This window comes from Pseudobutyrivibrio sp. OR37 (assembly GCF_900113655.1).
GTDB lineage: Bacteria > Bacillota > Clostridia > Lachnospirales > Lachnospiraceae > Pseudobutyrivibrio.
On sequence record NZ_FOQF01000027.1, the window covers coordinates 1 to 49,954 of the forward strand.

Sequence of the window (49,954 nt, forward strand, 5' to 3'; positions counted from 1 at the left end):
CTTGCAAAGGGTATTTACGGGTTCTGCCCGTTGATGCATAGAAATGATTTCTGAAAGAAATCGGGATAATTTCATCAAGATTGATATAGGTTTCTAATAGAGCCAGAAACGCAGGCTTGTCATTTTCAAGTTTATCTTGGCAGTCTGAATAAATATCAGCCAAAGAAAGCTGTTTATATGGTATCATATATATCAGAATAACTCCTTTCTTGGTTAGTACAGTGGTTTCTCGTCAATTCTATTGTACCATATCAGTGGGGAGTTATTCTTTTTTAGTTAACAAAAAATGCCGCATTTACGCGGCTTGTGGCGTTTTGCAAACGCCTATTTATGAAATATATAGGAGGGGGTAAAACATGCCTAGATTTACAGATGAAGAATTAAGAAATATAAAAGCTTTACAGCATATCTTATCAAAGAAAATAAAAGAAGCGAAGGAGAAATACTCCGATGTAATTAATATGAATTTTGATGAATTGGGCATTTATCTAGGAGAAATATATAAATATACTCTTGATAGAAAGAATGATTGGAAGACGACTATAAAGGAATTAGATGCAAATGATTCCAACATAGAAGTAATGCGAACAATAGAAAAATTTCAGGCTGAGTTAGAGGATAGGGTAAGTTCACTTAATTACAAACAGGTATTCGAATTAAATAATAAAAATGATTATAAGTCTAAAGCAGCTTTAGCGGCTAAGCGATTAGAATATGAGCAATTAGTTCCAATTCAGGATAGGACTTACGTTTCCAAAGTGGAATATTTACAGCTTATGGATGAGACATGTTTTGAAGTAGAGAAAGAATATAATGATTTTATTTTAGAGGTTGGTAAAGATGCGGAGAAGTCTTTAGTTAAGGAACAAGAAAATAGTGCTGCATATATAAATGCTCAATTAAAGATAGATAAAGAATTAAATACTGCTGAGAAACAGTATTTGGAGAAAATGAAAGAATATGAAGAACAGAAGGCATTATTAAAGGATAATAGTGAAAAATTAAATGAATACAAGGAGTCTGTTGAAGTTGCAAAAGAAAAGTATGAAAAACTAATGGTAGAAAAAACGAATGCACTAATAGAGAGTTCTACTTTTGATAAAAGTCGAGAATCAGAATTGCTGAAATTGAATAAAATATGTGCTAAGAATATCGAGATAAGTAGTAAAGTAGCGGTTGTAGTAAAAAACACTATAGATAAGTTAATTAAGGATAGGAAGAGTCAGAGAGAAAAGAAAGTAGAAGGATTCAAGAAGGAACTGCAACAGGAACTGAGTAACATAGATAATATAGAAATATCTGATGAAATAGATGTAAAAGATGTAAAAGAGAAAACTGAACCTATAGTAGGTTATGATATACCACGCAAAACTATCACATCTAAAGCAGAGCTTTTGGCGGCCGTTAAAGAAATAGTTAATAAGGAATTAAGCGATAGTATAAGTGATAGTTCAATAGATAGTATAAGTAATAGTACAAATGTTGTAGCTGATTCTATTAAATCAAGCGATGATCAATTACGCGAACAAATAAGGCTAAATAGGGATGGGCTTAGACAAATGTATAATAGAGAATGTGTAGCCGTCAAAAAAAATATAGATAAGGAACAGGCGAACCTTAACATAGGAACAAAGGAAAGCGTTGAAAAGATAAGAGCAATTGGTGTCCTTCTAAAGGCTAACAAAAAGAAAGGTTTTACAAGTGATTCAGCCGAATACCGTAGATTGCTTAATAAAGTGGATGACTTTGAAAAAAAGTACAAAGACAATGGATGGGAAAAACTGTTTGCACAGAATGATAAGAATGTTTTTAAATTGTCTGGAACTGAACTAAATACTAGAGCACAAATGGTTCAAGAATTAGAGGAGCTTTTTGAAGCGGGAGAGGCTTATATGGTGGCAAAAGGGCCACAATTAAAGTATTGGGATCATGGTAAGAAAAGATATGAACTTTCATTTTTATTATGTGATGAGATTTATAAATTTGGAGGATTAGCTGCTGATAACAATGCTCGTATTGCAGCCCTCGATAAGGAAGCGGAAAAAGCCCCTAATAATCAATATTCAAAAGATTACCTTAAGCAGATTCCAAATCGCTTTGAAGGAAATGCTCTTTTAACCGAAAAGTATAAAGATTCACTTGAGGAAGCAAAACAGAAGGTTAGCCAGAGTGACGGAAAAAAGATAATGAAGAAAAAGCTAAATGAAAGTAATAATATTATCCCAGAAAATAAATCAAATTTAATTAAGTAAAAATAGAATATAATCTAAGGTCCCGGAAATGTTGTATTTGCAATATTTCCGAGACTTTTCATGTTATACTACATTACTATTTAGCTTTGGCAGGGGATGCAGATTGAAGAAACGATACGTTATCATCATTAATATTTTGATAGCAGGTTTGATTCTGTTTATCATTGTGAAATATGCCAATGATAGGGCGGTTGAATCAAATCAGTCTTCACTTGCGTCTTTTGAGAAAATGACAACCACTACGGAGCAGATTGTTGCCAATTATCTTGAGGATGAGCAGCATCTGTGCGATATTTGGGCAAACTATATTAATGGTTCGGCGGAGGCAGGTGCTCCAATGACTGTTGATGAGGCTATTTCGTATATTAGAAAAGCAAAAATTTCTCCTGAAATCTCAGGGCATCTTATTTTCATAGATGATGATTCCATGGCGGGCATTTCCACTACCGCTAGGTCTACCGATTCGGAGGATTACTCTGTTAATTATTCCAATATAAAAATTTTTGACGACTTAGAGATAAGTAATGTTGAGGGTGTTGTAAATCTGACTAGGGCATATACAAATCCTTTAAACGGCGTTCAATCCATAGCTTTTTTGAATAATGTAAAGGTTTTGGATAATGAAACAGGAGCTTTACGTTCGGGACTCCTTATTCGTGTTGTGCCTGTAAGCCGACTTGAGCAGAAGCTTGTGTTTTTGAAGGGTGAATATGAAAATGTGGAGATTGCCCTGGTTGATTGGGATGGGGATTACATGATTCATGGAAAATCTCTAAAAAATAGCAATTTCTTTGAATACTTTAAATCATATAATCCTATGTCCGCTCAGGAATATAACCAGGTGATAGATACAATTCATACAGATGTAGGTTCTATGCATATCTATAATTACAAGGACGAGGATTGTGTGATAGCTTATACTCCTTTAAGCGGTTTGGATTCATGGTTCCTTGTTTCCTATATTCCGGCCAGTGAGCTAATGCTGAATAGGTCTATAGACTGGCTGATTCTTGGAGTTGTTGTTGTAGGACTTTTGATTCTACTTCATTTTAATTTGATAATTCTACTTAATTTTAACAGGAAGCTTACAGCGGCGGCCGAGGCCTCAAACCAGGCAAATGAGGCAAAATCATATTTCCTATCCACCATGTCACATGATATCAGAACTCCAATGAATGCAATCATTGGAATGAATGAAATGATTCTAAGAGATAGTAACAATGAGGAAATTCGCATGTATGCCGAAAACATCAGGGCGTCTGGAAAGACCTTGCTTGGAATCATAAATGATATTCTTGATTTTTCAAAGATTGAAGCGGGAAAGATGGAAATCATTGAAGTGGACTATAATTTCGCATCACTTCTAAATGATATTGTAAATATGGTTCAAAGAAAGGCCGATGAAAAGAATCTGGAATTCAACCTAGAAATTGATGAGAACATTCCACGATGCTTACGTGGCGATGAAATCAGAATTAAGCAGGTAATTATAAACATACTTTCAAATGCGGTTAAATACACAAACGAAGGTGGCGTAGTATTTTCGATTAAGAGCAACAAATGTGAGGATGAGCCTGATTATGTTAATCTTCACGTTAGCGTAAAGGATACGGGAATTGGAATCAGGCAGGAGGATTTGGATAAGCTGTTTGTTGCTTTTGAAAGAATAGATGAAAAGATTAATCGAAATATAGAAGGAACAGGCCTTGGAATGGCTATTGCCCAGAGCTTTCTTAGCATGATGGGAAGCACTATAAATGTGGAAAGTGAATATGGCAAAGGCTCAGAGTTTTACTTTGATTTGAAGCAGAAGGTGGTAAATCAGGAGCCAGTTGGTGAGTACAATGTGGCTTATAAGCATTTTCTTTTGGAGAAGGAGCAGTACAAGGTCCAGTTTGTAGCGCCTGATGCAAAGATTTTGGTGGTGGATGACAACGAAATCAACCTGAAGGTATTTGTAAATCTTTTAAGAGATACAAGGATTCAGATTGATACCGCATTAAGCGGCGATGCTTGCATCGATTTATATAAGCGCAATCACTATGATGTGATTTTCCTTGATCACATGATGCCTAACAAGGATGGAATCGATACATTAAAAGATATGAAAGCCTGTGCTGATACGCCAAATCAAAATACGCCAATCATCTGCCTTACCGCCAACGCTGTGATAGGAATGCGTGAAAAGTATATAAATGCAGGCTTTGACGACTATTTAACTAAGCCTATTGATACAGCATTGTTGGAGGAGATGCTGATTAAATATCTTGATTCGGATTTAGTGACCAGGGCAGAGGATATTGAGCCTGAAAGGAAGCAGCGAATTCTTGTGGTTAATGAGGATATTGATTTCCTGCGAAAGGCTACCTCAACGCTATCGGAAAGATACGATGTTGCGGTTGCCAAATCCATGGAGCAGGCCATTTCATTTTTACATAAACATGAAGTAGATTTAATTGTCATGGATTATCGTATTTATACTGATTTAGCAGATATGGAAAGGAGCCAGCATGAATAAACAAATAAAGACAATGATTTCCACCACATTTGCCGCCATGTTAATGCTTGGTTTGGTGGGTTGCGGGCAGACTGATGCTGAAGTACCAAATCAAAGTGAAGATATAGGTATTCAACAGGAAAAGGTGACAGATGCTTTCGCTCCAAAATATTCATCAGACACAGAGTATAAGCTGTCAGTTGCTGGCACTTATTCCAACTTTGAATCCTTGGAGAGCACCATCGATAGATTCTATGATTACTATCCAAACGGTGAGATTGAGTACAAATATCTTGATGATTACAGAAATACTATCAGCCTGGCTTTGGCAGGGCAGGAGCCACCAGATATTTATGTCATACAGCCATGGATGTATGGGGATGAGCAGTTTAGTTCATTGTTTGATGGGGCCGAGGTTTTGTCTGCCACTGAGCTTGAAATCAATTTATACTGCATTCGTCCTAGCGTTAAATGGGAGATGGATGATGGAGAAATCCGCACACTGCCTGTATTTGCCACATCCTATGGAATGCTTGTGAATATGGATATTTTTGAAAAGGAAGGCCTTGAGGTTCCGACCACATTTGCGGAATTGAAGGCTGTCTGTGAACAGCTGAAGGCAGCAGGCTATGAATCTCCAGTTATGGGCGCAAATACCACAACTACTCCGGGTATCGGATATGCGTTTTCATATCCAATGTTTGCAAAAACAGTGAAGGATGATAGAAGCGTGGAGGCAGATTTGAATAATCTTGTGCCAGCCGCTGGTGAGGCCATGCGACCATCCCTTACAAGGTTGAAGGAGCTGGTTGATAACGGTTGTATAGATGTCGATAAATGCACTGAGGAAATAGAGGACGACTACAACGCTGTCATCTTAAGATTTTTTGAGGGCGATGTTCCAATGATGCTTTGCTCCGGAGATGTTGTATCAGGAACAAAAAAGCGTGAGAGCCAGTCAGAAGCCTTCATCAAAAAGCCTTTCAAATATGAGTTTTACATAGCTCCATCCGGCGATGATGGTGGTTACTACATGGATTCAGTTTCTATCCTGTTTAGTGCAAACAAAAATAGTGCAAATATGGATATGACAAATGAATTCATGCGATTCTTAACAAGCGAAAAAGAGCTTGGATTGATGGCAGCAGAAAAGAGATTGATAACACCTACCAAGGACTATTCTTTGGACGAAGTTTATGCCTCTCTTTCGGATTTTCCAGAAGAAAGAACTGTTAATTTTAGGGATATAGAAATACTTGATACCGCAGTAAAACAGTACAGAGCGGCAGCCTACGCTGTCATTAATGGAGATATGACAGTGGATGAGGCGGTGGAAAAATACGGTTCAATTCCTACGGATTAATAAGGATTAGAGAGTGCCTAGTATTTTCAGGGCTTGCTCCTTGGCCTCATCGTAATCCAGATTTGAAACCAGCTTACTTAATTCTTCCAGGTCCATTAATAGGCTATCATCCCAGTCATAAGCAAAAAGCTGCTTGGTAGCATTTTCTGCGGTGGCTAAATCAAAGTCATTTATTGCAGCCATGAGCTTGTTTAAAAGGGATGAAACAGCCTTCTTGTCAAAGCTATGTTTTACGGTTTCATCATTGATTGCAAAAGGCTCAAGGCAAGGCTTTAGAGCTTTGAAGGAGTTTAAAACATCTGGCGTAAGTTTTTTGATTTGCTCTAAGTTGTTATCTTTGCCTAGCTGTTCAAGGGCAAAGAATTCTTCCCCTAGCTTCATGGCGCCAATCATGCGGCAGGTGGTTTTCAGAGAATGGACCTCAACAGTATAGTTTGGCAGGTCTTCTTGTGAAAGGTAGAATTCTACAAGATTGATTTTTCCATCCATCAGCTTGTAGACATCTGCCAATAGCTCAAGGAAAAGCTCCTCAGAACCAGAATTTTTGATAGCTTTTTCAACATCAACGCCAGGTATATAAATATTCATAAATAAGCCCCTCCATATTGTGAGTATACCACTATTGAAAAGTTGAATAAACTGGTATAACTTATGATATGTGTGGCTTATCCAGTGGAGGTTAACATGATTTCACAGATTGTAATTGTAGATGATGACCCTATAATTTTAAAAAGAGCCTGGAATACCCTTACAAGTGCGGGATTTAAGGTGGTAGTTTTAAAATCTGGAAAGGCACTTTTGGATTATGCCAAAGAAAACATGGCTCCCAATCTGATTCTGCTGGACATCAGCATGCCTGAGATGGATGGCTTTGAGGTGGTTGAGAAGCTGAGAATGTGTGAGAGCAATTGGCGGGATACTCCTGTGATTTTTTTGACGGCTAATGAAGATGAGGACACCGAAACAAAAGGACTTTCTCTTGGAGCAATGGATTTTATCAGAAAGCCATTTGTGCCTAGCGTGCTAGTGCTTAGAGTGAAGCACGCCGTTGAGCTTGTCCTACTGCAGAAAGATTTAGAGACCATGGTGGAAGAAAAAACAAAGGAAAATGAGAATTTGTTTATCCATGTCGTCGAGAGTCTTGCTGATGCTATCGATGCCAAGGACAATTACACAAAAGGTCATTCCGGACGTGTCGCAGTTTATTCAAAGGAGATTGCGCGAAGATATGGCTATGATGAGAAACAGCAGGAGCAAATTTTCATGATGGGGCTTCTTCATGATGTTGGAAAAATAGGAGTGCCTGATGAGGTTATAAATAAGCCTGGAAGGCTTACAGACGAGGAGTTTGCCAAGATAAAAAAGCACCCTGGTATTGGTGGAAAGATTCTTGGAAATATAAAGGAGATGCCGGAACTTGCAGCAGGCGCAAAATGGCATCACGAAAGGTATGATGGAAAAGGTTATCCTGAGGGGCTATCTGGCGATGATATATCTGAGGAAGCCAGAATCATCGCAGTTGCCGATGCCTATGACGCCATGACCAGTAACCGTAGCTACAGGGGAGCTCTGCCAGTTGAAGTGGTCCGTGGCGAGATAGAAAAGGGGAAAGGCTCCCAGTTTGACCCTAAGTTTGCAGATATTATGATTGAAATGATTGATGAAGGGATTACATAATATAAAGATAGCCAGTGGGGGAGAATATTGTTTTCTAGTTAGGAAGTTTTCTAGTTGACAAATGCCATGCCAAACGTTATATTATCATCTGAGTAATGAAAAATAATCTATTTTTATCACCTTATGGCAGAGTAGTTCATATCGCCATAGTTATCCCATTGTGATTTTTTATTTTTCTGGTGTGTTTTTTTGATTAATGCAACCCAAAGGGGATTTTTTCTACTGAGGGATGATTCTAAGATTTTAAGTATGCATCCCATTCGCAGGAAAAACATATTTGGGATGTATAGCCGAATAAGCTGAATCATCCCATTTGGGAAAACGTGCTAATTGGGATGATTTCTGCGATACTTGAGCAAGGTTGTAGAGGGTGGATAAGAGGTTTTTCTGGTAAATACTTGATAATCATGCATCCCAAAAGCACAAAAAGTTCAAATGGGATGCATAGTGAGAAAATAAAATATTTTTCAATCATCCCAAAAAACTAAAAACGCTGATAGGGATGATTTTAGAAAGGAATTAAAGGAAATATTGAGAAATTATAGGAAAGAGCTAGAGGCTCAGTTGAAAGAACTGGATGGTTTGATAAAAGAAAATGGGAAGAACCTGGCAAAACTAAAGAATCTACCAGAGTTTGGCGTAAAGGCATCTACTGCGCGTGGCAGCCATCAATATTATTTGGTAGATAAAGAAACTGGGAGGCGAGAATATGCTGGCTTTGCAAAAGCAAAGCTTGTTAATAGATTGATTCAGAGGGATTATGCTATTGCAGTAGATAAGAAATTAGTTGAATTAAGAAAGAAACTAAGTAAATTTATTGCAAATTATGATATAGCCGAGATTGATGATTTATATGAGAAATTGTCTGCGGCGAGAAGGAGTGTGGTAGTTCCTATACTAGAGCCAATTGATGTGTATATTCAAAATTGGTTAGAACAACATCCAGGCCAGCAGAATTCATATCCAGAAGAAGGAATATATCGTGCAAACAAAGGTGAGATGGTTCGTTCTAAATCAGAGAAGATTATTGCCGATGCATTGTCAAAGTATAATGTACCATATCAATACGAGCCTATGCTTGAATTAGGATATAACACCATATATCCTGATTTTGTAGCCCTTAATGTTAGGACACGTAAGACAATTTATTGGGAACACCTAGGAATTGTTTCAGATATAGAGTATGCTACGAAGAACTTTAAGAAGGTACAGGATTATGAGAAAAATGGTTACATACTTGGTAGAGATCTGATTACGACTATGGAGTCGACTGATTCACCAATTGATGTAAAGCTAGTTGAAGAAAAAATAAAAGAGTTTTTGCTGTAGTTTTGATGCTACAGCTTTTTTATTATAAATCGTAGGGAGCATAATAATGGTGGACAACATAATACTTTTGTTGTTTAGATAGGTGCTATTTGTTAGAATGTCGTTAGGACAGGCGGAGAGTTTATTGAAAGGGAAAACTATATGCGAGTAATCGAAAAAGCTACAACAAAAGACAAAGACGAAATTCTTAAACTATATAAATCCCAGTTGGGTAGAAAATATTGCCCATGGAATGAAGACTATCCTTCAATGGAAACAATCGATTTTGATTTATCTAGAGATGCGCTACTTATAATGAGAGAAGAGGGCAAGATAATAGCTGCAATATCTGTTGATGACGATGAAGAGGTTAACAATTTGGAGTGCTGGACATCTGAATTACAACCTGGCGGAGAACTTTCACGTCTTGCAGTTAGTCCAGATTGTCAAAGCAAGGGCTTAGCCAAAGAAATGATAGAAACAGGCTTGGAAGAGCTTAGAGATAGAAGCTACAAAAGCCTGCATTTCTTGGTAAACAGACATAATTTAAAAGCACTTAAATGTTATTCTGCCTTTCCATTTAACAAGGTTGGCGAGTGTGAGATATATGAGCAGCCAATGCTTTGCTATGAGATGGAATTGTAATGGATATCAGGGATAGTGGGATTATTAAAACGCAAGTACAAGGGAGGAGATTAGAGAGTATGGAATACGATTGTGGATTTACAGAGGGCAATCGCTGGTTTCGATATCGCGCCGGAGCAATCATAGTTGAAGACGGATGTGTATTATTTGCCGGAAATGAGAAAGATGATTATTACTATTCTATAGGTGGTGGCGTCCATATGGGAGAAACTGCTGAGGAGGCGGTCAAAAGAGAAGTCTTTGAGGAGACTGGGGTAAATTATGAAATTGATCATCTTGCAGTGATTCATGAAAATTTTTTCAACGATAATAGGGGAATACTAAAAGATATGGATTGTCACGAGATTGCTCTTTATTTTGTGATGGAGCCCAGAGGTACAAAAGAACTGAAAAGCAACAGTTTTACTCAAGGCGTAAGAGAGAATATGTTTTGGCTTCCTATTGCGGAGTTGGATAAATATAAGGCTTTTCCTTCTTTTATGAAGGAATACTTACAATCTGAACATGTGGGCATTGAGCACATAGTTACTGATGAGAGGATATAGATGAGTCAAGAAATAATCTTTGTGGAAGAAAAAATGCAGATAAGAAACAGCGTATTGCAAGGGAGAAGATAGATGTTACCAACAGCTGATGAGGCGATTGAAGAGTTAGAAATAGCAGGCAGACTTAATCCAGGACCTTGGGTTAAGCATTCAATGAATACAGGTGCAGCAGCCAAATATATTGCGGAAAAAGTGCCGGGGCTAGATTCTGAAAAAGCCTATATTTGTGGGCTTTTGCATGACATTGGCAGGAGGGCTGGAATAACCGATATTCCAACCCATGTTTATGATGGATATAAATATTGTATGGAAAAAGGCTGGGATGAGGTGGCCAGAATCTGCATGACCCATTCTTATCTTCGAATGCAGGATGAGTTCAGTTATGAGCCTGAAACAGAACATGAGAAGGCCATAAAGGAATACATCATGAATTACGGGGAGCCAGATGATTATGACAAGCTAATTCAGTTATGCGATTCTCTTGCAACTGATTATGGTTTTGTGATTTTAGAAAAGCGATTTGTTGATGTTACAAGAAGATATGGCATTATGGAAGGCTACATTAAAGGCTGGGAAGTGGCATTTAGCATAAAAGAGTATTTTGAAAAGAAGATGGGCTGTTCAATTTACGATGTGCTTCCTGGCATAGAAAAAACTACGCTGATGACACCAAAGCCTTGGCGAATATGAAAGGTGCAGATGTACGAGCCCAGGGCGGCTTATTGCAAATAGGGAAGTTTCTGTTCTTAAGAGAGCAAAGGAATTATTGAAGCTATAATCAGGTTAGGCTTGGATATAAGGTGGGGTTATGAATGATTGGTTTTCAGTTGAAAAAATAGATAATCAAACATACGTAATATGTGAAAATAAACATTGGGAAGAAACAAGGTGTTATCTTCTGCTTGGCTCCCAAAAGGCGATTTTGATAGATACTGGCCTTGGAATTGCTAATATTAAAGCTGTTGTTGATTCCATTACTGAGTTACCAGTGATGGTGGTAACTACACATGTTCATTGGGACCATATAGGCGGACATTCGTTATTTGATAATATTGCTGTTCATGAATTGGAAGAGCCATGGCTTAACGGGAAGTTCCCTTTGCCACTAAGCGTTGTGAAGGCAAATTTGACTCGTGAGAGCTTTGATGCTCCTAGAGATTTTGATATTGAAAAGTACTACGTTTTTCAAGGTGAGCCTCAGATTATACTTCATGATGGCGATTACTTTGATTTGGGCGAACGTTTAGTTAAGGTGATTCATACACCAGGCCATTCTCCTGGACATTGCTGTTTTTACGAACCTGACAGAAAGTATTTGTATTCGGGTGACTTGATTTACAAAGGATGTTTGTATGTTAATTATCTTTCTACAGATCCTTTATTGTTTTATGATTCTATAAGAAAAATTAGGAAACTAAGTGTAGATAGAATATTTCCAGGACACCATGCAATTAATATACCTACCTCAATTATTGGTGATATTGAAGAGGCATTATGGCAACTTGAACAAAATGGAAGATTGCATCATGGAAGTGGGGTACATTCATACGAAGATTTTTCTATTGCATTATAGTCATTCGAATACTGTGCTGGTGCAAGGAAAATGAAAAGCAAAGGATACTATAAAGATGATGAAGTTAAAAATTGACAATCTTTCAAGAAAATATGCAGTAAAGCTGCTGTCAGACAAGGATGTCGCTGCTGTTTATAGCTTATGTAGCAAGAATACACTGTACTATGATTTCTGTCCGCCATTTGTTACACCTGAGAGTATTGAGGCGGATATGGCGGCCCTTCCACCGGGAAAGAGAAGGGAAGATAAATTTTATTTAGGATACTATGACAACGACAATTTAACTGCTGTTATGGATTTGATATTGGGATATCCAGATGAAGAAACTGCTTATGTTGGATTTTTTATGACTGATGTTTCTGTACAAGGAAAGGGCGTTGGAAGTGCAATCATTAGTGAAATGAGCCATTTTATTTGCAGCCAAGGATACTCAGATATTCAGTTAGGATGGGTAAAAGATAATCCTCAGGCAGAACATTTCTGGCATAAGAATGGATTTAAAGAGACTGGAAAGATGTATGACTTGGATGACTACATAGTTGTTGAGGCTCGAAGAAGCATAGTAGCTCATGTAACGGAAGAAAACATAGCTGATGCTGCACGTATACATTCCATATCTTGGCAGGAATCACATCGTGCATTTTGCAATGAAGCTTTTATCTTAAAGCATGATGTGGAGCACCAGAAGGAATATATCAGAGAAAAAATGAAGAATGGTAGCAAGTTTTATTTGCTTTATGATAAGGAGCCAGTTGCGGTTGTGTCAGTAAAGGATGAACTTATTGAAGACTTATATGTTTTGACAGAACAGCAGAATAAAGGCTATGGAACCCATTTACTGAACTATGTTGTGGCTAGAATTCAGGCACAGGGGTTACAACCATCCTTATGGATTCTTGAGAATAACCATGGGGCAGAGCGTTTGTATTTGAGAAACGGATTTGTGCCATCTGGCAGGCTGAACGCAATTACCGGAAAGCTTTCGGAAATAGAGTTCCAATACAATGGGAAGATTCTTTAGCATTATTGCCACAGCAGCTTTTATTTGAAGAAAGGAGAAAAATGTTTTGGAGGGTAGGCCAATTACTACTTTGTTTATGCTAATGTCGGTTGATGGCAAGATTAGTCCGGGGGCATCTGATGATTTAGATGTGGATAAGGACTTTCCTAACATCACAGGATTGAAAGAGGGACTGTCACAGTATTATGAGATAGAACAGACAACTGATTTATGGTCATTTAATACGGGAAGGGTTCAGGCGAAAATGGGCGTTAATGAAAAGCCTATGCCTGCAAAGACCCCTGTTTCATTTGTGTTATTAGATAACAGTCATTTGACAGAACATGGGGTAAAGTATTTTTGTGCGAAGTCAAAAGTGTTTGTATTGATAACAACAAATAAGAATCATCCGGCTTTCGATGTCAGCGAAGAGAACCTTCACATCATCTATCAGGACACATTATCTCTTGAAGATGCGCTGATAGAACTTAGAGAAAAATATGGATGTGAGCGAATTACAATTCAAAGTGGAGGAACTGTTAATGGAATGTTCCTTCGCCAAAAACTGTTTGATTATGTTGATATTGTTGTAGCGCCAGTACTGATTGGTGGAAAAGAGACATCTACACTGATAGATGGAAGTTCTATAGTAAAAGAAGATGAATTTGATAAATTGGGTGTGTTAAGTTTCATTGGATGCGATGTGCTTAACAATTCATATATTAGGCTTAGATATAAGGTGGTTTCATGAGCGAATTTGTAGAGGCAGAGGAATTGGATGAAATACGAAAGAATGGATTGAGGGCAACATGGAAGAACTGAGACTGCAACAAATGACAAGAGAACTGTGCCACGAGCTTTATAAAGAGTGGGAAAATGATGAAGCTATCTATATGGATATGAGCCTATTCAAGCCATATGTATACGCTGAAGATGCGGTAAATAAGTACTTTGATTCGAAACAGGACTCATCAAGAATAATATTTGTGATAATGCTGTCTGGTAAGCCAATCGGTGAATTACAGCTAAAGCAAATAGATTATGACAATAAGGAATGTACTCTCAGTATCCATATGCAAAATGATAATTTTAAGGGAAAAGGCTATGGTACAAAGGCGGAGCAGCTTGCAATCAAGTATGCTTTTGAAGAGCTTGGGATGAATGCTGTGAATGCAGATACAGTGAAAAAGAATACCAGAAGTCAGCATGTTATCGAAAAAGTCGGATTCGAACTTATAAAAGAAGATGACTGCTTTTTATATTATAGAATTCAACGATAGCCAGATTCTAAAAAAGGAGATTGTGAGAAAGTGCCTGATAGCAGTAATACAGACTGGGGATTAAAAAAAGAATACTTACACAGCACGAGACAGCATTTATGGAACAATGATTATTTTGAGTTCCTTGTGAAATGTGTGTGGAAGATAGATAAGCCGGTTAGAATAATTGATTTTGGCTGTGGATATGGATATTTGGCGCAGATGCTGATGTCATTAGTTCCGCAGGGAAGTACTTATAAGGGGATTGATATTTCTGAGGCACTTATAGCTGAGGCACAAGAAATTTTTGCAGGACAAAAGGATGTCTGCTTTGAAGTTGCTGATTTAAATGAGTATGAGCCTACATCAGAATATGATATAGCTATTTGTCAGGCAGTGCTTCGACATCTTACAAAACCGGAAGATATTATGAAGAAGATGATTGGAGCAGTAAAAGAGAATGGATTAGTTATATGTATTGAGCCAAGTAGACGTATGGAAAACGCGGGCATCTTCGTAGATAATAGTACTTATGATCCTTTTGAGAACGATGATTTCCTAAAGTATAGATGGCTATCGGAAGAACAATCTGGAGGAAGGGATTACCAGATTGGGATGAAAGTCCCGGTATTTATGAAAAAATTGGGTTTAAAGAATGTCGGAGTCAGAATCAATGATTATGTTGATTTCATTAGCGCGGGTACTGATGCTTTTGAATCAGAGCAAAGAAGATTCATAAGTGACCATGGAGTTGACGAAAAATATGCTGATTCTAATAGTTATCTGGCCGCAAGGTGCCATGTGATTTCATATGGATATAAAAATGAGGTTGAAAAACACAAGGACATTATTGGTTAGAACGGACAAGCAACTACCAAATGGAGAGGTGTTCCGGCATCGGTATTAAAAGCAGAAAGCAGAAATGCAGCAAATGACCCAGAAGATTATTTTGATTATGTAATGTTTGCATGGGGAAACTGTCAGGCTGGGGACCGATTGGTTATGGAGAGGAAACTGAAGCGTTTTCCCACAGAAGAAGATTTAAGCACATACTTTACACCAGGAGTAAGATTTTTCTTTCGGTATGATGAAATTGTAAAACATCCAAATGCAATATTTGAGGGCGTATTACCACTAAAGATTAAGGAAGAAGTTAAATTGTCTGATTGGGTTGATACTATTATTATACCATCGGCTGAAAGAGCAGTGTTTAAAGCAATCATTCCATATGATTTGGAGAGTAGGACATTTTATTTAGACAATGATTGTACGGATATATGGGGATGGTCAGAAAAGGTATACGAGTTTGTGAAAAGCCGAGAACATTGAAAATGTATCTAGGATTAGTTTGATTTTGTTAAAATGCAACCTAAATGAGTTTTTTAAGTTTTGGGATGATTGCAATATTTTAGGAATGCAACCCATTTGTTTAAAAAACTTGTTTGGGATGTATAGTCGAATTAGTAGATGCATCCCATATGCGGAAAAAAGCTAATAGGGATGATTCCTGCGATGCTTAAGTGGTTTTGTAGAGGGGAAATCAGAGACTTTCTTGATAAATACATGAAATGTATGCAACCCAAAAGCATAAAAAACGCAAATGGGATGCATAGCGAAAAAATAAATAATTTTTCATGCATCCCAAAAGTAAAAAAATGCTCAGAGGGATGACTTTGAAACGGAATTAAAGGAAAAATGCGTTTCTCATCCAGTGCGTAGCTTGGTTCAGGCCTATATATATCGTGACCAATGTCAGCCATTTGGGATTTATAATGATGAGGATGAGATAGAATTATCATTTAATATCAGCGAGGAGACATGCAAATGAGTGATAAAATACGTATTGAGGAAATACCAGTTAGCCAGATTGATGATTTTTGGAAGATACATCTTAAATATCTTGTTGATGACAACATCATAAGTGACGAGGAGGATATAGATTATTTTTCAGGAGAAGAGTATCGTGGAATCATAAAGGCACATATGGAGCGAGCTGTTGATAAACATCATATGATTTATTTTATGAGAGAAGAAAAGAAGATAGGTGCCGCGCAGTATAACACATACTCAAGTGAAGATGGTAAGTGTTTTATTCTGGATTTTTGGGTTTTTCCCGAATTCAGAAATAAGGGGTTAGGCCATGAATGTTTTAAAGCTTTAGAGCAATTTACAAAGCAGGATGGTGCGGTGTACTATGAAATCAACAGTACGAAAGAAGATTCGGTACGATTCTGGAAAACTCTTGGATTTGTAGAGAATGGAAAAGATGAGTATGATATGCCACTGTACATAAAGAAACTGGAGGAGTAAATGCATTTCGTAAATGCGAAGGGGATATTAACAGCAAATAATGGCCGATGCGGCATGAACATATATCGTGGCTGCACGCATGGCTGTATTTATTGCGATAGCAGAAGCAAATGCTATCAGTTTACCCATGCCTTCGAGGATATTGAGGTGAAGCATAATGCTCCAGAGCTTTTAGAGTCGGCTCTTAAATCAAAAAGAAAGAAATGTATGATTGGCACAGGTGCTATGTCAGATCCATATATGCACTGCGAAGAGCAGTTAAAGCTCACAAAAAAGTGTCTTGAAATCATTTCTAAATACGAATTTGGCATAGCTATTCAGACCAAGTCAGACAGGATGCTTAGGGATATTGATCTTTTGGATGAAATCAATCAGAAAGCAAAGACTGTAGTGCAGATGACATTGACTACCTATGACGATGACCTGTGCGCTATCCTAGAACCAAATGTCTGCAACACAAAGCGCAGAATACAGGTGCTAGAGGAGATGCAAAAGCGTGGCATTCCTACAGTGGTTTGGCTGACACCAATTCTTCCTTTTATAAACGATACAGAAGAAAACGTAAATGCGATACTTGAAGAATGTATTCGCGTGGGTGTGAAGGGCATTATTTGCTTTGATATGGGCGTGACCCTGCGGGAAGGTGACAGGGAATATTTTTATGAAGCATTGGATAAAAATTTTCCAGGATTGAAAGAAAAATACATTAGAACCTATGGCAATTCCTATAATGTACCAAGTCCTAACAATGCAAAGCTGATGAGACTTTTTGAGGATACCTGCAAAGCTCATAACATCCTTTATAAGCCTAATGATTGCTTCGGATTTATGAATGATTTTCCGGAGAGATATGAACAGCTGACGCTAGATTTGATATAATCAATTGCAAGGCAGGCCCAAGAGTTTGCATATGGAAGAGGAGATTTTACTAGATGAAACTTACACCAAGTTGTGCAAAATGCATGTATGATAGACAACAGCTAAAGACTGATGACAAGGAATATTTAAAAGAGGTTAAAAATATACTTGATAATCGTGATGAAAATGCATGTAGTGCAGAGATGAATTTTGCATTTAATAAGGCATATGAAAAATACATTGGACCAATGCCTAGTTTTAGAGACATCAATAAAAAATATAATGATTTAGTACTTTCCATGGAACAGGGCTTAGAAGAGAAAATAGAAGCAAGCGATAATCCGCTTGCTACTGCTCTTGTGATGGCTCGAATTGGAAACTACATCGATTTTGGTGTGATGCAGGATGTAGATGAAACTACATTTTTAGAGTTATTCAACGACACAGATATGAGAGCTGATGAACAGGAAACATTTGATTCTTTTTACAATCAGTGCAGCAGTGGAAAATCATTTTTACTTCTTACAGATAATTGTGGAGAGATTGTGCTGGATAAACTTTTCCTTCGCCAGCTTAAAAAACATTTTCCCAATTTGGACATAACAGTTATGGTTCGAGGTGGCGAAGCCTACAATGATGCCACAATGGAAGATGCAAAATATGTTGGTTTGACAGATGAATTTACCGTAATTACGAATGGAGAGAAGATTGCAGGAACTGTCTATAAAAGGCTTCCAGAGCAAGCGCAAAAAGCAATAGATAATGCAGATGTTATCCTGTCAAAGGGGCAGGCAAATTATGAATCATTTGCAGGTGAAGGACATCACGCCTTTTTCACATTTCTATGTAAATGCGATTTGTTTGTAAGCCGATTTAATGTACCAAGACTTACCGGAATGTTTGTTGAGGAAGCATAAGCACGTCGGAAAAATATGACTAGTAAGGAGATTTTTAATGATATATATAGGCTGTCACTTATCGGTGACAAACGGATATGAGGCGATGGGACGCCAGATGGTAGATTTTGGAGGAAATACATTTGCCTGGTTTACAAGAAATCCACGTGGTGGAAAAGCAAAGGATATTGAGCCAGCAGATGTTGAAAAACTTCAGGAAATCCTTAAAAAAGAAAAGTTTGGTACCCTTGTGGCTCATGCCAGCTACACCATGAATCTTTGCTCGGCAAAGCCCGAGACTAGAGCCAATGCACTTGATATGCTTAAGCAGGATTTGCAGAGAATGGAACAGGTTCCAAATCAATATTACAATTTCCATCCAGGTTCTCACACAGGCCAGGGCGCAGAAACAGGAATTCAGCAGATTGCAGATGGCTTGAATCAATCACTTTTCCCTGAAATGCACACCACAGTACTCTTAGAGACTATGGCTGGCAAAGGCTCGGAGGTAGGCAAAACTTTTGAGGAATTAAAAGAGATTATTGACCGCACCACACTTAGTGATAAGCTTGGTGTTTGCCTTGATACCTGCCATGTTTGGGATGGTGGCTACGATATTGTAAATGACCTTGACGGGGTACTTACACAGTTTGATAAAATCATAGGCTTGGATAGATTAAAGGCGATACATTTCAACGACAGTAAAAATGAATGCGGTGCAGCAAAGGACCGCCACGAGAAGCTAGGTCAAGGCTGCATTGGAATGGATGCAATGAAGCGAATTGCAACACATCCAGTTCTGCAGAATCTTCCATTTATTTTGGAAACACCAAATGATGATGCGGGATATAAAGAAGAAATAGCAATTGTAAATAGTTGGATGTAGGTAAAAGCAGATTGGGGGGCGAGTTATGACAAAAAAATTGTTGATTTCCGCACTGATTAAATTTTTTTCAGGCGTGCTCTTAGTGGGATTATTGCTTTTTCCAGCGGCAGGAAGCTTTGCCTTTTGGCAGGCGTGGCTTTTTATGGCAGTGCTTTTTATCCCTATGTTTGTAGCAGGTTTGATTCTAATGAAGAAAAATCCATCTCTTTTGCGAAAGCGACTTAATGCAAAGGAAGAACAGTTAGAGCAAAAAGAGGTGGTTTTGTTCAGTGGTTTGATGTTTTTATCTTCATTCATAATTGCAGGTTTAAATTTCAGATTTTCGTGGCTAGTGCTGCCAGCATGGGTGACGATTTTAGGCACTGTGTTGTTTCTTTTAGCCTATGCGCTGTATGCCGAAGTACTTAGGGAAAATGAATATCTTTCGAGAACTATTGAGGTTCAGGAAGGCCAAAAGGTGGTAGATACAGGCCTTTATGGAATCGTCCGCCATCCTATGTATATGGCAACAGTTCTGCTATTCTTATCTATGCCAATCATTCTAGGCTCAATATTTTCATTTGTAATAATGCTTGTATATCTTCCAATCATTGCAAGGCGCATTCGAAACGAGGAACAGGTACTAGAAGATGGCCTTGATGGATACAAGCAGTATAAAGAGCGGGTAAAATATAGGATTATTCCATTTGTGTGGTAAGAGGGGGATTAATGAAAACCAGAGAAGAAGCGTTAAGCTACGGCCTTACATTTCCATATACATATCAGGAGGCGCCATTTCACGACCCGAACTGGCAGCTAGTTAGAGTGAAGCCTAGTAAAAAGGCCTTCCTTTGGTCCTACGAAAAGGATGGGCAGATTTGTTTGAATCTGAAATGCGACCCGGAGTGGAGAGATTTCTGGAGACGCACCTATGATGCGGTGCTTCCTGGATATCACCAAAACAAGGAGCATTGGAACACAGTAATCTTGGATGGAAGCATCCCAGATGATGATGTTAAACGTATGATTGCAGAAAGCTATGACCTTGTGACCGATTCTCCTACAAAACGTATATACGAAGCAGTTAAACGCATTCCACAGGGCAAAGTAGCAACCTATGGTCAGGTGGCAGCTATGGCGGGCAATCCAAAAATGAGCCGTGCTGTAGGAAATGCCCTACATAAAAATCCCGATTTTGAAAACATTCCTTGCTATCGAGTAGTAAATTCCAAAGGCGAGCTGGCAGGAGAGTATGTATTCGGCGGAGCCTGGGCTCAGAAGGAGCTATTGGAGGCTGATGGAATCGTTGTTCAAAACGGAAAAGTTGACTTGGATAAGTATGGAATGGAAATTGAATAAATTTCAAAAAAGGTGTTGACCTTGCCCTTGGGGCAGCCCTTAACATAAGACTCAACAAGAAAACACATACGAAATGGAGGGCATTATGAAAGAAAAAATGACAACAGGGGAAATTGCAAAGCAGGCAGGGGTATCACCTAAGGCACTCCGTATATACGATGAGAAAGGACTTCTAAAGCCTGTTGATATTTCCGAAGGAAACTACAAACTCTATGATAAGAACTCACTTATTATTCTGGAAAAAATCATAGCACTCAAGCATATTGGATTTAGCTTGGAAGAGATTAAAACCAATCTAGAAAATGATGATATGAGTGCCATAAAGGAATTACTTGAAAATCAGCTTGAAATGATGAATCAAAAGATTTATGAGCTTCAAAAGTCTGCAGGGTGCATCAAATCAGCACTTGCCAGATTCGACGAGAATCCTGACTGGGATGATATCGCGGACATTATAAAGAAGATGGAAATGAGCCAAGGCGCAGATGAGCGAAGATGGTATGCCGCAGATCACGCAGCTGACGGAATAGAGTGGTACGAAAAAATTTTCAATTCTATGTCTTTCAAGGAATCGGATACGGTCCTTGATCTTGGCTGTAGCTATGGTCTTTTGTGGAGAAAGAATTGGAAACGCATCCCTTCAAATTTCAGCGTGGAAGGCTACGACATACATGGAAATTGGGCTGATGATTTATATGAATATCTTAATGAAAATCGAGCTTCACTTCCAAAAGGGTCTGATATTCAGGTGATTTTTAGCAACCTTGAAAAGAGCGAGACCTGGGAAAAGATTAAGGCAAAGAAGTATTCTAAGATTATTGCTCATTACCTTTTATCGTATCTAAATGATGAAAAGACTTTTATCACAAATGTGGCTCAGGTTCTTGCAAAAGGTGGGATGTTTTCCGTTAATCACTATGGCGAGGCTGCAAAAGAATACAACTTCTGGGAAAAGGTATTAGATGAAGTGGGGGTAGATAAGCAGTTTGCCTTGAAAAAGCGCGCAGAGAGAAGACAGATGGATACTGATTTTGAAGTCCTTCTCTCAGAGCATTTTGAGAGATTTGAAAAAATATCATTGCCATGTCCGCTCATATTTGAAAGTGCTGAGGCCCTCTTCGATAGAATGCTCAAAAAATATTCGGAAGGGAAAAAGTATCTAGAAGATAACAGGAATAAAATCGAGGAATATTTTGATAGAGTAGTTCTTAAAGACGGTCCAGTTACTGTGGATATGGATAGTGTGTTTTATCATTGTTTTAAATAATAGGGGGATGTTATGCAGATAGGAAGTTCAAATGATGCTGCCGCAGTGAAAGAGCAGTACAAAACATCAGCGGGTTTGGATACAAGGATATCCTTTCACGACAAGTATTCTACCAATAAGCTGGGATACGGTAATTGGATATTTTCTAATTTTGATTTTAGAAAAGGAATGAAGGTTTTAGAGATTGGATGTGGCACAGGAAGCCTTTGGATAGGGCATGACGATATAATAGCAGAGCTTGATAGTCTGGTTCTGACAGATTTATTACAGGGGATGCTTGAAACTGCCGAAGCCAATCTTGGCAAGTCAAGTAACGTCAAATATCAGCTTGCAGATATTCAGGATTTACCATTTGAGGATGGCTCTTTTGACATAATAATTGCCAATTCCATGCTCTATCATGTTCCAGATTTAGGTAAAGGACTCAGTGAGGTGCGCAGAGTTCTTAAGGGTGACGGGAGATTCTACTGCGCCACACTAGGAGAGAATAATTTTATGGAGGAGATTGCCAAGTGGTTTAAGCTAGGATGGGAATCTTTCACGCCTAACTATAATTTCACTATGCAAAATGGAAAGAGTAAGCTGCAAAGTGCTTTCTCAGATATAGAGGCAAGATTGTATGATGACTCTCTTCACATAACAGACATTGATGATTTGGTAACATATCTAAGCAGCCTGTCATCACTGAAGATGCTAAATGAAGTTCCGCTTGAAAAAATAAGGGAGATAATAAAGTATCACGCAATAGATGGAGTAGTGGATTTGCCTAAGGAATATGGCATGTTCATTGCTAGCTGATAATAGTAGAAATATGTAAGGATTTAGTTTGGATAAGAAGACTACATACAGTGATTTTGTAATTGTTTTATAAAAACACTGCTTTACTTAAAAATCTTAATGGAGAGCCTGCTTTAAATCACTTCATATGCCTGAGTTTGATGAATAAAGCAGCAGAGATATTGAATTAGCACTAGAAATACTGTCCAATGCATCCCGAATGTAGGAAATGGAATTTTGGGATGATTATAAAATTTTAACAATGCATCCCATTTGATAAAAAATAGTGTTTGGGATGCACAGTGAATATGATGAATGCATCCCAAATTGGAAATAATGCATTATGGGATGCATTTTTAATTATTTAGAGCTGTTACTTGGTGAATAATTAGCAGGAAAATTGCCAAAACAATGAAAGTCATGCATCCCAAAATAGAAAAAAGTGCATATGGGATGCATGACTTCAAAATGAAAATTTTTTCATGCATCCCAAAAACATAAAATGCCTATTAGGGATGCATTATGACAGAAATTTATTACAGGTTAGACAAATTCGAGATTTACAGAGATATAAACGCCGCCAGGCTTCCTCTATTAGCCACAATAATTCTATGAGGTTTGACTTGAGTTCTTTTAATTATTAACTCAATTATTGCTTGATATACATTTTGAGGGATATTCGGTAACATATTAGCATAATAAATTGCTGGCCGGCATAAACTAAATTACTTAAACGGAAAGGCGGAAATAAATATGTTGGATATGAAAAAAGTTGGTAAGAATATTAAGGCTGCTAGAACAGAAAAAAATATGACTCAGCTTGAATTGGCAGATATTCTTGGGGTTAGCTATCAGGCAGTTTCAAACTGGGAGCGAGGCAATACAATGCCAGATATAGCAAAGCTGCCAGAAATATCTAAAGCATTAGATATTGAAATTGCAAGCATCCTTGGAGAAGAAAGCACCGCAAATACTGTAGCAAAAATTCTTGATAACGATTCAGAACCATTATCATCTAGGGAGCTTACGGATGTGGCGCCTATACTGCCACCTAAGGAGATTTCTAAAGAGATAAAGAAAACATCGGCAAATGAGAAGCTTAATATCAAGGCAATAGTGGGACTAGCCCCATATTTGGATGACGAAATTCTAGATGAAATTGTAGGTAAAGTAGATACGGCTAACGTAAAGGAACTAGTGCCATTGGCTCCATATTTATCAGATAAAACTATGATAGATATCTCAAATAGGATTGCGGAATCTAATATTCACGATTTAGTAGCATTAGCACCTTTTATGCCAGAAGAGGCTTTAGATAATGTTGTTTCGTCATTAAATGTAGATAATCTTGATGGAGTACATGCCTTGGCACCTTTTTTATCAAATGAGTCGTTGGATAAGATTGTAGACATGGCAATTGAATCAGATAATGTATCAAAGCTTTCAAAAGCAGCGTGTTTTTTAGGACGTAAACCATTGAAAAAGATTGCAAATCATCTGGTTAATTCAGATGATGATAAAGTGCTATCAAAATTTGCAATGTATATGTAGTGGTGAAATTAGGATAAATGCATCCCCAATTAGCAATAATGTTTTGGGGATGCATTTTGAATATTTATAAAGATATAAACGCCGCCAAGCTTCCTCTATTAGCACCCATAATTCTATGAGAATAGAAAAGCTTTGGATTGCAGCGAGTGCAGTAATTCGTAATTTCGATATGTTCATCTGGTATGCCAGCCTCTAGGAATACTAAGCGGCAGGCTGCCCACAAATCCAGCATATATTTGTCTTTGTCGTCTGGATTAAAGATGGATGGGCGAAGCAGCTCAGGCTTATGAGATTCACCAAAGGCTTTTATAAATTCTTCTGCCACATCAGCACTAACTTCATAGCAATTCTTGCAGATACTAGGTGCAATTCCACATAAAATATCAGAAGGTTCGCAACCGAAGGCATCGTGCATTTTTTCGATTGTCACTTTTCCAATTTTGCCAACAGTTCCGCGCCAGCCTGAATGAGACAAGGCCACCACTTCCTTTACAGGATCATAGAAGAATAGCGGAACGCAGTCAGCATAAAAGGTAACTAGCGGCATGTCCTTTACATTTGTGATTAATCCGTCCACATCATCGTATGGCAAAGGTTTTGTTAATCCATTTCCAGCATCCTTCTCATCCACAATGATTACGTTTGTAGTGTGAGTCTGCTTTGACAGACACATGCGCTCATAATTCATATCAAGGGCAGAGGCGATTCTGTGATAGTTTTCGCGCACGTTCTCATCTGAATCGCCGCGGTTAAAGCCAAGATTTAGCGAGTCAAACACGCCTTCACTGACACCGCCGATTCTAGTGGAAAAGCCGTGCTTAACACCAGATGCCTTAAATGAATTAAAAGTTAAAAAAGATACATTATTTCGAGTCTCTAAATTCATAAGTACTATTGCTCCCTAAGCTTCCTGTTGTAAAAGTTCTTCTAATCCTGCAACTGCAATATCATGGTTTCTATCCTTAGCGTGCACAGCATATAGTCCACACTCCCTGGCCCCTATGACATTGCGTTCGGAATCATCGATAAATACACATTCATCAGCTTTTAGATTGTACTTTTCTAAAATGCGCTGGTAGATGGCATGGTCAGGCTTGATAAGCTTTTCCTCGCAGGAAAAAACACCACCATCTAATAATGGCAAGAAATCTAGCTGCTTGGCAGCCTGTTCCTTCAGATGATATGACCAGTTTGAAAGGAAAAGTACCTGATAGCCACGAGACTTAAGCGCCTTAATCCAGTCCTTTGTAAAATCAAACTGCCATAAAGCATTGCCGCAGGTCTCCCAGAAATGAGTGATTTCATCCTTGATGTCAGGAGCATCCTTTGTGAAGGATGCAAGCAATTCATCGTTAGTTAAAACACCTCTGTCAACCTCATCCCATTTGTGATTTCCAAATACGTTTTCCTTTATTCTTTCAACCAGCTTTTCATCGCCGTTGAACTCCTTCATCATATAGGCAGTCCAGTCATAGCCAATGAGAACTCCACCAATATCAAAAATAATAGTTTTAATCATTTCGTAACCTCTTTTCTTTGGGGATTATTTTTAGAAAATCCATTTGTAAGTCTAGCAAAATCAGCTGGGAAAAACAAATGCAATGGAAGAGTTCTGTTTTCTGCTATGCAACAATAATAAGGTTTAGTATACTAAAGCTATTAGGAGGGCTAGGATTATGATTAAAGTATATTGTTACGAAAGATGCACAACCTGCAAAAAGGCACTGAAGTGGCTTGATGATAATAAAATCAAATATCAGCTAATAGATATTAAGGGGAGCAATCCAGACAAAGCTACTATAAAATCAGCTTACGAAAAGAGTGGACAGCCTCTTAAGAAATTCTTTAACACCAGCGGTCAGCTTTATAGAGGGATGGAGCTTTCAAAGAAGCTTCCTGATATGAGCGAGGACGACCAGCTGAATCTTTTAGCTTCAGACGGAATGCTTGTAAAGCGCCCACTAGTCATAGGAGACAGCTTTGTATTGTTGGGCTTTAAGGAAGCTGAATGGCAGGAAAATCTTAAATAATTAGTATTGCTTATAGCTATAGTTTTGGTTATAATCATTAAAACTCAAAATCTAATAAGTGAGGCAATGATGAGAAAACGAGACAATTACTCGGTGCAGTTATAATGCTGACAGCAGGTTGTACCGAGGTTAATTAGGATTTTAATTGCTGTCACATAGCTGCACCTACAAATATAAAAATGGGAAATGACTAAAAAGTATTTGAAAAGGAGCAGATATGAACACAGATAGAATAAATGAATTAAGAAAAGAATGGGAAGCTGAGGAGAAAATTGCTCATATTCATGGATGGGATTTTTCGCATATCCACGGTAGATATGAGGAGGAAGATGATTTGCCTTGGGACTACGAGGCTATTATCAGGGAAAACTTGACTGACAATATGCAGCTTATGGATTTTGACACAGGTGGTGGTGAGTTCCTGCTTTCACTGAAGCACCCATACGAAAATACAGCAGCAACAGAAGGATATCCACCAAATGTAGAGCTTTGCAAGGAGACATTACTTCCTCTTGGAATAGATTTTAGAGCGTGCGATGATGCTAAAAATGTTCCATTTGAAGATGAATCTTTTGACATGCTTATCAATCGACATGGTGATTTTGATGCAAAGGAAGCAAAGCGATTGCTGCACCAAGGTGGTTTGTTCATCACTGAGCAGGTAGGAGCTAATAATGACAGAGACCTGGTGGAGATGGTACTTCCAGATTTTCCAAAGCCATTTCCAGAATTAGAGCTTGCTATCCAGCATAAGAAATTCCAGGACGAAGGCTTTGAAATTCTTAGAGCAGAAGAGGTTTACAGACCAATTCGTTTTTACGATATAGGAGCTTTTGTGTGGTTCGCCCACATCATTGAGTGGGAGTTCCCAGAGTTCTCTGTAGAAAAATGCTTTGATAAGCTTTTAAAAATGCAGGAAATAATTGACAGGGATGGTTTTGTAGAAGGAACCATTCACAGATATCTAATAGTTGCTAAGAAAATATAATTTTACTTGAAAATGATTGTAATAGGCAGGTGCAGTAACACCTGCCTATTGTTTAACAAAAATTGCGCAGGAGGATAACGACATGAGAACAAACACTGAATATTTATTTGAGACAGAAAGATTAGGCTTTCGCCATTGGAACGAGGACGATGCAGAGGTTTTATTTAGTATGGCAAAAGAAAAAGAGGTTGGAAGCCCTTGTGGATGGCCTGCCCATAAGACAATAGAAGAAAGCATCAACGTGATTAATAACGTATTTACGAATCCTGAAAATTATGCCATTTGCTTGAAGGAGACAGGGGAGCCAATCGGCACTGCTGATTTGATGTTTCATTATGAAAATAAGGATGAGTGCGAGCTAGGCTATTGGCTGGGAAAGCCTTACTGGGGCCTTGGGATTATGCCTGAAGCCTGCACACATCTTTTAAAAAGAGCATTCGAAGATTTAAATGTTTCAAAGGTTTGGTGTGGATATTTTGAAGGAAATGAAAAATCAAAACGTGTTCAAGAAAAGCTTGGATTCAAGTATAATAGAACAGATGAAAATGTTAAGGTGTCACTTTTAAATGAGGTTAGGACCAATATTGTTAATCTCATGACTAAAGAAGAGTGGAAACAGTTGTATAGTAGTAGATTAGATAACTAACTTTCAAGGTATAAGAGTTTTATATATATAGTCATTCATCAGTTGTTAGGGAGTAAAAGTATTGGTGGTCTAGTCGCTTTTAACAAATGGGGGAAGAATAATGAAAAAGAGAATTGTTGCATTACTATTTGTGGCAACCATGCTACTGACATCTTGTGGTAATGCTACACAGACAAACACTACTCAGCAGGAATCAGCAGAAAAAACAGACACAAGCGCCCTTGATAAATACAAGGATATGTCTGCAGAAGAGATAGTGGCATCACTTACACTGGAGCAGAAGGCTGCCCAGATGGTGCAGGGAGCTTTTTATAATGTTGATTATGATGACATGAAAGAGCATGACTATGGTTCAGTTCTTTCAAAATTCGAGGAGCTTCCTAATCCCACAGCAGAAGAATGGTATGAAATCGTTAGCCAGTATCAGAGCAGTGCGCTTTCTTCGGAGTCCGGGATTCCATATATCTATGGGCAGGATAGTGTCCATGGAGTGAACTTCGCATATGGTTCTGTAATCTTCCCACAGAATATTAATATCGGCGCAGCAAATGACCCAGAGCTTACAAAAGATTATGGAACTCTTGTTGGATCAGATATTGTGCACACAGGCATGCTTTTGAATTTTTCACCATGCGTGGATGCAGCCCAAGACCCTAGATGGGGCAGGACTTATGAGTGTTTTTCAGATGACAATGAGATTATCAAGAATCTTTCCACAGCCTATGCAGAAGGACTTTTGTCTGAAGGCGTGGTGGTTTGTGCCAAGCATTTCTTTGGTGGCGGTTATACAGCCTATGGAACAGGAGAGTATTCAGGTAACACTGAAAGATTAATCGACCGCGGCGATGCAGATATGACCCAGGAGGAGATAGATGCACAGCTATCTGTCTATGAAAGTCTGGTAAATACAGGGGTGCAGTCTATCATGGTTTCTCACTCATCTTTGATGGGCACAAAGATGCATGAAAATGAAAAGTATCTTAGCTATCTAAAAAATGAGTTGGGATTCGAAGGCTTCATTCTTTCTGACTGGGATTCTATTGAGAATTGTTCAGGTGCTGATTTGAAAGAAAATGTAATTCTTTGTATTAACGCAGGACTGGATATGCTTATGGAAGCAGATCACTATGAGGAGTGCAGAGGCTACTTTGTGGAGGCTGTCAATGAGGGTTCTATCAGCGAAGAGCGCGTGAACGACGCGGTCACAAGAATCATAAAAGTTAAGAAGGACGCAGGGCTCTTTGATGACCCATATATAGAAAATTTCAATCCTACATATGATTTTGGAAGTGCACGTTCCCATGAAGTAGCGCGAGAGCTGGCAGTAAAATCCTTTGTACCTTTGAAGGTGGGCAAACATATGACTATTGAAAAAGGAATGAAGGTCTATGTGACAGGGCCAGCTGCAGCAGATACTGGTGTTATGTGTGGCGGATGGACTTACTTCTGGCAAGGCTCAACCGACAGTGATGTGGGCCAGCGTATGCTTCCTGATGCACTATCTGTTTTGGAAGCTCTTCAGGCAGTAGCTGATAATAAAGGTTTTGAAATAATCACAGACCCTAAAAAGATAGATGAGTGCGATATGGTGCTGCTTTGTGTTGGAGAGAAGCCATATGCTGAGTGGATAGGTGATACAGAGGATTTATCTATTGTAGGTGACATGGCATTGTCTGGAAATGAAAAAGCGATAGAAGAAGCTAAGGCATCTGGAAAGCCAACCACCACAATAATCATGGCAGGAAGAAATGTACTAATTAATGATTATTTGGATGACTGGGATTCGTGTATTATGTGTTACCTCCCAGGTTCGGAAGGTGGCGATGCAGTGGCAGATGTGCTAACTGGAGATGCTAGCCCATCAGGAACACTTCCGATGCCATACTACTCGTCTGTTGATGAGATTGGAACTGGAAAATGCTGGCACGAAGCTGGCTGGAGTGCGATGCAGTAGTGAGTGGAGAGGGGATTTATGCCAAACGAAAACGGAACCTGGATAATGTATGGGGTAGAGTGGGATGACCCAGAGTGCCTTCATACCGTGGATGATGCAATTGCATATATTAATGAGATTGGTTTTTTGCCTTTATTTAAGAATGAGATTCCTGGCTTTTCGCTGGAGGAACGAACTGTTCCTGAGTATTGGTGGAGCGGTGACGCCGAGGTTGACCCTTGGGAGTGGCGAGAGATTATTGCCCGCCGTGGAGAAGTTGCTTATGGCAAATTCTTTGACAAGAAGGCAGGCTTTATTTCTAAAGAATGGCTCCCATATTTTGCAAATTATAGACGTGATGGCTATGATTTTGATTCTCTTTGGGAGGATGGCAAAGCTTCTCGCAGACAGAAAAAGATAATGGATTTATTTGAAGAGAATGATGAGCTCTATTCCAACGAAATTAAAAAGCTGGCAGGCTTTGGTAAAGGTGGAGAGAAGGGCTTTGATGGTACAATCACCGACCTTCAGATGAAGACATATCTTACGGTAAAAGATTTCCGTCAGCGCAAGAACAAACAGGGCGAAGCCTATGGATGGCCAATTGCTATATATGCAACACCAGAAAACCTCTTTGGCTATGACCATGTAAGGAGTAGATATAAAGAGAATCCATCTGCCTCAAAAGAAGCTATAGCTGATCATATAAGAGATATTTATCCTATAGCTACAGAGAAGCAGATTAAAAAAATAATCAAGTGATTTTATCTCCTGCATGGTCTTTTAGGAAATTATACTGATTGGATTAGTCAGACCAGAATCCAAAAGTGGGCAGAATAATGAATAATACTTACAAAGAAGCACTAGAATTTTGCAAGAATAACTACCAAGGATGCGAAAATTGTTATTGCTATGAATTTTTATGCTGAGCCTGTCAGTAAGCCAGAGAAAAAAATAGAATTCAAAAATGGGAATGAAATGTATGTAAATGGAATTCTCAGAATGACCTCAAGAATAGATGAGGAATGGTCGGAGATTTTTAGTCAGTTCTTTAATGTTGAAGAAGTAACATATTTCGCTTGGGATGGGGAAGACGAGGAAACACGAAGAATATTTGTTATGAGTAAAAAATAAGGAGTAACACATGAAAAAGTTAAAACTAATCAATGAGGACTACCAAGGTCATGTGGATATAATGAGACATGCCTGCAGAGGTATTGTGATAAAGGATGGCAAAATTCTTTTAAGTTATGTAGAGAAATGTGATAACTATATGCTTCCAGGTGGAGGAGTTGAAGGGGATGAATCACTAGAAGAATGTTGTGTCCGCGAATTACGTGAAGAAACAGGAATTGTTGTAAAACCTAAAGATTACTACTTAGAAATAGAAGAATTATTTGATGTTTGGCAGCATTTTAATCACTACTTTATCTGCGAGTTTGTAGAGGATACAGGAGTGCTTAATCTTACAGAAGCTGAAAAGAATGCAAATTACAAGCATGTATGGCTTCCTGTTGAGGAGGCTAAAGAGATTTTTGGTGAGTATGAGAAGTACCACCATACTGATATTGCACTTTATGGCCTTTACCGCAGGGAGTATGAAGCTTTAAAAGCGCTAGATTTGTAGAAAATGGTAAAGACGAATATGACATGCAGCTTTTTATAAAGCGTTAGGAGTATTAATGGTTATAATAATTACAGGTGCATCTCATGTGGGGAAAACTGTTTTGGCACAGAGGATGCTGGAAAAATATAAATATCCCTATGTATCAATTGACCATTTGAAAATGGGATTGATTAGAAGTGGGAACACAGAGCTAACACCGGAGGATGATGAACAGCTTGTAGGATATCTATGGCCTATTGTCAGGGAGATGATTAAGACTGCCATAGAGAACCAGCAGAATCTTATCATTGAAGGATGCTATGTACCTTTTCATTGGAGGAAGGATTTTGATGAGCAGTATATACAGGAGATTGCATTTATCTGCTTAGCCATGACAGATGAGTACATAGATTCTCATTTTGATGAGATAAAGGCTCATGCTTCTGATGTTGAGACCAGGCTGGATGATAGTGATTGCACTATTGAAAGACTTAAGGCCGATAATAGACAGGTTATTTCAGGATACCAGAACGCTGGGGAGAAAGTAAATTTAATTGAAAAAAATTATGAGGATGTAATAGAACATTTACTTCAGTAGAGATATTTAATTATGCCAGAATATAGGAACAGGGCGATTACGGAAAAATTAAGTAATATATAAGATTATTACGTAGATTTTTAGGAGAGAAAAGAGTTTTTATGAGTATAATTACGGAAGAACTATTGGTTATTATGAATTTTGCCGTAGGTAACCTATAAGAATTGCATCTAAAACTAGAATAGTCTACGGTAAAAAAATGGAAGAAATGTATTTATTCCGTAAATAGAGTATAAGCAAGAATAATCACTACGGTATTTATAGTAGATTACTAGGATTTACCGTAAATGATGAATAAATATCATAATAATTCCTATAAGAGAAAAATATGAACCAAAAAGAAAGAATGCTTGCGAATCTTCCATATAAGGCATGGCTTGATGGACTCAGTGAAGAGCGCATGGAAAATAAAAAGAAGATATTTAAGTATAATAACCTGGAGCCTGATAAGCAGGAGGAAAAGGATAAGCTTATAAAGGAAATCCTTGTAAGGTAGTGAGGAAAATCACAGAAGCTGACAGGGATTATTATTACAAAGATAGAAAGTTTGATGTAGACGACTATATCGTATAAACGAAGTAAATGGAAAATAAGAATCTACTTAAAAATAAAATAGTGGTATGCTTCTTGGCAATTGTATGTTGCCTGCTTTGGGGTAGCGCATTTCCAAGCATTAAAATAGGATATAGGCTCTTTGAAATAGGCGCTGGTGATAGCATGTCACAGATACTTTTCGCGGGAATCAGATTTTTCTTAGCAGGAATTTTGGCGATTGTTTTTGGCAGCTTATTACAGAAAAAGTTATTGTATCCTAAAAAGCAGTCTTGGGGAATGGTCTGTAGGCTCAGCATTTTCCAAACTGTCCTTCAATATTTCTTTTTCTACATGGGACTTGCACACGCATCAGGAGTGAAGTCATCCATTATTAATGGCATGAGCACTTTCTTTGCAATCCTGATGGCTTCCCTTGTGAGGAAACAGGAAAAACTCACTACCAATAAGATGGTAGGCTGCGTGCTTGGAGCTGTAGGTGTAACTATTGTGAGTCTTGCTGGCGGAAACATTGGTGAGGGTTTTGCAATCAATGGCGAAGGCTTCATCCTTGTAGCATCAGTATCATATGCCATTTCATCAGTGCTTATCAAGGAGTATTCCATCAAAGAAAATCCAGTAACCTTAAGTGGTTATCAGTTCATAATTGGTGGAATTGTTATGATATTGGTAGGTTTTTTGGCAGGTGGTAGACTTCACATGACATCCCCTGCCGGAATTCCACTCATTATTTATATGGCTTTGATATCATCAGTGGCATATTCCATCTGGGGCGTGCTACTTAAGCACAACCCTGTATCATCAGTCACCATATACGGATTTACGAATCCAATTTTTGGAGCAATCCTTTCGGCAATATTCTTGTCTGAGTGGCAGACAATCACTTTAAAATACTTGGTGGCGCTTGTACTTGTGAGCCTTGGGATATTTATTGTTAATATGTCGAATTGAATTAGGAGAATTAGAAAATGAAAGTGGGATTATCAGCTTGCTCAAATGGACACAGTAATGAGTGGGCATATCAAATAGATGAGTTAGAAGAAGTCCTTGATAGTATGGGGATAGAAACAGTTAGAGCCCCTCACATTATGTCAAAGGTTGATGAATTTAGTGGCTCAGATAAAGAGAGGGCTGCTGACCTAATGAGTTTTTATAAGGATGATTCTATAGAATCTATTTATGATATTTCAGGCGGAGATTTAGCAAATGGTGTGTTGAAATATCTAGATTTTGATGTGATTGCTAAGTCCAATAAGACATTTTGGGGCTATAGTGATTTAACTACTATCGTAAATGCGATATATACCATGACAGGTAAATCTTCTGTATTATATCAAGTGAAAAATATGGTTTATTCAGATGACCCATTGTTGAAAGATAGATTTCAGGCATATATAGATGGAGATAAAGCCAAGCTATTCAACATAAACTATACCTTTCTCCAGAACAATGTCATGGAGGGCGTTGTGGTTGGAGGAAATATCAGATGCTTCACTAAGCTTGCAGGTACAAAGTATTGGCCTGATATGAAAGGAAAAATATTGCTACTAGAATCCTATGGAGGTGGCTCAGGCCAGATAGCAACACTCTTAGCACAGCTTGAGCAAATTGGAGTATTTGATGAAGTGGCAGGAGTGTTACTTGGCACATTTACAAATTATGAAAAGGAAAATCTTCAATTGACAGTTTATGATTTATTAAAAATGCATATTAGAGAAGATTTACCAGTTGCCTCAACAAGAGAAATTGGTCATGGATTTGATTCTAAGGCAATTTTTATTGGTGAGAAAATAAAACTAAGTTAGAGACACGCGCCTTTTGGGCATATAATTATTGAGGAGGTTTAATATCGTATGAACCAAAAAGAAAGAATGCTTGCTAATCTTCCATACAAGGCTTGGATGGACGGGCTTAGCGAAGAGCGATTGGAAAATAAAAAGAGGATTTTCAAGTACAACAATATGAATCCAGGCGACACAGCTGGAAAGGACAAGCTAATCAAAGAAATCCTCGGAAAAACAGGCAAAGAAATCAATGTTGAAGCCCCTTTCCACTGCGACTATGGCTACAACATCGAAGTTGGCGAAAACTTTTTTGCAAACTACAACCTGGTGATACTAGATGTGGCCAAGGTCAAAATCGGTGACAACGCCCAGATAGCACCAAACGTTGCCATTTACACTGCCGGTCATCCTATTCATCCTGATTCTCGCAATTCAGGTTACGAATATGGAATCGACATCACTATTGGTGATAACGTATGGATTGGCGGAAACACCTGCATCATGCCGGGGGTAACAATTGGAAATAACGTAGTCATCGGTGGAGGAAGCGTGGTAACCAAAGATCTTCCAGATAACGTAATTGCGGTAGGAAATCCATGCAGGATAGTGCGAGAAATCACTGAGGACGACAGAGATTATTATTTTAAAGATAGAAAATTTGATGTAGAAGATTACAAGTAGAAAGATTTGCAATATAATTTTATTCATGGGACATCCCAAAGATGGTTAGAAACTATTGTATATAGATAAAAGGAGAATTGTCATGGTAAAACACATTATTTTATGGACACTTAAGGACGAGCTTTCAGCAGAAGAAAAGGAGCAGGTAAAGCTTGGTATTAAAGAAGGATTAGAAGGCCTTGCAGGAAAGATTCCTGGAATGATTGATATCAAGGTTAACATCAACGGACTTGCCAGCTCAAATGCTGATTTGATGCTTGATTCTACTTTTGAAAATGAAGAGGCTTTAAAGGGCTACGCAGTTCACCCAGAGCATGTTGCAGTAGCCGATGGAAAGGTTAGACCTTACACTAAAATCAGAAGCTGCCTTGATTTTGAGGTATAGAAGGGCGGAGAGCAATATGAGCAAGAAGTTAGCAGTAATTTTTCCAGGAGTAGGCTATCATACTGACAAGCCCCTTCTATATTATTCCAAAAAGCTTGCAAGCAATAAAGACTACGAAGTGGTAGAAGTAAAGTATGCTTTGCCAGAGCCAGGCTCAGTAATCAAGGCTGATGAAGAAAAAAGAATGCAGGCCTTTGACACAGCTTTTGAACAGGTGACAGAGCAGCTAAAAGATATCGTATTTGCGGATTATGAAAGGGTTGTTTTCATAGGAAAAAGCATCGGCACCGCCTTGGCAGCCAGATACAACATGACCTATGAGCTTGAAGCCGACCAAATCATCTTCACACCAATCGAAACCACATTTGCCTACATTAATCCATGCGAGGGCTTTGTGTTCCACGGCGATGCAGATCCACTTTGCGATACAGATATGTGCACACAGCTTTGCGATGAGCTATCCCTCACATACGTGGTAATTCCTGGGGCAAATCATTCCCTTGAAACAGGGAACATTTCTGTTGATATAGAAAATCTTAGTAAAGTGATGGCTATGGTTAATAAGTTACTATAAGGACCTTAGATAAAATATTTAGAAAAAACTCTTGATTTTTATAATAAACCTGATACAATTCGATTGTACACAACTATTATCAAACAAGAGGATATGTAATAGTTCCGCTGGCAGTTTGCCGATGGAATCAATTATCCATATTTCTTCTTAAATTGGGGAAGCAAGGCAGGCGCTATTGTTTTCACAAAAGAACAATTTGAATTAAGGAGGTTTCAAAATGAGTAAAGCAGTTAGATATTATTCAAGAAGTGGTAACACAAAGGCATTGGCAGAGGCAATTGCAACTGGTGCAGGTGTCACAGCATTGTCTGTAGATGATAGATCAGCAGTGATCACTGAACCAGTAGACACATTGTTTATTGGCGGTGGCTTATATGCTTACGGAATAGATAAAAAGCTTAAAAGCTTTATCAACACATTAGATTCAAACAAGGTTAAGAAGGCCGCAGTTTTCTCAACCTCATGGCTTTCAAAGCATGCTCTTGATATTGTAAAGAATGAGCTTAAGGCCAAAGGAATTGAGGTTGTTGAAGAAACCTGCTATGCAAAAAATATGCCAGGGGCAAATGAGCTTAAGGCTGCTGTAGAATTTGGTACTAAATTCTAAATATAGCCAAAGCTGGGGACATCATTGAGGAGGTAATGTAATGAGACCAATACTTAGAAATAAGTTATATCTCTATTTGACGGAGTTTTTTGCGGGAATGTCAGTTATGGCAGTGGAATTAGGTGCTAGCAGATTGCTTGCACCTTATTTTAGTTCATCACAGATAGTTTGGACCATCATCATCGGCACCATAATGATTGCCATGGCGCTGGGAAATCTATATGGTGGTCGAATGGCGGATAAGGATCCAAATCCTGACAAGCTGTACATGCGCATAATCGTTGCAGCTATTTGGATTGCCGCGATTCCTGTTGTAGGAAAATACATAATCATTGGCATATCAGCGCTGTTGATTTTTACTGTTAGCAACAATTTTCTGGTTATAGCAGGCTTTGTTGCTTGCATGGTGATATTCGTATTTCCGTTATTTTTGCTGGGAACAGTAACACCATCACTGGTAAAGTTTTCCGTAGATAGCTTAGACGACAGCGGAAGCGTAGTTGGAAAGCTTAACGCCAGCAACACAATAGGAAGCATTATTGGTACCTTTGTGCCAACCTTCATCAGCATTCCAGCAGTTGGAACAGCTGTTACATTTCTGATTTTCGCTGGTATTTTGCTAATCCTATGCGTCATTTATTTCGCCAGTTCAAAAGTAAATTTTTTAAAAGCCAAGAGGGTACCTGTTAGCATCGCTTTGTTTTTAGTCTGCTGCCTTCTTGGCCACAGCAATAGCTTTGCTTTTTGGCAGACTGACCTTACTTACGAGGGCGAATCTATTTACAACTATTTGCAGGTCTACGAGAATGACAAACAGGTGGTATTATCTACCAATGTTTTGTTCGGAACTCAATCCGTATATGCGAAGGAAAAGGGGCCAACAGGATATTATTACGACCATGCAATGGCAGCCGTCTACATGGGCAGAAATGATAAAAAAGACACCCCAACAAAGATACTAATCCTTGGAAATGGCTCGGGCACCTACGCCACTCAGTGCGAAAGATATTTTGATAATGTCGAAATAACAGGTGTTGAAATTGACGAGAAAATCACATCTCTTGCCCACAAATATTTCGAGCTCCCAAAGGACGTACCTGTTGTAACCTATGATGGCAGGGCTTATCTAAATGTCATCGATGATAAATATGACATAATAATGGTTGATGCATATCAGGACATAACCATTCCATTCCAAATGTCCAGCGTTGAATTCTTTACATTGGTCAAGAATCATTTGACTGACAATGGCGTGATGGTGGTCAACCTTAACATGCGAAGCGATGAAAAGAATAATATCAACTATTATTTAGCAGATACTATCGGCCAGGTCTTTCCTTACATAATGACATCTAATGTTCAGAACAATACAAATCGAATCCTGTTCGCCAGCATGAATGACGATATGGAACAAAAGCTGGCTACAGGGGTTGCAGCTGAAACTGATGATGATTTAATCTATATGATGTCAAAGGTTCAGGAGAATCTTACCAGCTATCAACCAGGGAATTTGATTCTGACAGACGACAAGGCTCCAGTGGAGCTTTTAGGAATGCAGATAATCGATGAGTTGATTGCCGGAGAGGTTGGCTACTACAAAGATATTTATAAAAACCAGGGTTTAGAAGGACTTATAAATATGCTGTAATGCACATCTTATGACTAAATAAAATTACTATTAAGAAAAGATGGTGAACACATAAAATGAATAATATGTTTGATGATGAATCGATAAATATTGATGAATATAATACAGATAGCCGAGGCGTTGAGCTTGCAAAGAAATATCTCTTAAGCAGGAGAATTGTTTTGTTGTATTGCTTAGCCAGTCTGTTTTTAGTTTATTATTGGTTTATAAAGAAAGATTTCTTTGGCCTCTATTTGGTTAAAGCGGCTTATGTTTACATAGCACTAGAAATCCTAGTTTTGAGTAGTGGAATTTTGGCGCTCATTAATAATCATTTTTCTAAAAAGCATAATGATTTTAGTGACCAGGAAAAATTTGATTTTAACTACTTCCTTTATTACAAAGCAAAGCTTAAAACTAAATTCTTAAAAAACAGGCTTCTCGTTCATATGGCTATGAACTGTGCCTTGATGGGAGATAAAGCCAAATGCCGCGAAGCTCTTAGCCTGGTCACAGGCAACTATCAGCCAAATGCTCTTAAAATATTGCAGGAATGGCTGGATTCTGAGGAAGCTTCAATAGACAGGGAAAAGCTTTTGGCTGAAAAGAAAAAGCCACAGGGCGTTAGACTTTTATTTGCATATGTAATTGTAATAATAGCTTTAATGGTGGCTTGTATAGATTACACAATGCTTATTGCCTATGGATTTTCTAAAACAACCATTTTATTACTTGGTATTTTGCAGGCAATGGGTTTTGGTATTATTTTTATGAGCATTGTTATTTCTATCTGCATGTTTGTAAAAAGAAATAAATCCTTAGACCTGCAGGCTCCGATAAATAAACCATTAAAACTAATAATTGCTATAGTTATAGCGATTGCTGTTGTTTTCTCAAATGATGCCCTCTGGTACGGACTTAGCAGTGATGAAACCGAAGTCAGTGATGAATACGAAACTGATGCTTATGACTACAGCGACAGCTATGAGGAATACAGCGATTATTCTGAGGATGAATACTACGAGGATTCATATCCAACAGAGCTAGATATTATGAATAAAATGATTGTGCTGTGCAACTATTTGCAGAAGGACGGAGTCATCGACGATTTCGCTGTGGAATTAGGCTACACGGCCAAGGGTTACGTCAAGGGTACAGTGGCCCAGGACGATGACTACGTATACATCCTTTATGACAACGGCACAAAGGACGACGACAACGGCAATAGCTGCATCGAGCTTGTCCTAGAAGCAGAGCCTCTAGATGAAAACGGCAATTCCCTAGGCCAATCCGAAGCCAAGCTAATGGGCTTCTACCTAGTCAACCTGGAAACCGATGAAGTTATTGATGAGCACAAAACACATTGGTAAATTTTATAAAGAGATAAATGCATCGAGACTACCTCTATTTGCACCAGTAATTCTATGAAATTTGAAGTTTAGGATTACTGTGAATGCAATAGTTGGTGGTCTCGCTGTGTTTTTAAGGGGTAAAGCTAGATTTCGGGGGATTCAGTTATGCGACGTTATGAGAAAACATGTTTAATCAAAAATACAATATAATATAACAAACATCTTGACTAAACGAATACATGAAAGTATATTAATAGAGCGTTATTAATGTACAGCTGTGAATTTAGTACGTAAGAGCGCAAATTTTTGTCTAGTATTCCGTATGATTTTTTCAATCTAATAATTCCTATTTCATAAAAGATGACGATATTGAAATTTCTTAGGTAAATTTCGCAAATTAAAATCTACAAAAATTAATAATTGGTAATAGATGTAATCTGCAATAGCGGTTACGCATCAATTATTACATGAAACATAGTGTATATGTATTTCTTTACGTATGCCTATATATCAGCCGACCTGGCAGTGTACGGTAAAACTAATGTGGTATTTAGTATTTCCGTATTTTATCCCCAAAACCAGTTATGTTAAATATACATTTTCGATACTTAAGAGAGACAAGGAGATATTTTGATGATTGAAGATATTAGTAGTCTATTAATTGACCAGCTTGAAGAGATTCAGAACCTGCTTAAAAAATCTAATAGAAATATGATTAAATATAAAGATGTTCCTAAAAAACATATATATATTTCCAAATGTAATGGAACCTATCAATATTATGAAGCAATTAATGGTGAACGAAAATATATAGCTAAGAAGGATGTAAAGAATTACACCAAATATTTGCAACGTGATTACGAAGAAAAAGTAAACAGGCTTTTATTGAAGCTTGAAAAATCAATAAAATCATTCGCTAAAAATTATGATGTGAAAGAGATTAACAATATTTATGAAAACTACAATGAGGAGAGAAAAAATGTGATAGTTCCCCTTGCGGAAACAGATGGACTGTTCATATCCAGATGGCGAAGTGAAATGCTTGGGAATCAAAATAAATTCTACGAGAAGGGGAACTTTAAAACTCGACGAGGAGAATTTGTTAGATCTAAATCAGAAATGATTATAGCGGATTATTTTAATGAATATGGCTTAGATTATGTATACGAACCTGAATTGAAGCTTTCAGAGGATAATGTCATTTATCCAGATTTTGCAATATTGAATGTTCGAAAAAGGAAAACTATATATTGGGAACATCTAGGTATGATTGATGATGGTGAGTATGCAATTAAAAACTTTAATAAGCTAAGAGAATATGAGAGGGCAGGCTACACGATAGGAAATAACATTGTCTTTTCAATGGAATCAATGGAACGACCTTTGGACATAGAAGAAATAGAAAAGAAAATCAAGGAATATTGCGTTTAGTTGGGAGAAATAATGAATAATATAAATGAACCTATAAGTATTTTAAAGAAGTATTATGGCTATGATGATTTTAGAGAAGGTCAAGAATCTGTCATCAATACTATTTTAGAAGGAAATGATTGTTTGGCAATTATGCCTACTGGGGCAGGTAAATCGATATGTTATCAAATACCAGCATTAATGTTTGATGGTATTACAATTGTGATTTCGCCATTAATATCACTTATGCAAGATCAGGTGAAGGCGCTAAAAAGCGCTCAGATAGAAGCCTGCTATATAAATTCTTATCTGACAGATTTGGAAATAGCTAAAGTTTTCGCAGATGTTTCAGCTGGAAAATACAAAATAATGTATGTTTCACCAGAAAGATTAGATAACGTAAAATTTTGGGAATATTGCAGGTCGTTAAACATTTCTATGGTTACAGTAGATGAAGCCCATTGTCTTTCACAATGGGGCCAGGATTTTAGACCAAGCTATCTTAGAATTTCAGAATTTGTAAAAAGATTACCCAAAAGACCAGTAGTAAGCGGATTTACAGCCACGGCAACTGCTGCTGTTAAAAATGACATTATTAAAAGATTAGAATTGATAAATCCGCAAATAACTAGTACAGGCTATGATAGAACTAATCTATATTATCGAGTGGAAGCAACCACCAAAAAAGAGAAATACATTGTTGATTACATACTTCAACATCAAAATCAGGCTGGCATTATATATTGCGCAACAAGAAAAAATGTAGAAAAAATATACGAAGCTTTAATAAAGGCGGACATTAATGCAACTATGTATCATGCTGGTTTAAGCAATAGCAATAGAAAAAAGAATCAAGATGACTTTATTTATGATAGAAAAGATATTATTGTTGCAACTAATGCTTTTGGAATGGGAATAGATAAATCTAATGTTAGATTTGTAATTCATTATAATATGCCACAAAGCATTGAAAACTATTATCAGGAAGCAGGACGAGCTGGTAGAGATGGTGAAGAAGCTGAGTGTACATTGTTGTTTTCATCCCAGGATATAGTGATAAATAAGTTTTTGCTTGAAAATAAGGATTTTAGTAATGTATCACACGAAGATGTAGAGCTTGTAAAGCATAATGACTCGTTGAGATTAAAATCTATGATTGAATATTGTCAAACAACAAGTTGTTTAAGAGACTATATTTTGACCTACTTTGGTGAAAATAAAAAAGGGGATTGTAATAAATGTGGCAATTGCAGTAGAGAATACAAAGTTGCTGATATGAAAGAACAGGCAAAATGGGTTATTAATTGTGTTGCCGAAACAAAGGGAAGCTACGGAATAAATGTTGTAATAAAAACTCTTAGAGGCGCAAGAAGCTCAAAACTAATAGATATTGGAGCTGTAAATTACAAGTCTTATGGGCGGCTTAAGGATGAAACAGAAGTTAATCTGCGAACTTTAATTAATCAAATGATTTGTGACGGCCTGCTTGTTCAAACAGATAGTAAATATAGTGTTCTTCGAATGGGAAATATTGATAGATTGAAGCAAGCAGAGCCATATAATGTAAAGCAGTGCAAAAGTGTAAAGAAAAAAGCTCCTAGCAATAATATTAAAGATAAAAAAGATGAGACTTTATTTGAGTTGCTTAGAAAACTTAGGTTGAGATTAGCAAAAGAAGAGGGGATGCCTCCTTATATCGTATTTAGCGATAAGACTTTAGTTGACATGGTTAATAAATGTCCAAAGACAATAGATGAGTTCCTGGATGTATCAGGTGTTGGCCAAGCGAAAGCTGAAAAATATGGAGATGAGTTCATAGGCGCAATAGTTGAATATAGCAGAAACAGCTCTAAGAATATGAATTTACATGAAAATGACTGCTAATTAACAGATTTACCGTAGGAGCAAAAACATTAAGGACTAAAAAATACATAAAAAAGCCTTCCTTAAAGAAAAATGTCGTAGTGATTTGCTTTGCCCAAATTGAATACTACGGTAAAACAAGTAAAGCATATGATTCTTATGTAACAGCAACAATGTGGACATCTAAGAATTTACGGAAAAATGTGATGCCATTCTAGATTTTATGTATGCAGACGAGAATAGAAAAAAATGGGATACGTTAAAAATAAAGAATTTAACAGCTTTACCGTAACCCGCACCCAAACGCTGGAACAAATCTACCAACCAAAGATGAAATATGCCATAACTTCCAATGTTTGGTATAATACATTAGGATAACAGACAAGAGGAAGATAAAGAAGGAGCGCAAAATGAACCAAATAATAGAAAATCAGAAGTTAAAGCTCACTGTTTCAGACCATGGAGCAGAGATAAAGTCATTAATTCGTAAAAGCGATAATAGAGAGATGATGTGGCAGGCGGATGCAGCATTTTGGGGAAGAACTTCACCAGTGTTGTTCCCAGTGGTGGGCTGCTACTATCAGAAAAAGTCAATTTATGAGGGCAACATATATGAGATGGGGCAGCATGGCTTTGCCAGAGATATGGATTTCACATTTGTTGCAAAAGAGGATAACAGGCTTACCTATGAGTTGACCTCAAATGAGTTGACTCACGAGAAGTATCCATTCGATTTCAAGCTCACAATCAGCTATATATTAGAGGATTCCACAGTTAAGGTTTGCTGGAAGGTGGACAACACAGATTACAGAAGAATCCATTTTTCAATTGGAGCGCATCCTGCATTTAACTGTAGCCTTGATACAGATTATTTGCTATTCGAAAAGGAAGGCAAGCCAGTAGATGCAATTACCGCAAATGTTATTGCAAATGATGGCAGCGGTTGCCTTTCAGACCAGCAGGATACTTACAAATTAGAGAGCGGCGTATTAAAGATGTCAGATGAGGTATTTGCCAAGGATGCCCTTGTTATAGAAGACAAGCAGGCTGATAAGGTTACAATACTTGATAGCAACAAGCAACCATTTATCACAGTTACCTGCCCTACTCCACTATTTGGGGTGTGGTCACCAGTGGGAAAGCATGCGCCATTTGTATGCATCGAGCCATGGTACGGAAGATGCGATAGAGTAGGCTTCAACCAGATGCTTGAGGAGAGAGAGTACGGTAACAGCCTCAATACAAATGATAGCTTCCTAAGTGAGTATCAAATCACAGTATGCTAATAGTAACTGCCTACAGGCGTTTATTCACATTTTTATAAACTTTATATGGTAAATTACATTTTGTAGTATTGATTTTATTAGGAAATAGATAGTGAAAGGTGAGCTATGTTAGAGGTAGAGAGTTGGGTAACACTGAATTTCTTCACATCGTTTCTGCTGGTGCTTTTGTTGATTTTCCAAAACAAATCATCAAAGCTACAGAATGGTAGAAAGTATTCCGCCATTCTTACTTGCACCCTTATTTTGCTCGCCTCGGAATCTATAGGAAGAATTGGAGAAACCTATCCGGAAGAATTGCTGTTTTTGGCAAGGATAGGTTACTTCATGATTTTCTTATTGGATCCGGTAGACATTCTATTTGCCATATATTATATGGATTGCTGGATGGATGAGGGCAATAAATATTCAAGAAACGTCTTTAGGATTGCCTTTGAACTATTCGCAATTTCAAATATTCTTTTAGTAACATTTTCAGTTCTATTTAACACAAGATGGTTTTTCTATTTCGAGGATAACATATATTATCGTGGGCAATATTTCTATCTAAGAGCAATAATGCTTATGATATTTATATGCCTTCTGGTAGTTTACGCTGTTATGTTCAGAGATAATTTCATGAGTGAGTATAAGAAGACCGTGCTATTTTTGCCAGTATTTTCATTTGTTGGCGCGGTGTTGCAGGTTTTCCTGGCCAATCTTGATACAACCTACGCGGGCATTTCCCTAGGCTGTCTAATTGTATTTTTCTTTTTCCAAAGCAAGGATGTAAATGTAGATTATCTTACAGGGGTGCTTAACAGGCGTGGCCTGGATATAAAGCTGCAGGATATGGTAAAAAATTCCTCCGCCAATGGAAGAGATTTTATGGCGGTGATGATAGACATAGATAATTTCAAGGAAATAAATGATAGCATGGGCCATGATGAAGGGGATAAGGCAATCAAGCTTGTAGCTGATTTGTTGGTAGATATTTTTGGGGCAGATGCCAATATTGGCCGCTTCGGTGGAGATGAATTTTGCGTGGCAGTAGATAATCTTTCGGAATATGAAATGTCTAAGAGGATTGACCAGCTCCATGCTGCACTGGCAAAAACTGCAAAAAAGCATGGTTGGCCTAAAGGTGTGGATGTGAGCTGCGGCTGCAAAGAATACTTCCATGGCAGCGGTGTAAGTGCCGCGGATTTCCAGCAGAACCTGGATAAGCTGATGTACCTGGAAAAGCAAAAACACCATGAAAAAAACTTAATGTAGACTTAACTTGTGACAATAATCATAATTGAGTATAATTATCGTATATACCATAAGGAGGGGGTGCATTATGATAATTAGCGAGAGAATTTTCATGTTAATGGAAGAAAAAGGGGTTTCACAGCTTGAGATGGCTACACGTACGGGGATTGCCCAGAGTACCATCAGTGATTGGAAGAGGAAAAAGACCAATCCTTCTGCAGATAAAATCATGACTATCTGTGACGTACTTGATGTTTCGCCATTTGAGGTTTTGCAGGACACCATTCCTTCAAAGGGGGCAGGAGAGGTGGACTTCCTTATAGCAAGCGAGGGCACTGCAGAATATGAGGTGCTTAAGAAAATGGAAAAACTAAATAAGAAGACTAAGGAGGAACTTAAGACCTACGTTAAGAATCTTAAGAATAAAAAGTAATTAAAATGGATAGAAAGAAAAAGATTATACAGACAAGTATCCTTGGTATAGTGGCAAACTGTTTACTTGCAGGCTTTAAGGCATTTGTAGGTGCAGTCACTGGCTCTATCGCCATTGTACTGGATGCGGTTAACAACTTAAGTGATGCTTTATCATCCGTAATTACGATAATTGGAACAAAGATAGCAGGCAAGGAGCCAGATAAAAAACATCCACTTGGACATGGAAGAGTGGAATATATCAGTGCTGCGATTATTGCTATTATCGTTTCTTATGCTGGTATTACTTCGTTAATTGAGTCTGTTAAGAAGCTTATTAATCCATCAACGCCAGAATACACTACTACCAGCCTTATTATTGTGGCAGTGGCAGTGGTTGTAAAAATCGTATTAGGCACCTACGTTAAAAAGGTAGGTAAAGAGGTTAATTCCGATTCTCTGGTTGCATCTGGTGAAGATGCAAAGCTTGATGCCGTAATTTCAACATCTACACTTGTGGCTGCCATAATTTTTATTATTTCAGGAGTCAGCCTTGAGGCTTGGCTTGGTGCGATTATCTCTATAGTGATTATCAAATCAGGCTATGAAATGATTGCAGACACAATTTCCCATATACTTGGAGAGCGTATTGAGATGCAGCTTTCCCACGAAATCAAGCGAATAGTTGTTAGCTTTGATGAAGTGCTTGGTGCATATGATTTAAGCTTGCACAACTATGGACCAGAGAGATATGTTGGCTCAATTCATATTGAGGTAGACGAGGATATGAGCATGGCTCGTCTTGACCAGCTACAGCGCGAAATTACCTATAAGGTAATGGAAGAGACTGAGGTAGTTTTAGAGGGTATAGGCATTTATTGCAAAAATAAAAAGGATTCCCCTGCAGATTTATTGAGAAAAGAATTATCAAGATTTGCAAAGAAATTCGATTATGTAAAACAAATTCATGGCTTCTATTTTGACGAGCAGAAGCAGATTGTAAGCTTCGATTTGGTTATCAGCTTTGATGCGCCAAACAGAAGAAGCTTATTCGACGAAATTGTTGAGGCTATTAAAAAAGAATATCCACAATACAGTTTTAATATAAATATGGATATTGATTTATCTGATTAAAGGAGGAAATAATGAGCTACAAGGAAAGATATGAAGAGTGGTTACAGAAGCTTGACGCTAATGACCCATTAAAAGCAGAGCTTGAAGCTATTAAGAATGATGAAAAGGATATAGAAGATAGATTTTATCAGGATCTTTCATTTGGTACTGCAGGCCTTCGTGGTAAGGTTGGCGCTGGTACAAACCGAATGAATTTCTTTACAGTTGGCAAGGCTTCACAGGGTGTTGCAGATTTCATCGTTTCAAAGGGACAGGAAGCAATGGATAAGGGTGTTGTTATTGCCCACGATCCACGCCATTTCTCAAAGGAATTCTCACATCTTGCAGCAGGTATTTTTGCAGCTAATGGAATCAAGGTTTACGTTTTCCCAGACCTTCGTCCAACACCAGAGCTTGCATTTATGATTAGAAGACTTGGCACAGTTTCAGGTATCAACATCACAGCCAGCCACAATCCAAAGGAATACAACGGCTACAAGGCATACTGGGATGACGGATGCCAGGTTTCATCTGAAATCGCTGATGGCATGACAGAGTGCATCAACGCTGTTGATATGTGGAACGGTATTAAGAAGGCTGATTTTGATGAGTGCGTAAAGGCAGGCAAAATCACAGTTCTTGGTGAAGAGTATGATAGAGAATACTTAGACAAGATTGAGTCTCTTGCAATTCACGAAGGAGACGAGCTTGACCTTAGCATTCCACTTGTTTACACACCACTTAACGGATGCGGTTCAATCCCATTCAGACAGATGCTTACAGACAGAGGCTTCTCTAACTGGACAATCGTACCAGAGCAGGAGAACCCAGATCCTAACTTTACAACAGTAGGTTATCCAAACCCAGAAGATCCAAAGGCTTTCAAGCTTTCAGAGGAATATGGACGCAAGTTTGGTGCTGAGCTTCTTATGGCTACAGACCCAGATTCAGACAGATTTGCTATCGAGATTCGCGACAGCGAGGGCAACTATGTACCACTTAATGGTAACCAGACAGGATACCTTCTTGTAAACTATGTACTTGAAGGACACAAGGATGCTGGCACACTTCCAGCTAAGGGCGCTATGGTTAAATCCATCGTTACATCTACACTTTCTACAATCATGGCAAAGGCTTATGGTGTGGAAATGTTTGAAACTCTTACTGGATTTAAGAACATTTGTGGAAAAATCCCATATCTTCACGAGAATGGTTACACATATCTCTTCGGATATGAGGAGTCAGTTGGATATGCTATCTGCGAAGACATCCGCGACAAGGATGGTATTTCAGCAGGTATGATGGTTGCTGAGGCAGCTGCATATTATCGCAAGCAGGGTAAGACACTTTGGGATGTTCTTCAGGAAATCTACGCTAAGTACGGTTTCTTTGCAGAGGACGAGCCAAACATCATCCTTGAGGGAATCCCTGGAGCACAGCGTATTCAGCGTATGATGAAGTGGTTCAGAGAGAACCTTCCAACAGAGGTTGCTGGCGCAAAGGTTGAAAAGGTAATCGATTACATTAACGGATACGAAGATATCCCAGCACAGAATGCAATCCGCCTATTCTTAGACAACGGCTCATGGTTTGCAATCAGACCTTCAGGAACAGAACCAAAGATTAAGTTCTATTTCTACTCAAACCGTGATTCTCGCGAGAACGCACTTGCAACAAACAAAGCTATCAAAGAAGAGATTTTTGCATTAATCAATTCTGTAGAATAATCAAAAAAAGCACTTACAGGCATTTGTCTGTAGGTGCTTTTATTTTTAATAGTTTTCAAAGCCCAGGTTGATTAGGCGATTGGTTTCGACATAGCGCATGGCTACATTAGAGCCGTCAAACATGGTGCGATTTTTGGCTCCTAAGACTACGGAGATTATAGTTTTTCCCTCGGTGGATGCTACGGATACCAAGCATTGGCCGGCTCTGTTGGCGCTACCTGTTTTGCCGCCGATTATTGTAGGATTGTAGTATATGCTGGCTGTATCCATAAGTAAATCGGTATTTGCCAGTACTCTAGGTGTAGCGCAAAGGTTAGTGGCTGGCAAGACTGCATTGGATCTTCCAAAGTACTGGTTAAAAAGTGGATGTGAGATGGCGTTTAAAGTAATTATGTATAGTGAATATGCGTTGGTGTACATTTTTTCATCTGGGTAGCCAGAAGGATTTGTGAAATTGGTATTAACGCATCCCATCTGGGCAGCTCTGGCATTCATCAGTGCTGCAAAATTTGGAACTGAGCCTGCTATCAATTCTGCTAAAACGTTGCAGGAAAGGCAGTCAGAGCTAACCATGGTAGCGGTAAGAAGCTGATCTACATTTAGCACTTCACCGGCGTTAAGCCTTGGTGTTACATGACTTGCATCTGCGGGAAGTGCTGCTATAGCTGTGTTTGAAACTACAGCAGGAGTATCAAGAGATATCTTGCCAGCCTCGATTGCCTCCACGGTGAGTAAGGCAGTCATAATTTTTGCGGTGCTGGCTGGCTCCAGTTTGTCCAAAGCACCCTGAGTGTATATCAGCTTTCCATTTGAAGCGTTTGCCACCAGCGCGGCCTTTGCGTCAAAGGATGTTAGCTTGTAGGCTGTGGTGTTTGGCGATGTGGACAAGGCCTGCTGAGAAATATAATAAGGTGTTCCGTTTACATCTATCTGCCAAAATCCGTTGGTGGTGCGACCAGTAACATTTACAGGTATATTAGGATTTAAAGTTGTAACGTAGCTGCCAGGATCTGCATCGGAAAAAACTTCAGTGCCTGCACAAGATAAAAGCACTCCCGCTTCAGGTGTCACGGAATATGAAGCTGCATTTGCCGAAATAGTGGTAGAAAATAGAATTGTAGAGCTTGCAGTAACGCATATTGCTAAATTTTTGATTACATTTTTTATAGACTTGAATTTCATCATACTCTCCCCCGTTTACATTAATGATATAGGCGTTTGCAAAACGCCACAAGCCGCGTAAATGCGGCATTTTTTGTTAACTAAAAAAGAATAACTCCCCACTGATATGGTACAATAGAATTGACGAGAAACCACTGTACTAACCAAGAAAGGAGTTATTCTGATATATATGATACCATATAAACAGCTTTCTTTGGCTGATATTTATTCAGACTGCCAAGATAAACTTGAAAATGACAAGCCTGCGTTTCTGGCTCTATTAGAAACCTATATCAATCTTGATGAAATTATCCCGATTTCTTTCAGAAATCATTTCTATGCATCAACGGGCAGAACCCGTAAATACCCTTTGCAAGCGTTACTTTGG

The 49,954-nt window shown here is 38.3% G+C and carries 51 protein-coding genes and 2 pseudogenes; 48 read left to right on the forward strand and 5 right to left on the reverse strand.

Annotated elements, in window-relative coordinates:
• Window positions 1–187, reverse strand: a pseudogene (locus BM097_RS12150) (ISNCY family transposase); the annotation flags it as partial.
• Between the two features lie 169 nt (window positions 188–356).
• Between BM097_RS12150 and BM097_RS12155 the strand changes: the two are divergent.
• The 3 genes from BM097_RS12155 (at window position 357) to BM097_RS12165 (ending at window position 6,112) form a co-directional block, all read left to right on the forward strand.
• The gene (locus BM097_RS12155) at window positions 357–2,252 is read left to right on the forward strand and encodes a hypothetical protein (RefSeq protein ID WP_090550198.1); all 1,896 of its coding nucleotides are present in this window, start codon (window positions 357–359) and stop codon (window positions 2,250–2,252) included.
• 103 nt (window positions 2,253–2,355) lie between these two features.
• Window positions 2,356–4,770 carry a response regulator gene (locus BM097_RS12160; RefSeq protein ID WP_177197458.1) on the forward strand — a complete coding sequence of 805 codons (2,415 nt, stop codon included), beginning with the start codon at window positions 2,356–2,358 and terminating at the stop codon, window positions 4,768–4,770.
• Window positions 4,763–6,112: an ABC transporter substrate-binding protein gene (locus tag BM097_RS12165; RefSeq protein ID WP_090550206.1), complete on the forward strand. Its 1,350-nt coding sequence runs from the start codon at window positions 4,763–4,765 to the stop codon at window positions 6,110–6,112. The genes BM097_RS12160 and BM097_RS12165 overlap by 8 nt, the downstream gene beginning before the upstream one ends.
• Before the next feature lie 6 nt (window positions 6,113–6,118).
• Here BM097_RS12165 and BM097_RS12170 read toward each other — a convergent pair whose 3' ends face one another.
• Window positions 6,119–6,700: an Hpt domain-containing protein gene (locus BM097_RS12170; protein WP_090550211.1), complete on the reverse strand. Its 582-nt coding sequence runs from the start codon at window positions 6,698–6,700 to the stop codon at window positions 6,119–6,121.
• 96 nt (window positions 6,701–6,796) lie between these two features.
• On the opposite strand from BM097_RS12170, the gene BM097_RS12175 reads away from it, so the two are divergent.
• The 20 genes from BM097_RS12175 (at window position 6,797) to BM097_RS12275 (ending at window position 24,002) form a co-directional block, all read left to right on the forward strand.
• Window positions 6,797–7,789 carry an HD domain-containing phosphohydrolase gene (locus BM097_RS12175; protein WP_090550215.1) on the forward strand — a complete coding sequence of 331 codons (993 nt, stop codon included), beginning with the start codon at window positions 6,797–6,799 and terminating at the stop codon, window positions 7,787–7,789.
• A gap of 564 nt (window positions 7,790–8,353) precedes the next feature.
• The gene (locus tag BM097_RS12180) at window positions 8,354–9,118 is read left to right on the forward strand and encodes a hypothetical protein (protein WP_090550219.1); all 765 of its coding nucleotides are present in this window, start codon (window positions 8,354–8,356) and stop codon (window positions 9,116–9,118) included.
• Window positions 9,119–9,259: 141 nt separating this feature from the next.
• On the forward strand, window positions 9,260–9,742 hold the full coding sequence (locus BM097_RS12185) for a GNAT family N-acetyltransferase (RefSeq protein WP_090550223.1): 483 nt from the start codon (window positions 9,260–9,262) through the stop codon (window positions 9,740–9,742).
• A 59-nt stretch (window positions 9,743–9,801) separates the two neighbouring features.
• Entirely contained in the window at window positions 9,802–10,287 is a 486-nt protein-coding gene (locus BM097_RS12190) for an NUDIX hydrolase (RefSeq protein WP_090550392.1), read from the forward strand.
• A gap of 72 nt (window positions 10,288–10,359) precedes the next feature.
• Entirely contained in the window at window positions 10,360–10,977 is a 618-nt protein-coding gene (locus BM097_RS12195) for an HD domain-containing protein (RefSeq protein ID WP_090550226.1), read from the forward strand.
• A gap of 118 nt (window positions 10,978–11,095) precedes the next feature.
• Window positions 11,096–11,860: an MBL fold metallo-hydrolase gene (locus tag BM097_RS12200; RefSeq protein WP_090550230.1), complete on the forward strand. Its 765-nt coding sequence runs from the start codon at window positions 11,096–11,098 to the stop codon at window positions 11,858–11,860.
• Window positions 11,861–11,915: 55 nt separating this feature from the next.
• A complete protein-coding gene (locus BM097_RS16720; protein WP_242944710.1) occupies window positions 11,916–12,881 on the forward strand; it encodes a GNAT family N-acetyltransferase in 966 nt (321 codons plus the stop codon).
• A 76-nt stretch (window positions 12,882–12,957) separates the two neighbouring features.
• The gene (locus BM097_RS12210; protein WP_090550401.1) at window positions 12,958–13,611 is read left to right on the forward strand and encodes a dihydrofolate reductase family protein; all 654 of its coding nucleotides are present in this window, start codon (window positions 12,958–12,960) and stop codon (window positions 13,609–13,611) included.
• 58 nt (window positions 13,612–13,669) lie between these two features.
• Entirely contained in the window at window positions 13,670–14,140 is a 471-nt protein-coding gene (locus BM097_RS12215; RefSeq protein WP_090550233.1) for a GNAT family N-acetyltransferase, read from the forward strand.
• 30 nt (window positions 14,141–14,170) lie between these two features.
• Window positions 14,171–14,977: a class I SAM-dependent methyltransferase gene (locus tag BM097_RS12220; protein WP_090550237.1), complete on the forward strand. Its 807-nt coding sequence runs from the start codon at window positions 14,171–14,173 to the stop codon at window positions 14,975–14,977.
• Window positions 14,978–15,121: 144 nt separating this feature from the next.
• Complete coding sequence (locus tag BM097_RS12225) at window positions 15,122–15,448, forward strand: hypothetical protein (protein ID WP_090550240.1); 327 nt, start codon at window positions 15,122–15,124, stop codon at window positions 15,446–15,448.
• 495 nt (window positions 15,449–15,943) lie between these two features.
• Window positions 15,944–16,429 (forward strand): GNAT family N-acetyltransferase, encoded by a 486-nt coding sequence (locus tag BM097_RS12235; RefSeq protein ID WP_090550244.1) that lies wholly within the window; start codon window positions 15,944–15,946, stop codon window positions 16,427–16,429.
• On the forward strand, window positions 16,430–17,308 hold the full coding sequence (locus BM097_RS12240; protein ID WP_090550247.1) for an SPL family radical SAM protein: 879 nt from the start codon (window positions 16,430–16,432) through the stop codon (window positions 17,306–17,308).
• Window positions 17,309–17,361: 53 nt separating this feature from the next.
• Window positions 17,362–18,204, forward strand: coding sequence for a damage-control phosphatase ARMT1 family protein (locus BM097_RS12245; protein WP_090550252.1), 843 nt, complete (start codon window positions 17,362–17,364; stop codon window positions 18,202–18,204).
• A gap of 37 nt (window positions 18,205–18,241) precedes the next feature.
• Window positions 18,242–19,069, forward strand: a complete 828-nt coding sequence (locus tag BM097_RS12250; RefSeq protein WP_090550256.1) for a deoxyribonuclease IV — start codon at window positions 18,242–18,244, stop codon at window positions 19,067–19,069.
• A 25-nt stretch (window positions 19,070–19,094) separates the two neighbouring features.
• Complete coding sequence (locus tag BM097_RS12255; protein WP_090550260.1) at window positions 19,095–19,766, forward strand: methyltransferase family protein; 672 nt, start codon at window positions 19,095–19,097, stop codon at window positions 19,764–19,766.
• 11 nt (window positions 19,767–19,777) lie between these two features.
• The gene (locus BM097_RS12260) at window positions 19,778–20,407 is read left to right on the forward strand and encodes a methylated-DNA--[protein]-cysteine S-methyltransferase (protein ID WP_090550264.1); all 630 of its coding nucleotides are present in this window, start codon (window positions 19,778–19,780) and stop codon (window positions 20,405–20,407) included.
• Between the two features lie 85 nt (window positions 20,408–20,492).
• A complete protein-coding gene (locus BM097_RS12265) occupies window positions 20,493–21,674 on the forward strand; it encodes a MerR family transcriptional regulator (RefSeq protein ID WP_090550269.1) in 1,182 nt (393 codons plus the stop codon).
• Window positions 21,675–21,686: 12 nt separating this feature from the next.
• Window positions 21,687–22,472 (forward strand): class I SAM-dependent methyltransferase, encoded by a 786-nt coding sequence (locus tag BM097_RS12270; protein WP_090550272.1) that lies wholly within the window; start codon window positions 21,687–21,689, stop codon window positions 22,470–22,472.
• Window positions 22,473–23,204: 732 nt separating this feature from the next.
• On the forward strand, window positions 23,205–24,002 hold the full coding sequence (locus BM097_RS12275; protein WP_090550276.1) for a helix-turn-helix domain-containing protein: 798 nt from the start codon (window positions 23,205–23,207) through the stop codon (window positions 24,000–24,002).
• 64 nt (window positions 24,003–24,066) lie between these two features.
• Here BM097_RS12275 and pgeF read toward each other — a convergent pair whose 3' ends face one another.
• Window positions 24,067–24,888 (reverse strand): peptidoglycan editing factor PgeF, encoded by an 822-nt coding sequence (gene pgeF, locus BM097_RS12280; RefSeq protein ID WP_090550279.1) that lies wholly within the window; start codon window positions 24,886–24,888, stop codon window positions 24,067–24,069.
• Window positions 24,889–24,903: 15 nt separating this feature from the next.
• On the reverse strand, window positions 24,904–25,521 hold the full coding sequence (locus BM097_RS12285) for an HAD family hydrolase (RefSeq protein WP_090550282.1): 618 nt from the start codon (window positions 25,519–25,521) through the stop codon (window positions 24,904–24,906).
• A 157-nt stretch (window positions 25,522–25,678) separates the two neighbouring features.
• On the opposite strand from BM097_RS12285, the gene BM097_RS12290 reads away from it, so the two are divergent.
• From BM097_RS12290 to BM097_RS12405, 24 genes are all read left to right on the forward strand, one after another.
• Entirely contained in the window at window positions 25,679–26,032 is a 354-nt protein-coding gene (locus BM097_RS12290; RefSeq protein WP_090550286.1) for an arsenate reductase family protein, read from the forward strand.
• 217 nt (window positions 26,033–26,249) lie between these two features.
• The gene (locus tag BM097_RS12295) at window positions 26,250–27,020 is read left to right on the forward strand and encodes a methyltransferase domain-containing protein (protein ID WP_090550290.1); all 771 of its coding nucleotides are present in this window, start codon (window positions 26,250–26,252) and stop codon (window positions 27,018–27,020) included.
• An 82-nt stretch (window positions 27,021–27,102) separates the two neighbouring features.
• Window positions 27,103–27,666: a GNAT family N-acetyltransferase gene (locus BM097_RS12300; RefSeq protein WP_090550294.1), complete on the forward strand. Its 564-nt coding sequence runs from the start codon at window positions 27,103–27,105 to the stop codon at window positions 27,664–27,666.
• A gap of 100 nt (window positions 27,667–27,766) precedes the next feature.
• Window positions 27,767–29,620 (forward strand): glycoside hydrolase family 3 protein, encoded by a 1,854-nt coding sequence (locus BM097_RS12305; RefSeq protein ID WP_090550298.1) that lies wholly within the window; start codon window positions 27,767–27,769, stop codon window positions 29,618–29,620.
• Between the two features lie 18 nt (window positions 29,621–29,638).
• On the forward strand, window positions 29,639–30,361 hold the full coding sequence (locus tag BM097_RS12310; protein WP_090550303.1) for an AlkZ-related protein: 723 nt from the start codon (window positions 29,639–29,641) through the stop codon (window positions 30,359–30,361).
• A 150-nt stretch (window positions 30,362–30,511) separates the two neighbouring features.
• On the forward strand, window positions 30,512–30,733 hold the full coding sequence (locus BM097_RS12315; RefSeq protein WP_090550308.1) for a hypothetical protein: 222 nt from the start codon (window positions 30,512–30,514) through the stop codon (window positions 30,731–30,733).
• Between the two features lie 10 nt (window positions 30,734–30,743).
• Window positions 30,744–31,226, forward strand: a complete 483-nt coding sequence (locus tag BM097_RS12320) for an NUDIX hydrolase (RefSeq protein WP_090550312.1) — start codon at window positions 30,744–30,746, stop codon at window positions 31,224–31,226.
• 55 nt (window positions 31,227–31,281) lie between these two features.
• Window positions 31,282–31,803, forward strand: a complete 522-nt coding sequence (locus BM097_RS12325) for a P-loop NTPase family protein (RefSeq protein ID WP_090550315.1) — start codon at window positions 31,282–31,284, stop codon at window positions 31,801–31,803.
• Between the two features lie 328 nt (window positions 31,804–32,131).
• Window positions 32,132–32,299: a maltose acetyltransferase domain-containing protein gene (locus BM097_RS16725; RefSeq protein WP_330389652.1), complete on the forward strand. Its 168-nt coding sequence runs from the start codon at window positions 32,132–32,134 to the stop codon at window positions 32,297–32,299.
• 86 nt (window positions 32,300–32,385) lie between these two features.
• Complete coding sequence (locus BM097_RS12335; RefSeq protein WP_090550319.1) at window positions 32,386–33,306, forward strand: DMT family transporter; 921 nt, start codon at window positions 32,386–32,388, stop codon at window positions 33,304–33,306.
• A 17-nt stretch (window positions 33,307–33,323) separates the two neighbouring features.
• Window positions 33,324–34,160, forward strand: coding sequence for an LD-carboxypeptidase (locus tag BM097_RS12340; protein ID WP_090550324.1), 837 nt, complete (start codon window positions 33,324–33,326; stop codon window positions 34,158–34,160).
• Between the two features lie 48 nt (window positions 34,161–34,208).
• Complete coding sequence (locus BM097_RS12345; RefSeq protein ID WP_090550329.1) at window positions 34,209–34,820, forward strand: sugar O-acetyltransferase; 612 nt, start codon at window positions 34,209–34,211, stop codon at window positions 34,818–34,820.
• An 82-nt stretch (window positions 34,821–34,902) separates the two neighbouring features.
• On the forward strand, window positions 34,903–35,205 hold the full coding sequence (locus tag BM097_RS12350) for a Dabb family protein (RefSeq protein ID WP_090550334.1): 303 nt from the start codon (window positions 34,903–34,905) through the stop codon (window positions 35,203–35,205).
• A 16-nt stretch (window positions 35,206–35,221) separates the two neighbouring features.
• Window positions 35,222–35,779, forward strand: a complete 558-nt coding sequence (locus BM097_RS12355; RefSeq protein ID WP_090550338.1) for an alpha/beta hydrolase — start codon at window positions 35,222–35,224, stop codon at window positions 35,777–35,779.
• Window positions 35,780–35,996: 217 nt separating this feature from the next.
• Window positions 35,997–36,386 carry a flavodoxin family protein gene (locus BM097_RS12360; RefSeq protein WP_090550342.1) on the forward strand — a complete coding sequence of 130 codons (390 nt, stop codon included), beginning with the start codon at window positions 35,997–35,999 and terminating at the stop codon, window positions 36,384–36,386.
• Window positions 36,387–36,426: 40 nt separating this feature from the next.
• Window positions 36,427–38,034 (forward strand): spermidine synthase, encoded by a 1,608-nt coding sequence (locus BM097_RS12365; RefSeq protein ID WP_090550346.1) that lies wholly within the window; start codon window positions 36,427–36,429, stop codon window positions 38,032–38,034.
• A 56-nt stretch (window positions 38,035–38,090) separates the two neighbouring features.
• Entirely contained in the window at window positions 38,091–39,383 is a 1,293-nt protein-coding gene (locus tag BM097_RS12370; RefSeq protein WP_090550350.1) for a hypothetical protein, read from the forward strand.
• 615 nt (window positions 39,384–39,998) lie between these two features.
• Window positions 39,999–40,796: a hypothetical protein gene (locus BM097_RS12375; protein ID WP_090550354.1), complete on the forward strand. Its 798-nt coding sequence runs from the start codon at window positions 39,999–40,001 to the stop codon at window positions 40,794–40,796.
• A 12-nt stretch (window positions 40,797–40,808) separates the two neighbouring features.
• Entirely contained in the window at window positions 40,809–42,659 is a 1,851-nt protein-coding gene (gene recQ, locus BM097_RS12380) for a DNA helicase RecQ (protein ID WP_090550359.1), read from the forward strand.
• A gap of 389 nt (window positions 42,660–43,048) precedes the next feature.
• Window positions 43,049–43,924 (forward strand): aldose 1-epimerase family protein, encoded by an 876-nt coding sequence (locus BM097_RS12385; protein ID WP_090550363.1) that lies wholly within the window; start codon window positions 43,049–43,051, stop codon window positions 43,922–43,924.
• Between the two features lie 105 nt (window positions 43,925–44,029).
• On the forward strand, window positions 44,030–45,175 hold the full coding sequence (locus tag BM097_RS12390; protein ID WP_090550368.1) for a GGDEF domain-containing protein: 1,146 nt from the start codon (window positions 44,030–44,032) through the stop codon (window positions 45,173–45,175).
• 67 nt (window positions 45,176–45,242) lie between these two features.
• Window positions 45,243–45,587 carry a helix-turn-helix domain-containing protein gene (locus tag BM097_RS12395; protein ID WP_090550374.1) on the forward strand — a complete coding sequence of 115 codons (345 nt, stop codon included), beginning with the start codon at window positions 45,243–45,245 and terminating at the stop codon, window positions 45,585–45,587.
• 5 nt (window positions 45,588–45,592) lie between these two features.
• Window positions 45,593–46,699 (forward strand): cation diffusion facilitator family transporter, encoded by a 1,107-nt coding sequence (locus BM097_RS12400; protein ID WP_090550378.1) that lies wholly within the window; start codon window positions 45,593–45,595, stop codon window positions 46,697–46,699.
• A gap of 11 nt (window positions 46,700–46,710) precedes the next feature.
• Window positions 46,711–48,405 carry a phospho-sugar mutase gene (locus BM097_RS12405; RefSeq protein ID WP_090550383.1) on the forward strand — a complete coding sequence of 565 codons (1,695 nt, stop codon included), beginning with the start codon at window positions 46,711–46,713 and terminating at the stop codon, window positions 48,403–48,405.
• Window positions 48,406–48,450: 45 nt separating this feature from the next.
• On the opposite strand, the gene BM097_RS12410 is transcribed toward BM097_RS12405, so the two are convergent.
• Entirely contained in the window at window positions 48,451–49,590 is a 1,140-nt protein-coding gene (locus BM097_RS12410; RefSeq protein WP_090550387.1) for a D-alanyl-D-alanine carboxypeptidase family protein, read from the reverse strand.
• 166 nt (window positions 49,591–49,756) lie between these two features.
• Here BM097_RS12410 and BM097_RS16535 point away from each other — a divergent pair.
• A pseudogene (locus BM097_RS16535) lies at window positions 49,757–49,954 on the forward strand (ISNCY family transposase); the annotation flags it as partial.

Coding starts and splice junctions, on each gene's coding strand:
- BM097_RS12155 (WP_090550198.1), top strand. CDS start 357: ATGCCTAGATTTACAGATGAAGAATTAAGAAATATAAAAGCTTTACAG.
- BM097_RS12165 (WP_090550206.1), top strand. CDS start 4,763: ATGAATAAACAAATAAAGACAATGATTTCCACCACATTTGCCGCCATG.
- BM097_RS12170 (WP_090550211.1), bottom strand. CDS start 6,700: ATGAATATTTATATACCTGGCGTTGATGTTGAAAAAGCTATCAAAAAT.
- BM097_RS12175 (WP_090550215.1), top strand. CDS start 6,797: ATGATTTCACAGATTGTAATTGTAGATGATGACCCTATAATTTTAAAA.
- BM097_RS12185 (WP_090550223.1), top strand. CDS start 9,260: ATGCGAGTAATCGAAAAAGCTACAACAAAAGACAAAGACGAAATTCTT.
- BM097_RS12190 (WP_090550392.1), top strand. CDS start 9,802: ATGGAATACGATTGTGGATTTACAGAGGGCAATCGCTGGTTTCGATAT.
- BM097_RS12195 (WP_090550226.1), top strand. CDS start 10,360: ATGTTACCAACAGCTGATGAGGCGATTGAAGAGTTAGAAATAGCAGGC.
- BM097_RS12200 (WP_090550230.1), top strand. CDS start 11,096: ATGAATGATTGGTTTTCAGTTGAAAAAATAGATAATCAAACATACGTA.
- BM097_RS16720 (WP_242944710.1), top strand. CDS start 11,916: ATGATGAAGTTAAAAATTGACAATCTTTCAAGAAAATATGCAGTAAAG.
- BM097_RS12210 (WP_090550401.1), top strand. CDS start 12,958: ATGCTAATGTCGGTTGATGGCAAGATTAGTCCGGGGGCATCTGATGAT.
- BM097_RS12215 (WP_090550233.1), top strand. CDS start 13,670: ATGGAAGAACTGAGACTGCAACAAATGACAAGAGAACTGTGCCACGAG.
- BM097_RS12225 (WP_090550240.1), top strand. CDS start 15,122: ATGGAGAGGAAACTGAAGCGTTTTCCCACAGAAGAAGATTTAAGCACA.
- BM097_RS12235 (WP_090550244.1), top strand. CDS start 15,944: ATGAGTGATAAAATACGTATTGAGGAAATACCAGTTAGCCAGATTGAT.
- BM097_RS12240 (WP_090550247.1), top strand. CDS start 16,430: ATGCATTTCGTAAATGCGAAGGGGATATTAACAGCAAATAATGGCCGA.
- BM097_RS12245 (WP_090550252.1), top strand. CDS start 17,362: ATGAAACTTACACCAAGTTGTGCAAAATGCATGTATGATAGACAACAG.
- BM097_RS12250 (WP_090550256.1), top strand. CDS start 18,242: ATGATATATATAGGCTGTCACTTATCGGTGACAAACGGATATGAGGCG.
- BM097_RS12255 (WP_090550260.1), top strand. CDS start 19,095: ATGACAAAAAAATTGTTGATTTCCGCACTGATTAAATTTTTTTCAGGC.
- BM097_RS12260 (WP_090550264.1), top strand. CDS start 19,778: ATGAAAACCAGAGAAGAAGCGTTAAGCTACGGCCTTACATTTCCATAT.
- BM097_RS12265 (WP_090550269.1), top strand. CDS start 20,493: ATGAAAGAAAAAATGACAACAGGGGAAATTGCAAAGCAGGCAGGGGTA.
- BM097_RS12270 (WP_090550272.1), top strand. CDS start 21,687: ATGCAGATAGGAAGTTCAAATGATGCTGCCGCAGTGAAAGAGCAGTAC.
- BM097_RS12275 (WP_090550276.1), top strand. CDS start 23,205: ATGTTGGATATGAAAAAAGTTGGTAAGAATATTAAGGCTGCTAGAACA.
- pgeF (WP_090550279.1), bottom strand. CDS start 24,888: ATGAATTTAGAGACTCGAAATAATGTATCTTTTTTAACTTTTAATTCA.
- BM097_RS12285 (WP_090550282.1), bottom strand. CDS start 25,521: ATGATTAAAACTATTATTTTTGATATTGGTGGAGTTCTCATTGGCTAT.
- BM097_RS12290 (WP_090550286.1), top strand. CDS start 25,679: ATGATTAAAGTATATTGTTACGAAAGATGCACAACCTGCAAAAAGGCA.
- BM097_RS12295 (WP_090550290.1), top strand. CDS start 26,250: ATGAACACAGATAGAATAAATGAATTAAGAAAAGAATGGGAAGCTGAG.
- BM097_RS12300 (WP_090550294.1), top strand. CDS start 27,103: ATGAGAACAAACACTGAATATTTATTTGAGACAGAAAGATTAGGCTTT.
- BM097_RS12305 (WP_090550298.1), top strand. CDS start 27,767: ATGAAAAAGAGAATTGTTGCATTACTATTTGTGGCAACCATGCTACTG.
- BM097_RS12310 (WP_090550303.1), top strand. CDS start 29,639: ATGCCAAACGAAAACGGAACCTGGATAATGTATGGGGTAGAGTGGGAT.
- BM097_RS12315 (WP_090550308.1), top strand. CDS start 30,512: ATGAATTTTTATGCTGAGCCTGTCAGTAAGCCAGAGAAAAAAATAGAA.
- BM097_RS12320 (WP_090550312.1), top strand. CDS start 30,744: ATGAAAAAGTTAAAACTAATCAATGAGGACTACCAAGGTCATGTGGAT.
- BM097_RS12325 (WP_090550315.1), top strand. CDS start 31,282: ATGGTTATAATAATTACAGGTGCATCTCATGTGGGGAAAACTGTTTTG.
- BM097_RS16725 (WP_330389652.1), top strand. CDS start 32,132: ATGAACCAAAAAGAAAGAATGCTTGCGAATCTTCCATATAAGGCATGG.
- BM097_RS12335 (WP_090550319.1), top strand. CDS start 32,386: ATGGAAAATAAGAATCTACTTAAAAATAAAATAGTGGTATGCTTCTTG.
- BM097_RS12340 (WP_090550324.1), top strand. CDS start 33,324: ATGAAAGTGGGATTATCAGCTTGCTCAAATGGACACAGTAATGAGTGG.
- BM097_RS12345 (WP_090550329.1), top strand. CDS start 34,209: ATGAACCAAAAAGAAAGAATGCTTGCTAATCTTCCATACAAGGCTTGG.
- BM097_RS12350 (WP_090550334.1), top strand. CDS start 34,903: ATGGTAAAACACATTATTTTATGGACACTTAAGGACGAGCTTTCAGCA.
- BM097_RS12355 (WP_090550338.1), top strand. CDS start 35,222: ATGAGCAAGAAGTTAGCAGTAATTTTTCCAGGAGTAGGCTATCATACT.
- BM097_RS12360 (WP_090550342.1), top strand. CDS start 35,997: ATGAGTAAAGCAGTTAGATATTATTCAAGAAGTGGTAACACAAAGGCA.
- BM097_RS12365 (WP_090550346.1), top strand. CDS start 36,427: ATGAGACCAATACTTAGAAATAAGTTATATCTCTATTTGACGGAGTTT.
- BM097_RS12370 (WP_090550350.1), top strand. CDS start 38,091: ATGAATAATATGTTTGATGATGAATCGATAAATATTGATGAATATAAT.
- BM097_RS12375 (WP_090550354.1), top strand. CDS start 39,999: ATGATTGAAGATATTAGTAGTCTATTAATTGACCAGCTTGAAGAGATT.
- recQ (WP_090550359.1), top strand. CDS start 40,809: ATGAATAATATAAATGAACCTATAAGTATTTTAAAGAAGTATTATGGC.
- BM097_RS12385 (WP_090550363.1), top strand. CDS start 43,049: ATGAACCAAATAATAGAAAATCAGAAGTTAAAGCTCACTGTTTCAGAC.
- BM097_RS12390 (WP_090550368.1), top strand. CDS start 44,030: ATGTTAGAGGTAGAGAGTTGGGTAACACTGAATTTCTTCACATCGTTT.
- BM097_RS12395 (WP_090550374.1), top strand. CDS start 45,243: ATGATAATTAGCGAGAGAATTTTCATGTTAATGGAAGAAAAAGGGGTT.
- BM097_RS12400 (WP_090550378.1), top strand. CDS start 45,593: ATGGATAGAAAGAAAAAGATTATACAGACAAGTATCCTTGGTATAGTG.
- BM097_RS12405 (WP_090550383.1), top strand. CDS start 46,711: ATGAGCTACAAGGAAAGATATGAAGAGTGGTTACAGAAGCTTGACGCT.
- BM097_RS12410 (WP_090550387.1), bottom strand. CDS start 49,590: ATGATGAAATTCAAGTCTATAAAAAATGTAATCAAAAATTTAGCAATA.